Origin of the sequence: Streptomyces sp. WM4235 (genome assembly GCF_001279725.1) — a bacterium.
Classification (GTDB): Bacteria; Actinomycetota; Actinomycetes; order Streptomycetales; family Streptomycetaceae; genus Streptomyces.
In genome coordinates this window covers 1-42615 of record NZ_LGDE01000433.1, presented here as the reverse complement: position 1 = coordinate 42615, position 42615 = coordinate 1, and the positions used below count along the sequence as shown (strand labels likewise).

Genomic DNA, 42615 nt, shown 5'->3' with positions numbered 1-42615 from the left:
GGTGTGCGCGTCGTGTGGCGCGACGATGCCGGCGGGGGACGTCGGCGCGGGCGCCGAGGGTTTCGGCCTCGCCCCGCTTCGGCCGCCGGGTCGGGTCCACGCGACCCGACCGGTACACGAGGGGGCGCCCTTCACCGGGGCGTGCGCGCCGGGCCCGTCGGCGTCGGGTACGGCGGGGTCCGTCAGGCACACAACGAGCCCGAGCCGGCGCACGATTGGCGTGGTCCAGGCTCGTCCACCACGGCCGTGATCACGTGACGGTCCTGCCGGAGTGCGGTCCGCCGTGAGACACCCGGCTCTCGGGACGGCTCGCTCGCGTACGGGCGCGGCCGGCGGATGCGCCCGCAGGGGGGCGCCAGGCCGGCCCTCAGCCGGATCCGGGGGCCTCCGGGCCCGCCCCGATCCGCCGGAGCGCGCGCCCCTCGGCGGCTATCGCCTGCGCGATCCCGCGCCGCCGCTCACGACGAGGGCGTCGGTGATGAGGCGGACCCCGCGGGCGAGGCGGCCCAACTGTTCGAGCTCGACGGCGTACATCCGGATCGTGTTCTCGATGACGGACTCCGCCACACCCATCGCGGGCAGTTCGGCGCGACTCGTCTCGAGCGCCACCCGCACCGCGCGCATCTCGTGCTGGAGCTGGAGCTGGGCGTGCCGGGTGAGGAGTACCGGATGACGTGTCAGCGTCGAGTAACCCGCGTACCGGGCCGGGAGCAGGTCGCGCAGCCAGCGCGTCGCGGTGCGTTCCCAGTCGTGGCTCCCGGGGGCCTTGACCTGACAGGGCCAGTCCGGGCTGAGGGCGGTGGAGGCCAATTGAGGCATTCTCGTCGCTTCCGAGTGGTGTCGAACTCTGATCGAGAGGTTGCTGGGCGGCCTCGACCCAGGGGTTGATCGAGGCCGCCATGGCGGTCTTCGGGATCCGAAAGCCCGGATCGAACACTCGGAAGCGGACTGAGGAGGCAGCGCGCGCGGCTGAGTGTTCTTTCTGGGACGGCGTGGGGACGCCCTCCTTGGCATCTGGTGGATCCCGGCCGCGCCTCAGTAAACATATATACCGTTGAGTAAGCAAGCGTATGAAAAATTACATGCGCCCCGAGGGTATGTGGGCGCCCCGGGGTATGCCGTTCCGGGGTGGGGCTAGAGAAAGAATCCGTGCAGGTCGGCGACCTGCTCGTACCCTTCGAGGCGGGCCTGTGTCCGCTCGGGATCCGCATCCGCCATGGCCTGCAACAGCGCCGCGGACAGGACGTTCGGCGCCGCGTACGAGTCGAACACGAGCCGTGACCCGGTGGCGGCGGTCAGCGCCACGTCGGCCTCGTCCACCAGGGGCCCCAGCGTCGGATCGGTGATCAGCGCGATGCGCAGTCCGGCACTGCGGGCCGCTCGCATCGCGGCGAGGGTCTCCTTGGCGTGCCGGGGCATGGCGAAGGCCAGCACCCACGTCCCACCGGCGGCCCGGGACTGGAGCAGCGCGTCGTAGGCGACGCTGCCGCCGCCGGTCACCAGCCGGACGTCGGGGTGGATCCGCCGGGCCGCGTACGCGAAGTACTCCGCCAGGGACACCGAGATCCGCAGGCCGAGGACCGTCAGGGGGACCGAGAGGGCCAGATCGCGGCCGATGGTCAGCACCTGATCGGTGTCGGCGAGCAGGCGCCGCACGTTCTCCAGGTTCTCGATCTCCGCGTCCACGGCGGCCTGCAGTTCGTTCTGTCTTATCTGCTCGCGGCTCTCGGGGAAGCCGGCGACCGCGCTCAGCGCGATCGGCTGGAGGATGTCCCGCAGCGCCGGATATCCGCTGTACCCCAGGGAGGTCGCGAATCGGGTCACGGACGGCTGGCTGACGCCGACGCGTTCCGCCAGTTCGGTGATGGACAGGAACGCGGCCTCGGTCAGGTGGTCGATCAGGTACTGGGCGATCCGTCGCTGGCCGGGGGAGAGCCGGCGCCCGTCGAAGAGCGCGCGCACCCGCTCGCCGGGGACGCGCTCGTGGTCCGAGGGCTGTCCGCTCGGCGTGATCGCGGCCGCCTGTGCGCGTGCCTGCTGCCCCGATGACACCGGCGGGCCTCCTTCTCATGTCACTCTTGATCAAACATAGCTCACTCATGGTGGTGGACCGGTCGGTGGTCCGCCGACGGATGGGCCCCGCCGTTCCATGGTGGCGCGCCGACGCCCTGCCGTGGACCGTACCCGGCGGTCACTTCCGAGAGGTCACCGCTCCAGGGGGTGCGCGGGGGCGACGGCGGTCGCGATCCGCTCGGCGACGGTGTGGGCCGTGTTCGAGGGGGTCTGCGTCACCCAGCCGTTCTGCACGACCACCCCGAGCCCCGCCCGTCGCGTCGGCGAACCGGCCATTCGGCGGCGTGACACGGCGTTCCGGGGTGCGTCGAGGGGTGGCCTTCGGTCGGCCCGCCGGGGATCATGAAGGGGCGCCGGGCCGCCGGCTCCGCGCCCGCCTCGACTCCAGGGGGAATGTGTGTCCGTCGTGCCGAGCCACGCGTCCGGGTCCACCGAAGTGCCCTTGCTGGACGACACGATCAGGGAGAACCTGGACCGCGCCGTGCGGTCCTTCCCCGAACGTGACGCCCTCGTCGACATGGCCGCCGGGCGCAGATGGACGTACGCCGAACTGGCCGCCGACGTCGACGCCCTCGCGCTGGGCCTCCTCGACCAGGGCATCGTCAAGGGCGACCGGGTCGGGATCTGGGCCCCGAACCGGGCCGAGTGGACCCTGGTGCAGTACGCCACGGCCACGATCGGAGCCGTCCTCGTCACCGTCAACCCGGCCTACCGCGCGCACGAGCTGGAGTACGTGCTCGGGCAGTCCGGGATCCGCATGCTGGTCGCGGCCGAACGCTTCAAGGCCTCCGACTACGCCGGGATGATCGAGGAAGTCCGGCCGCGCTGCCCCGACCTGGAGTTCGTGGTCCTGTTGGACGGCCCGCGATGGGACTCCCTGCTGGAGCGCGGACGACAAGCCGATCCCGCCGAACTCGTGCGCGCACAGGCCGGGTTGAGCCCCGATGATCCGGTCAACATCCAGTACACCTCGGGGACCACCGGTTTCCCCAAGGGGGCGACGCTCTCCCACCGCAACATCCTGAACAACGGCTTCTTCGTGGGCGAGACCTGTCACTACACCGAGTTGGACCGGGTCTGCATCCCCGTGCCGTTCTACCACTGTTTCGGGATGGTGATGGGTGCCCTGGCCTGCACCAGTCACGGAGCCGCGATGATCATCCCCGCGCCGTCCTTCGAACCCGGCGCGACCCTCGCCGCGGTCGAGGCGGAGGCGTGCACCTCCCTGTACGGCGTCCCCACCATGTTCATCGCCGAACTGACCCACCCCGACTTCGACTCCTACGACCTCTCCAGTCTGCGGACCGGGATCATGGCGGGTTCGCCCTGCCCGGTCGAGGTCATGAAGGAGGTCATCGACCGGATGGGCATGGCCGAGGTGTCGATCTGCTACGGGATGACCGAGACCTCCCCGGTCTCCACCCAGACCCGCGTGGACGACTCCATCGAACACCGTGTGTCCACCGTGGGCCGGGTCGGCCCACACCTGGAGGTCAAGGTGGTCGACCCCGACAGCGGCCGGACCGTGCCGCGCGGGGAACAGGGGGAGCTGTGCACCCGCGGCTACTCGGTGATGCTCGGCTACTGGGCGCAGCCGGACCGGACCGCCGAGGTCGTCGACGAGGCGGGCTGGATGCGCACGGGCGACCTCGCGGTCATGGACGACGACGGCTACCTGGCCATCACGGGCCGGATCAAGGACATGGTGATCCGGGGCGGCGAGAACCTCTACCCCCGGGAGATCGAGGAGTTCCTCCATGCCCACCCGGACATCCTGGACGTCCAGGTCATCGGCGTGCCCGACCCGAAGTACGGCGAGGAGCTGATGGCCTGGGTGCGGATGCGCGAGGGCGTCGAGCCGCTCACCGCCGACGCCGTCCGCGCGTACTGTGACGGCCGGTTGGCCCGGTTCAAGATCCCGCGCTACGTCCACGTGGTGGAGGAGTTCCCCATGACGGTCACCGGGAAGATCCGGAAGATCGAGATGAGGGAGATGGCCGTGCGCCTCCTGGCCCCGCCGCCGGACGCGCGGGCGTAGCGATCCGGTCGACGGGTGAGCCCGCGGGCCGTCCCCGCGGCGGCGTCAGTGGCGTTCCGGCGCCCGCCCGTCCGCAAGGCCGTCGGCCCGACTCTCCGCAAGGCCGTCCGGACGGCCGTCGGCGAACACGGGCGTGAGCTCCGGGCGTTTCGCGGTGCGGCCGTCGCCCGACGAGCGGCCGCGCAGCCGGCGGGCGGTCCAGGGGCCGAGGAAGGACGCGGCCCAGCGCAGCTCGCCGGTGGCCTGCCGCCATCCGACCGGCCCGGCCGGTCGGGGGTCGGGCAGGGGGTGCGTCCAGGAGTCGTCCGCTCCCGGCGCGGCGAGCGCGTGGGCGACGGCCGCGGCGATCCGGGCGTGTCCCAGCGGGCTCGCGTGCAGCCGGTCCGGGCTCCACATCCGCGGGTCGCCGACCACGGGGTGTGAGGCGGTCTCCGCGACGACCACCCCGTGCCGCCGCGCCGCCGACCGGATCCGGTCGTTGAGGGCGGTGACACGTGCGCCCACGGGGCGGGCGATCGGGATCAGCGTGGCCACGTCCGGGAAGGTGACCGTGGCGACGCGGACCCCCTGCGCGGTGAGCGCGGCGAACATCGACTCCACCCGGTCGGCGACCTCGTCGGCGTCGAAGCGGGGGCGCAGCAGGTCGTTGACCCCGGCGACGACGGTGGCCAGATCGGGCCGCAGCGCGAGGGCGGGAGCCAGTTGCTCGTCGCGGACCTGCCCGGCGAGGCGGCCCCGGACGGCGAGATTGGCGTACAGCAGACCCGGGTGGTGCGGAGCCAGGGTCTCGGCGAGCCGGTCGGCCCACCCGCGCAGTCCCGTGAGGTCGTCGCCGTCGCCCACGCCCTCCGTCTGACTGTCGCCCAGCGCCACGTACCGCAGGTACTCATCCTTCGGCACGGTCGGCCCGCCTCTCTCGCACGACGGTGATCGTCCGCCGGTACCAGTCCAGATTGGCCCGTTCGAAGGCCAGGCCGCGCAGGCAGGTCAGGTAGGGGCCGATCCGCGCGCCGCCGCGAAGGAACTCCTCCTCGTCCGAGGCGCCCCGCATCTTGGCCAACAGCGCCTCGAACAGCTCGATCCTGGTCTGTGCCCAGGTCGAACGCTCGGAGAGCCGCTCGATCAGCACCTCGGCGTCGAGGTGATCGGCGGCCTGCACCTTGACGAGCAGGTCGTCCCGGATGAAGGACGGTTTGCCGGGGGTCTGCGCGAACCGCTCCAGCTCGGCCGCGCCGGCGTCGGTGACCCGGAAGAGCCGCTTGTTCGGACGGGTGTGCTGGAGCACCTCCCGGCCCTCGACGAGGCCCGCCTCCTCCAACCTGCTCAGCTCGGCGTAGAGCTGCTGGGGCAGCGCGTGCCAGAAGTTCGCCACTCCCATGTCGAACGCCTTGGCCAGCTGGTACCCGCTCAACTCCTCGTCGAGCAGTGCCGCCAGTACGGCGTGCCGCAGAGCCACCCGATCACTCCTCCTCGCCCGGCCGCCTCTGTTCAGCGACCCGACATCCATGATAGTCAAGAATATGAGTAATCGCATTCATGAGTAGCAAGGGGGAGACATGAGCACTGCGGACCGATTCCGCGCCGCCGTCGACAACCGTGACCTCGGCGCGATCGACGACCTGCTCACCGAGGACGTCCGGCTCTACAGCCCGGTGAAGTTCGGCCCGTTCGAGGGCAAGGCGATGGTGATGGGACTCTTCGGCGTCCTGCTGCGCACGTTCGAGGACATCCGCTACATCGGGCGGCTCGACGGTGCGGCGGAGACCGGCGTCGACGGCGAGCCGGCCCCGGCGGTGATGCTTCCCTTCCGGGCCACCGTCAACGGGAGGCAGATCCACGGCATGGACCTGCTGCACCTGGACGGGGAGGAGCGGATCAGGGAGATCACGGTGATGGTGCGCCCGCAGACCGCGGTGCAGGCGTTGGGCGAGGCGGTGCTGGTGGGTCTGGTCGCCGACGGTCTCGTCGACGGCTGAGCGCGTCGAAGGCCGGGCACGTGACCGGCGGCGGGCGTCGGCGGTGCGGGCCGCGCCGTCCCCGGGCACCGGCGACCACGGGCGGGGCCGAGGCGTGGGCCCGACGCCGCCCGTCCCGCGCCGGGCCCGGGGCACTGTCGTCGGGGCTACTCGAAACGGGCCGTGTCGCCCGCCCCGTGGCGCACGATCTCGGCCTCGCCGCCCGAGAAGTCGATGACGGTGGTCGGCCTGGTCCCGCAGTCACCGGAGTCGACCACGATGTCCAGCACGTGGTCGAGGCGCTCCTTGATCTCCCAGCCCTGGGTCATCGGCTCGGGCTCGTCCGGCAGGAGCAGGGTGCTGGACAGCAGCGGCTCGCCGAGGTCGGCGAGCAGGGCCTGGGTGACCGCGTGGTCGGGGATGCGCACGCCGACCGTCTTCTTCTTGGGGTGGAGCAACTGGCGCGGCACCTCCTTCGTCGCCGGCAGGATGAAGGTGTAGCTGCCGGGCGTGGAGGCCTTGATCGCGCGGAAGACGTCGTTGTCGATGTGGACGAACTGCCCCAGCTGCGCGAAGTTCTGGCAGACGAGGGTGAAGTGGTGCCGGTCGTCCAGTCGGCGGATCGACCGGATCCGGTCGAGGCCGTCGCGGTTGCCCAGCTGACATCCCAGCGCGTAGCAGGAGTCGGTCGGATACGCGATGAGCGAGCCGGAGCGGATCATGTCGGCGATGTTGCCGATGGAGCGTTGCTGCGGATTCTCGGGGTGCACGTCGAAGTACTTCGCCATTCACCGAGACTACGCGACGCGGACGCTCCGCTCAGGTTCGGGACCCGCGTCCGTCCGGGCCGAGGTCGCCCGGGTCGCCCTGCGCGTCCGCCCGGGCCGCGCGTCAGGCGACCGGGTCACCCGTCCCGACCCGGCAGCGGCGGTACATGGGCCTGGTCGGCCCCACGCCCGACCATGCCGCTCTCCCAGGCCACGAGCGCCGCCTCCACCCGGTTGCGTACGCCCAGCTTGGCGAGGACGGCGCTGACGTGCGCCTTGACCGTTCCCTCGACGAGGTGCAGCCGGCCGGCGATCTCGGCGTTGGACAGGCCGCCCCCCAACAACGCCAGCACGGCCGACTCCCGTTCGGTCAGCCGCGCGGCCGGCCGGCCGGTGGGCATCCCACCCGCCAGGGCGCCGCTGCGCAGAGCGGACACCACCCGGGCGGCGACCCGGGGCGAGAGATAGGCGCCGCCCGCCGCCACCGCGTGCACCCCGTTCAGGAGTTCCCGGGGATCGTCCGCCTTGAGCAGGAAACCGTCGGCGCCGGCCCGCAGCGCGTCGGCGATGAACTCGTCCTCGCCGAACGTGGTCAGCATGACCACCGCGGTCCCGGGCAGTTCCCGGTGGATCCGCGCGGCGGCCGCGATCCCGCCGAGTACCGGCATCTGGATGTCCAGCAGCGCCACCGCGGGACGGTGCGCCCGCACGGCCTCCACGGCCTCCAGCCCCTGCGTCGCCTCGGCGACCACGTCGATGTCCGGATCCCGCGCCAGGATCGCCCGTACACCGGCGCGCACCATCGCCTCGTCGTCCGCCACCAGCACTCGCACCATCCGGTCAGCCTAACCACCGCCCCCGCCGGGCGGATCGGACCAGAGGAGGGGCACCCCCGACGAAAGTGGGGGGTGCCCTCACCACCGCGGGGCCGATGCCCCGAGGCCCCGCGATTCCTACGGTCGAGGCAGTACGAAACGACACCGGAGGACATCGTGATCACGCTCAGGGGACTGACGAAACGGTACGGCGAGACCCTCGCCGTCGACGGACTGACGCTCGACATCAAGGCCGGTCGGGTGACCGGCTTCCTCGGCCCCAACGGGGCCGGCAAGTCCACCACGATGCGGATGATCCTGGGCCTGGACCACCCGACCGGGGGCGACGCCCTCATCGGCGGCAGACGGTACGCCTCGCTGCGCCACCCGATCCGCGAGGTCGGATCGCTGCTCGACGCCAAGTCCCTGCACCCGGCCAGGTCGGCGCGCGGCCACCTCCTCGCGCAGGCCCGCAGCAACGGCATCCCCGCGAGGCGGGTGGACGAGGTGCTGGAGAGCGTGGGCCTGGCCAAGGCGGCGCGCCGACGGGCCGGTGAATTCTCCCTCGGCATGCACCAACGCCTCGGCATCGCCGGGGCCCTGCTCGGGGACCCCGCGGTGCTCATCTTCGACGAGCCGGTCAACGGTCTGGATCCCGACGGGGTGCGTTGGGTACGCGAACTGGTCCGGGCCCGGGCCGCAGAGGGCCGTACCGTCCTGCTCTCCAGTCACCTGATGAGCGAGATGCAACTGACGGCCGACCAACTCGTCGTCATCGGCAAGGGCCGACTGCTCGCGGACCAGCCCATGGAGCGGTTGTTGGCGAACGCAGCGGAGCCGTCGGTGCGGGTGTACGTCCCGGACCCGGAGGACCGGGAGACGTTGCTGCGGCACGCGGCGGAGCTGCCCGGCGCGCGCGTCGAGCCGGGCGCCGAGGGGAGGGCCGTCATCAGGAACAGCACGGCCGCCGAGGTGGGGGACCTGGCCCACCGGCTGGGGGTACGACTGCACGAACTCCACGCGGAATCGGCCTCATTGGAGGAGGCGTACATGGAACTCACCGCCCGAAGCGTGGAGTACGGCACGAGCGTCGAGTACAGCACGCAGGACCCGCGGTCGACGCGCAAGGCCGGGGTGTGAGCGCCGTGGAGAACACCGTCGACACCCCCTCTCCCCGGCGGCCCGGGACCCGTGTCGGCGCCGGAGGGTTCGTGGGGGCGCTGGCCGCGGAGTGGACCAAGACGTGGTCAGTGCGCTCGCCCTACGTCTGCCTGACGGTGGGCGCGGCAGCCACCGGCGTGTTCACCTACTACTACGGTTCGATCGCCCGCATCAACGACGTGCCGCTCCAGCCCGTCGGCAACGCACCGGTCACCGCACTGCTGCTCGTGCAGTTCGCGATCGTCGTCCTGGCGATGACCGCGGTGACGAGCGAATACGCGACGAACAGCGTGCGTGCCTCACTGCTGTGGGTACCGGTCAGGCACCGCATGCAACTGGCCAAGACGGTCATGGCCGCCGCGGTCGCGGCCGTCGCGGGGATCCTGTACGGGGCGTTGGGCATCGCGGTCGCCTGGGTGCCCTTCCGCGGGCACGCGACGTTCGAACCCGCCAAGGCGGTCGTCCAGGTGCTGGCCATGGCCCTCTACTGCGCGCTCGTCGCCGTGCTCACCGTGGGCGTCGCCTTCGCGGTGCGGGCCTCGGCGGGAGTACTGACGGTCGTGTTCGTCGTCCTCTCGGCGATCCCGAGCGTGCTGACCGGGCTGGGGGGCGAGGTACTGCTGACGATCAACGACTACCTGCCGCAGACCGCCGGCACCCATCTGATGCGCGGCGAGACCGGGGCCCCGTACCCGCCCGCGGCGGCGGCCCTGATCCTGCTGTCATGGGCGCTCGCCGCCCATCTGGCCGGCCGGGCGGTGCTGCGCGGACGCGACGCCTGACCACACGTCCTTGGCGACCAGCCGGGACCCGGACCAGCACAGCCGGTACACGTCCACCTGCTCCAACAGGTTGCCGTTCGAGCGGTAGAACGCGCAGTCCGCGCCCACCGGCGCGGGCTGCGCCCGCATCGGGTCGGACGGGTAGCGGAAGGTCCGCGCCGGCAACACGTCCGCGTGATCCGCACGGGAGGAGCCGAGGGTGAGAGCGGCGAAGTCCGCCGGCCGCAGGACACAGCCCGCCAACTGGACGGCGAGGACGGCGGCGGACAGGGCCATGGTCAGCCCGATGCCGGCGGGGACGCCGAACGCGAGCGCGAACCGCACCCGCGCACTGCGGCGGGCGGCCACGAGGCCCCGCACCGACTCCGACTCCTCTCCGCCGGGCTCCGCGACGGCCGTGCGGCGCTCGGCCCCCACCCGGTCGGGCAGGTCGGCGACCACCTCGAACCCGCCCCGACCCGGGGCCGCCCGCAGCGTTCCCCCGATCATCCGCACCCGTTCGCGGAGCCCGACCAGACCGTGCCGTCCCGCCCCCTCGCGCGTCGGCGCGCGTCCCGGGGGCGCCGAGTTGACCACACGCACCTCGACCCGGCCGCCGGCCCGGGCCACCCGCACGTCCACCGTGCTGCCCGGGGCGTGCCGGATGGCGTTCGTCAACGACTCCCGCACCACCCGGTACACGGTCCGGTCGACGAGCGGTGGCAGCGTGGACACCTCGCCGTCCCGGCGGAGCTCCACGGCGACGCCGGTCGCCCGCACCCGGCCGACCAGCTGCTCCACCGATTCCACCGATTCCACCGAGTTCCCGGAGTCTCCGGAGTCCCCCGATTCCGCCGACTCCGGCGACGTCACCGCCCCCGTCGTCGAAGCGGACCGTTCGGCGTCGGCGCCCTCGCGCAGCACTCCGATCGTGTCCCGGAGGTGTTCGACCGCGTCCGCGACGCTCGCCCGCAGCCGCGCCACGTCCTCCCGGTCCCGGTCGGTCAGCGTCGGGGAGAGCTCCAGGGCGCCCGCACGCAGGGCGATGAGGCTGAGTTCGTGCCCGAGGGAGTCGTGCATGTCGGCCGAGATCCTGGTCCGCTCGCGCAGCCGCGCCCGCTCCGCGACGTCCCGCTGCCCGCTCTCCAGCCGGCGCGCCCGCCGCCAGCCACCCCGTACGAACTCCTGCCGGGCCCGCCAGTACCAGCCGGCCGCCCAGGGCAGCAGCATGGCCCCCGGCAGCAGGGTCACGACGTAGAACCAGTGCACGGCGCCCACCCGCAAGGCCGCGCACAGTCCCAGGTCCAGGGCCATGCAGGCGCCGAACACCAGCAGCGCCGGCCCCGCCCCGGACGATCTGACGCCCAGCAGCCCGGACAGCACGGCCAGCGCGAGCAGGTACGCGTTCGCCGGCGTGCCCGGGTCGAACAGGCCCAGCGCGCAGAGCGCGTTGGCGAGGAACACGGCCGCCCCGGGCCGCCGGCGGCTCACCGCCGACGCGACGGCCAGCACCCCCGAGGACAACAGCAGCACGGGCACCGGAGACCAGACGCCCGCGTCGTCCCGGTACCGCGTGACGGCGGCGCCCGTGAGCACCATCCACAGCAGGACGTCGAGGGCCATCGTGCTCGTCCGCCGCCGGCCCTCGCGCCGGTCCGCCGCGGCGGTCTTCCCACGCCTGATCACGAGCCGAGGCTATCGGCCGGCCCCCTACGACCGGTCCTCGGTACCGAGGACGGTTCGAGACCGGTCAGGCGCGCGGGTCCACGGTCGTCTCGATGTGGTCCGCCACCGCGACGAGCAGGACGCGGGTGCCCTCCTCCAGCGCCCGCCAGCGGTGCCGCACCCCGCCCGTGAGGTAGAGGGTGTCGCCCCGGCCCAGGTGGTGGGTGCGTCCCTCGGCCTCGACCTCGACGGTTCCGTCGGCGACGTACATCAACTCGTCGTTGCGGTGCCGGAACGCGCGGTCCGCGTCGTGGTCCCCGGTGAACTCCAAGGCGTGCATCTGCTGTTGGCCGCGAACCAACGGACGCACCCGCGCCGTCGGATCGAGCCCGGCGTCGGCGTCGGCGCGCACGATGTCCACGCGCCGGGGGCTCGCGGCCGCCGTCAGCAGTTGTACGGCCGTGGTCCCCAGCGCGTCGGCGATGAGTTGCAGCGAACGCATGCTGGGACGGGCCCGGTCGTTCTCGATCTGGCTGAGGAACGGTGAGGACAGCCCGCTGCGGCGCGCCACCTCGGCGAGGGTGAGGTCCAGCGCCCTGCGCCGTCTGCGGATGCCCGCCCCGATCAGGGGGGCGGGCGGTTCGTCCGTCACGTGGTTCCTCGATTCCTCCGCTGTATGGATCATCCTCTCGCAATCGGTCACGGGCTTCGCACTGCCTTCACAGTGCCGCAACACTCCACCACTAGCTTCTAAGTCGATTGATCTCATCAAAGAAACTTTCACAGGAGGATCGCATGTCCCCGATCGACCAGAACCTGCGCCGCCGCCGCGGCACCGGCCTGATCGCCCTCGACCCCTCCGCCTCGGAAGGGGGCTTCACGCTCTTCGCCCCGCTCACCGGGACGGGCGAGGTGTACCTGATCGACCCGCACGGCGAGGTCGCCCACGAGTGGAAGCTCCCCTACCGGCCCGGTCGCCACGCCCGCGTCCTCGCGAACGGGAACCTGGCCTACAGCGGGGTACTGCCCGACCAGAGCGCCCTCTTCCCCATGTGGCACAAGTACCGGGGCGGCGTCATGCTCGAAGCCGCCCCCGACGGCGCGATCCTGCGCGAGCACCGCGACCCGCTCCAGCACCACGACGCCCACCACCTCGGCGAGGGCCGCGTCCTCTACACGGCCCTCGAACCCCTGCGAGGCACCGACGCCGCCGCCGTGCGCGGCGGCGTACCGGGCTCCGAGCCGGACGGCACGGTCTGGGCCGACACGATCAAGGAGGTCGACGCGGACGGCTCCGTCCGCTGGTCCTGGCGCGCGGCCGAGCACCTCGACCGCGAGGAGTACGCGCTGCACCCCGACTACTCGCGCGAACACTGGCCCCTGATCAACAGCGTGATCCCGCTCGCCGACGGCAACGTCCTGGCGAGCCTGCGCAGCGTCTCGGCCGTCGTCGTCATCAGCCGGGAGACCGGCGAGATCCTCTGGCGCACCGAACCGGGAACGGTCTCGCAGCAGCACGCCCCCACCGAACTCGACAACGGCAACATCCTCGTCTTCGACAACGGCGTCTTCCGGCCCGGATCGGACGTCCCCTACTCCCGTGTCATCGAGATCGAACGCTCCTCCGGAAAGATCGTCTGGGAGTACCACGATCCCGCCCGCGAGTCGTTCTTCGCCCCGTTCATGGGCAGCGCCCAGCGCCTCGCCGGGGGCAACACCCTCGTCACGGACTCGCCCGCCGGCCGGCTCTTCGAGGTGACCCCCGAGGGCTACCTGTGCTGGGAGTACGTCAACCCGTACTTCGGCGGCTACCGGGAATCCGAGGTGCGCGGTCTCTTCCCGGCCGAACACAACGCGGTCTTCCGCGCGTACCGGTACACCGCGCGGGAACTGCCCTGGCTGAACGCGGAGGCCGGCTCGTGACCACCGCCGACACCACGTCCGGCCAGGTGCGGCCGGTCGACGAGCGGCTGCCCCTGGCCCGGCTCGCCCCGCTCTCCGCGCAGCACGTGCTGGCCATGGTCGCCGCGCCCGTCTCCACGACGTTCCTCACCGGGCAGGCCCTCGGGCTCGACGCCGACAGTACCGCGCCCCTGCTCAGCGCCACCCTCGTACTGTGCGGCGTCGGCGCGCTGCTCCAGTCGCTCGGCGTCCGCGGCATCGGCGCCCGGCTGCCGTTCGTCATGCTGCCCGGCGGCGCGGCCACCGCGCTCTTCATCCAGATCGCCAAGGACCACGGGCCCGCCACGGCGACCGGATCCGTCCTCCTCGCGGCGGCTCTGCTGTTCGCGGTCCTGCCGTTCTACGCCAGGATCGTCCGCTTCTTCCCGCCGCTGGTCATGGGTACCGCCGTGCTGCTGATCGGCATCGCCATGATCCGGGTCGCCGCCCAACTGATCACCGGTCCGCGCACCGCCGCCGGGTACGCGGCGCCGTCGGCGGTCCTCCTGGCCGCCGTCACCATCGGCGTGACGGTGCTGCTGATGTTCCTGCTGCGCGGGGTCTGGAGGCAGACGGCGGTCCTGCTCGGCATGGGCGCCGGCACCCTGATCGCCGTCACGACCGGGCTGGGCGCCTTCGCGCCCGCCGCCGGCAGCGGACTGGCGCTCCCGCACCTTCTCCCGTACGGAGCACCGCAGTTCAACGTGCTCGCCGCGCTGCCACTGTTGATCTTCAGCCTCACCACGCTCGCGGAGATCACCGGACAGACCGTCCTGAACAGCGAGACCGTGGGCAACGAGTCCGATCCCGGACGCGACGTGCCGCGCGTGGCCAGGGCCGACGCGCTGGTCTCCGTACTCGGCGGGCTCTTCGGCACCTCGCTGATGGTGACCAGCGCCGAGAACATCGGGATCGGCCGGATCACCGGGGTGCGCAGCCGCCACGTCACGGCGGGAGCCGGCGTACTGCTCGTGGTCGTGGGACTGCTCGCTCCCCTCACCCGACTGCTGGCCGGCATCCCGGCCCCGGTCGTCGGAGGGTCCGCGCTCGTGATCTACGGGATCATCGCCGTGATGGGCGTCGACATGCTGACGCGCGCGAACCCGGGGGAGAAGACCCACTCCACGGTGATCGCGCTCGCCCTCACCGTCGGACTGCTCCCGGTCGTCGCCCCCGACGTCTACCAGGGGTTCCCCGGCTGGGCCCGGACGATCCTCGGCAGTGCGGTGGTGGCGGGCACCCTCACCGCCGTACTGCTGCACGCGCTGTTCCGGCGTCGCGTCCGCGAGACGGACGCGACGCCGGAACGGTCGACCGAGGTCCGGTCCGACTAGAAGGTGTCGGCCCAGTTCGACGCGTCCAGCAGCGACATGGCGGACGCGGCGCCGGCGGCGGCGGCCGGCGGGGCGGTGCCGTCGTTGGAGCCGACGGTGTTGTCGTGACCCGCGTTGAAGTTGTCGTCCTGCGCGTACTGCACGTTGGTGCTGCCGATGATGTAGACGTTGTGGACGTCGCCGTCGCCGGTCGCGGCCAGGGCCGGGGAGGCCACGGCGGACAGCGCGCCGGCGGCGGCCAGCACGGTCAGGGCGGCAAAGGTACGGCTGCGCATCGTTCGCTTCACAACATCGCCTTTCGCAAGGGGGGACTGGGGTCAGGTCGAACGTAAACCCAGTCGAATGCGGGCAATTCGCGACACACGGGACTCCTCGGTCGATGGCACCGTTCGGCGGCGGATGAGGAGCCCGTGGTCACAAGAGCGGTTCAGCCGATCGTCATACCGGGCGATCTGCCGGGCGATCGGTCGGGGAGGCCGTGGAGGGCGCCGATGCGGGGCGACGGGCACGGCAGAAGAAGTGCTCCTCCGGGTCGACACGCGCCCCGGCGGCGCCGCGGGAATCGGCGGTCCCGGCATCCGGTGTGAACACCGCCGTGTGGTGGCCGAGCACCTCCAGCCCGGCGCTCTCCACCCGGCTCAGGTACTCGGTCGCGGACAGGCTGCTGACCGTGACCTCGTGCCCCATCCAGACGATGTCGAGATCGCGGATGTCCCCCGGCACGGTCGCCATGACGAAGTACCCGCCGGGCGCCACCCACGACAGCATCCGCTCCAACGACGCCACCACCTCCCGCCGGTCCATCACCAGCAGCGGGAAGAACGCGCACACCGCGTCGAAGCCGCCCTCGGGCGCCGTGTACGTCCGCACGTCCGCCTGCTCGAACCGGGCCGACGGCACCCGGGCCCGCGCCAGACCGACCATTTCCGCCGACACGTCGATGCCGGTCACCGCGCAGCCCGCTCGCGCCAGCGCCTCGGCGGTCGGGCGACCGGTGCCGCTGCCCACGTCCAACACGCGTGCGCCCGGGGACAGTCGGGAGGCGAGCCACTCCAGCGCCGCGAGCTGGCCGGGCACCCGCCCGAACGCCTCCTCGTAGCGCGCGCCCACCTCGTCGAATACCTCCGCCGCGGTCTTGCGATCACTCATCGAAGCCCCTCACTCCCGGGTCGACCGGATCCGTGTGGTGTGGGCGTCCCCGGTCGACCCGGGACGCCGTGGGGTTCGTGCCCCGGGCCGGGACGGGAAAACCGCCGGTTGACATCGGGGGAGCCCCGGTTCAAAGTCATGATCGACAACAGCTCGGAGGGAGCGCGTGATGGACACGGCGAGTCGAGGCGTACTGGTCACCGGCGCCTCCAGGGGCATCGGCCGCGCCATCGCCACCGCGTTCGCCGAGCGCGGCGACCGCGTCGCGGTGCACTGCTCCACCAGGCAGTCCGAGGCGCGTGAGGTCCTCGGGACACTGCCCGGAGACGGCCACGTACTGGTGTCCGGCGATCTCACCGATCCCGTACGCGTCGAGGGAATCGTCTCGGAGGCCGTCGAGGCGCTCGGGGCGGTGGACGTCCTGGTGAACAACGCCGCCGTGATGATCCCCCACCCCCTGGCCACCACCCCGTACGCGCAGTGGCAGGAGGCCTGGCGGCGGACGGCCGCCGTCAACCTGTTCGGCGCCGCCGACATCAGCTACTGCGTCGCCCGCCGGATGATCGACGAGGGTCGCGGGGGCCGCATCGTGAACGTCGGCTCGCGCGGCGCCTTCCGGGGCGAACCCGACCACCCCGCCTACGCGGCGACCAAAGCGGCTCTGCACGCCCTCGGCCAGTCCCTGGCCGTCTCCCTCGCACCCCACGGCATCGCCGTCGCCTCCGTGGCGCCCGGCTTCGTCGCCACCGAACGGGTCGCCGACCGGCTGAACTCCCCGGAAGGCGAACGGATCGCCGCGCAGAGCCCGTTCGGCCGCGTCGCCGAACCGCGCGAGATCGCCTCGGCCGTCCTCTACCTCGCCTCGCCCGAGGCGACCTGGTCCTCCGGCACGATCCTGGACGTCAACGGGGCCTCGTACCTCCGTACGTGACGCACGGCGTCCGGCGTCCCGCCCGCGGGTCGAGGACGGGTCCCCGGTGGGGCATGATCGGGGGATGTCTGATCGCATCATTGCCGCCTGCGACGGGGCGGCCAAGGGGAATCCCGGGCCCGCCGCATGGGCCTGGGTCATCGCCGACGCCGAGGGGCGCCCCGAGCGCTGGGAGTCCGGTCCACTGGGCCGGGCCACGAACAACGTGGGCGAACTCACCGCCCTTCAGCGCCTGTTGGAGGCCGTCGCCCCCGGCGCGGTCGTCGAGGTGCGCATGGACTCGCAGTACGCGATGAAGGCCGTGACCCAATGGCTCCCCGCGTGGAAGCGCAACGGTTGGAAGACCGCGGCGGGCAAGCCCGTGGCCAACAGGGAACTCGTCGAGAGCATCGACGCGCTGCTGGCGGACCGGGACGTGGAGTTCCGTTACGTGCCCGCCCACCGTGAGGACGGCGACCACCTGAACGCCATCGCCGACCAGGCGGCCAGTGACGCGGCCGTCAGCCAGCAGGCCGCGGGCACCGCCCTGGGCGACGCGTCCATGCCGGTTCCCGCGCCCGTGCGCAGCGCGCCGGCCCGGAGCTCGGCCGCGCGCTCCACCGCGAGCCGCGCCTCCGCGCCCCGGGGTGCGGCCGGCGGAAAGGCGGCGCCCCGGGGCGGCCGATCCATCAAGGCCAAGTTCCCCGGCACCTGCCCCTGCGGCAAGCCGTACGCGGCCGGCGAGATGATCGCGAAGCTCGGGACGCGCTGGGGACACCCGGACTGCGCGAGCCCGGTTCCGGAGCCCGCCGGCGCGTGAGCGTTCGGCCGTGTGCATGAGTACGCGTACTCATGCACACGCCGACGCGCGTGGCGAGAGTGGGGGCATGACGACATCGACGGAACCCGCCCCCGACCGCACGGACGTGGGGCGGCCGGGGTCCGGGTGCGCGGCCTTCGGCCTCGTCCTCCTGGAACTCCTGGCCCTGTGCGGGGTGGCGCTCGTCTGGCTCGGGGAGTCCTTCCGGCTGGACACGTCGCGGGACGAGCCGGACGTACGCCTCGACGGATACCTCGGCGCGCTCGCCGTGGTGTTCCTCGTCGCCCTGGTCGTCGCGCTCGTGGCGGGATGGCGCGGGGCGCGGGCGGTGGTGTGGAGCCAACTCGTCATGATGACCCTGTTGCTCGCCGTGATCGTCGCGGGAGGCGCGGCCCAGCGGCACGAGGACGAGCGTGACCACCCGGCCCCGGGGTTCACCGGCATGGTCGGCTGCCGCAGCGGCGGGGACGACAGCGAGTGCGCGCACACCGGCCGATGACGCTCGCGGAGTCGAACTCGCGGAGTCGAACTCTCGGAGTCGAAGGAGACCGCCTACGCGGCTTCGGCGGCGGCGGTGAGCACGGCCGGCGTCGGCCCGTCCGGGCGGACCGTGACGCTGTACGCGGCCCGCTTCGGAGCGGAGCGGAAGGTCACGGTGTGGCCGGGCAGCAGGTGTTCGAGCAGGACCGTGGACTCCAGGAGGGCGAACTGCAGCCCCAGGCAGGCCCGCGGCCCGAGGCCGAACGGCAGGTAGGAGCCCGGATGGGTGGGTCGCCCGCCCGGGTCCGTGAACCGGCGCGGGTCGAAACGCTCGGGGTCCGGCCACAGGGTGGCGTCGCGGTGCGCGAGGTAGGGGCAGACCAGCACGTCGGTCCCCGCTTCGATGGCGTACCCGGCCGGCGTGTCGTGCGCGATGCTGCGGCGGGGCAGGATCCAGGCGGACGGGTAGAGCCGGAGGGTCTCGCTGACCAGCGCCCTGATGGCCTCGCGTCGTTCCGGGGACCCTTCCTCGCCGGCGGCCAGGACCCGTTCACGGGCCTCGGGGTGGCGGTCGAGGAGCAGGTGGAGCCAGGTCAACGTGGTCGCGGTGGTCTCGTGTCCGGCGACCAGCAGCGTCACCAGTTCGTCGTGGACGAGCCGGTCGGTGTGCCCGGAGTGTTCGGCGGACGCCTTGGACGCGTCGAACAGGACGTGGAGCAGCCCGGGCCCGGTCGGGCCGGCGACTCGGCCCCGGGCCGCCTCGACGGCGTGCCGGACGACGAGGTCGATCCTGGCGAGGTCGGCCGCGACCGCCTCCCGCGCGTCGAGCGCCTCGGCGGGCAGGGCCGGCAGGGCGGTCACGACCGTTGCGACGCGGGTCAGTTCGCGCTCGGTGTCCTCGTCGAGGGGGTGGCCGGTGAGGGAACGCCAGGTGGTGTCCAGCGCGAACCGGCGCATCTCCTCGCCGACGTCGAGCGTGTGCCCGCTGTGACCGTACTCGGCCCAGCGCCGGGCGGCCGTCCGGGCGGCCTCGACGATCCGCTGTTCGTGGCGGCGCATCCCCGCACCGGTGAACTGGGACTGGAGCACGCGCCGTTGCCGCTTCCACGCCTCACCGGTGGCCGAGAGCGCGCCGTCCCCGATCAACAGCCGGGCGCGGTGCGAACGCTTGACGTACCGGTCCGCGTGCTGGACGAGCACGTGCTGGACCGCCCGGGCCTCCGTCACCAGGACCGTGGGCCTCGATCCGAGACGGACGGTCACCACACCGCCGAGCAGCTCGCGCGCCACGGCCAGCAACTCGATCAGCTCGCCCCCCTCGCGGCGCCACCGGTCCACATGGGCGGGGTCCAACTCGGGAGGCGGCCGGCGGGCCCGGGGGACACGCGGCGGGCGGGCGGCGGGGTGGGTTCCGGTGGCCACTGGTCTTCTCCTGTTCGACCGCTGGAATCGGTCCTCTAGGAAGCGCGGGCGTCACGGACCGTACGCGTGTCCGCGAGTGCGGTGACATGGACCCGGTGTGTCGGGGCCTGGACGCCCCGTACGACGCTCCGAGCGGCCGGCTGCGCCGTGCCCGCTCGCCGGGAAACCTGCCGGTCGACTCCTCATCGTGATCGCCCGAGTGCGTTCCGTGGGATTCGGCGTCACCGTCCGGATTCCGCGGTGGGACGAAATGTACCCCTCTTCGATCGCGGGCAGAATTGGAGGACCGGCCCGTGATCGATGCGCGGGCGCCGGACAGCCACCCGTGAGGGGATCTGCCGATGCCGACGGACCCGCCTGGGGGAGATGGGGGCGAGCGGGGTCCCGAGCCGCTCCGATCCGAGCCGGGATCGCTCCTGGAGCACGTCTCGGTCGCGGTCTTCGGCATCGACGACGAGGGCCTGATCCGGTACTGGGGCCCCGGCGCCCGGAACCTGTTCGGCCACGAGGCCGCGGAGGTGCTCACCGGGCCCGCGGCCGCCCTCTTCCCGGAGTCGGAGCCGGGCGCGGCCGCGCGCCTCGTCGAGCGGGCCCGGACCCTCGGATACTGGCGCGTACGGCTGCCCGTCCGCCACCGGGACGGCACCGTCTTCGACTGCGGCTTCCGGGTCTTCCCCGTGGCCGGCGCCGAGGACGACTCCGTGATCATGGGCCTCGCGAGCAGGAGCGACGAACTCGACCGGGTGAAGACCAACCTGTCCTTCCTCGACGCGCTCTTCGAGACCTGCCCGATCGGCCTGGTCATGCTCGACGAGGAGCTGCGCTACGTCCACCTCAACCAGGCACTGGCCGACATGGACGGCATCCCCGTCGCCGAGCACCTGGGGCGGCACATGGCCGACGTCATGATCACCTCGGACGACGGCGAGTACCGGCGGATGCTGCGCGGGGTCGCCCGGGACGGTCGCCCGGTGGTCGGCACGCTGGTGGGACTGCGCACCAGCGGACACCCCGACCGCGACCAGGTGCGTTCGGTGAGCTTCTTCCCGCTGAGCGGCGCCGGGGACACCCGGCGCGGGGTGGGAGGGCTGCTCATCGACGTCACGGACCGGGAGCGGGCCATCCTGGAGGCGACGTCGGCCCGCCGCAGGCTGGCGCTGTTGGACCGGGCGGCGGGACACATCGGCACCACCCTGGACGTCGAGGTCACCGCGCGGGAACTGGTCGAGGTCGTGGTGCCGGACTTCTGCGACGGATCCGTCGTGGAACTCGTGGAGTGGATGGACGAGAACGAGGATTTCGATCCGGAGCTTCCGCTGTTCACCCGCAGGATCGCCTCGGGCACCGTCCTGGACGCGCCCGCCGTCGAGCTGGTGAGCGGCCTGCGCGAGGTGACCTACCCGCCGGGCTCCGGCATCCACCAGATGTTGAGCTCGGGCCGGCCGATCTGCGTCCGGGTGGACGAGGACTTCGTCTCGCGGACCGTCGTGCACCGACAGCGGGGCCGGCTGCTCATGGAAAGCGGCCTGGTCCGCATCCTCATCGCCCCGCTCATCGCACGCGGCACGGTGCAGGGCCTCGCCATGTTCGGGCGCTCGGCGGCCCGCCCCGACTTCGCCGAACAGGACCTCGGGCTCGCCGGGGAACTGGCCTCGCGCGCCGCCCTCTGCCTGGACAACGCCCGCCTCTACAGCCGGGTCCAGGACATCGCCCTCACCCTCCAACGCTCCCTGCTGCCCACCGCCCCGGCGGCCGGACCCCACGTCGACATCGCCCACCGCTACCTGCCCGGCGGCCGGGGCACCGAGGTCGGCGGCGACTGGTACGACGCCGGAACCCTGCCCGACGACCGGGTGGCCCTCGTCGTCGGCGACGTGATGGGTCACGGGGTGCCCGCCGCGGCGGCCATGGGCCGGTTGCGGATCACCGCGAAGGCCCTCTCCCGGCACACCCGCGACCCCCGGGCACTGCTGGAGGAACTCGACGCCTGCGCCCAGGACGTCGGCATCGAATGGGCGACCTGCGCGTACCTCCTGTACGACGCCCGCACGGGGCGCGCCGTGATCGCGAACGCGGGCCACCCGCCGCCCCTGGTACGGCACCCCGACGGGACGATCGAGACCCTCGCGGAGGGCCTGGGGGTGCCGCTCGGGGTGGGCGGCGTACCGTTCGCGTCGATCGAGGTCGAACTCCCCGAGGGCGCCACGGTGGCCCTCTACACCGACGGGCTGATCGAGGCCCGCGGCCGGGACATCGACACGGGCCTCGACGCGCTCCGCGAGGAACTGCGCGGCCCCATGGGGTCGCTGGAGGAGGCGGCCGACCGGATCCTGTCGAACCTGCTGCCCGACACCGCGACCGACGACACGGTCCTCGTCCTGGCCCGGGTGCGCCGCGCCCGGTGACGTGCCCGTGTCGGGCGTCGTGCCGAGCCCCGTGTCCGGTTCCGTGTCGGGCCGATCGCGGGCCCGGCGGCGGGCTCGGCCGCCGCCGGTCAGCGCCGCGCGGGGCGGGCCCGTACGGCCTCCAGGTGTCGTTCGAAGGACACGACCTCCTCGTCGCCGTCCGGCGCGGGGGAGGCGGGCCCGCCGGCCAGTGGCGTGCCGGGGGCGAGCAGGGCCGCCAACTCGGCCGCCGACCGGCCGATCCGGCGGGGCAGCTCCTCCGTGTAGGGGTCGCCGGAGTTCCCCCAGTCGGAGGTGGCCGCGTAGACGCCGGTGGGCACCACCACGGCGCGGAGGTAGGCGAACATCGGACGCAGGGCGTGTTCGAGCACCAGCGAGTGCCGGCTGGTTCCGCCGGTCGCCGCGATCAGCACGGGGCGGCCGGTGAGGGCCGTGTTCTCGACGAGGTCGAAGAAGGATTTGAACAGGCCCGAGTAGGAGGCGGTGAACACGGGCGTGACGACGATGAGCGCCTCGCAGCCCTCCACCGCGCCCAGCGCGGTCGCGAGGGCGGGCGGCGGATAACCGGTCACGAGATGGGCGGCGATGTCACGCGCGAGCGGGCGCAGTTCGACGAACTCGATCGCACAGCTCACCCCCAGTACGTCCAACGCCGCCCGGGTGGCGGCGGCGAGCCGGTCGGCGAGCAGCCGGGTGGACGACGGGTCGCTCAGACCGGCCGCGACCACCGTGATCCTCCTCGGTGTGCCGTCACCCGCGAGCACGGCGGCGGGGCTCTCGTTCACGGAGCGACCCCGTCGCGCGCCGCCAGCCGGCCCGCGTGGGTGGGAGCCGCGGCCGTGCCCGCGGGGCGCGCCGCGGCGAACTCCCGCCGCAGCACGGGCACGACCTCCTCGCCCAGCAGGTCGAGCTGTTCGAGGACGGTCTTCAGCGGCAGCCCGGCATGGTCCATCAGGAACAACTGCCGCTGGTAGTCGCCGAAGTGCTCCCGGAACTCCAAGGTGCGCTCGATCACCTGCGCGGGACTGCCGACCGTCAGTGGAGTCTGTTCGGTGAACTCCTCCAGTGAGGGACCGTGCCCGTACACCGGGGCGTTGTCGAAGTAGGGCCGGAACTCCCGCACCGCGTCCTGCGAGTTCTTCCGCATGAACGCCTGCCCGCCGAGGCCGACGATCGCCTGCTCCTCGGTGCCGTGGCCGTGGAAGGCGAACCGGCGCCGGTAGAGGCGGATCAGCCGCTGGTAGTGCTCCTTGGGCCAGAAGATGTTGTTGGCGAAGAAGCCGTCACCGTAGTAGGCGGCCTGCTCCGCCACCTCGGGGCTGCGGATGGAGCCGTGCCACACGAAGGGCGCCAGCCCGTCGAGCGGGCGGGGGGTGGAGGTGAACGCCTGGAGCGGGGTGCGGAAGCGTCCCTCCCAGTCGACCACGTCCTCCTCCCACAGGCGGCGGAGCAGCGCGTAGTTCTCCACGGCCAGCGGAATCCCGTCCTGGATGTCCTTGCCGAACCACGGGTACACGGGACCGGTGTTGCCCCGTCCGAGCACCAGGTCGACCCGGCCGTCGGCCAGGTGTTGGAGCATCGCGTAGTCCTCCGCGATCTTCACCGGGTCGTTGGTGGTGATGAGCGTGGTCGCGGTGGAGAGCAGCAGCCGTTCGGTGCGCGCCGCGATGTAGCCCAGCACGGTCGTGGGGGAGGACGGGACGAACGGCGGGTTGTGATGCTCGCCCATGGCGAAGACGTCCAACCCGACCTCCTCCGCCTTGAGGGCGATGGCGGTGATCGCCTTGATGCGCTCCCCCTCGCCCGGGGTGTGGCCCGTCGTCGGGTCGGTGGTCACGTCACCCACGGTGAAGATGCCGAACTGCATGCGGCCCGCTCTCTCTCGGACCGGCCGCGCACCGCGCCGCCGGCCGTCGTCCTTGTCGGCAAGGAGCGTACGAAGCGGGAGCCGCCCCGACGTGCCCGAGCGCGCACGCGGAGCTGACCCACCGTGCGCGGTCGACACCGACCCACCGTGCGCGGTCGATCGGAGCGGCCTCCGCTTGAGGTTCCGCTTGCGACCGCCCTTCCGGCCGGCCGGGCCTGCGCCGGAAGGTGCGGGCGGTCAGCCCGTGTGCGGGCCCCGCGCCGACAGTCCGGTGATCAGCAGGTCCAGGCCGAACTCGAAGCGGGCGGTGAAGTCGGCACTGGTGACCACCGGCAGCGCGCGGGCCAGGTGCGGGTAGGCCTCGCCCGTCGCCGCCTCGCGCAGGCGCGCCGGATCGGCCGGACCGTCAGGGGAGACGGCCGCCTGCTCCTCCAGGGTGTGGCCCAGGGTGAAGTCGGCCACGGCCAACAGGGCCCGCGCCGCGTCCTCCTCGCCGAAACCGGCCCCGATCAGCACCGAGACCACCGAGTCCGCGAACCCGAGCGTGTTCGGGCCGGTCGGATGCGTGCCGGCGTAGACCCGCGCCCCGTCCCGCCGCGCCAGCAGCGCCGCGCGCAGTGCCCGGGCGCGACCGGCCAGCGCCGTCCGCCACGTGCCGTCCCCGGGTGCGGCCCCGGCCGCCGCCGGGGCCACCATCCGCTCGGCCATCTCCGTGAGCAGGTCGTCCTTCGTGGCGAAGTGCCGGTACAGCGCGCCGGCCCGGGCGCCGACGGCGTCGGCGAGTCGCCGCATGGTCAGCGCCTCCAGGCCGTGTTCGTCCAGCAGGTCCAGTGCCGTCTCGACGGTCCGTGTCCGGTCGAGGCGGGCGGGGCGACCTCGCCCGGGGGCGGAGGTTGACGGGGAGCTCATGCGCCTCACTATAGTGAACATCGTTCACGTGAACGCTGTTCACTTATTAAGGAGTGCCTCTCATGGACACCGATGTGATCATCGTGGGCGCCGGCCCCACCGGGCTGATGCTGGCCTGCGAACTCGCCCTGGCCGGTGTACGGACCCGGATCATCGAGCGCCGCACCGCCCCCCACCCGCACTCCCGCGCCCTGACCCTCCACCCGCGCAGCGTCGAGATCCTCGACCTGCGCGGCCTCGCCCCCCGCTTCCTCGCCCACGGCCGACCCGTCCCCGGCTGGCACTACGCGGCCCTGCCCACCCCGCTCGACTTCGCCGCCCTCGACACCCGCCACGGATACACCCTGGCCATCCCACAGACCCGCACCGAAGCACTCCTGGAGGAGCGCGCCCGGGAACTCGGTGTCCGGATCAGCCGCGGCCTTCGACTCACCGCGCTGACCCAGGACGCCGACGGGGTCACCTGCTCCGTCCGGACCGGCGGCGGGGGTTCCGGCGACGGGGTTCGCGGTGACGAAGGCGACGGCGAGGGGGATCGCGCGCCGCTGCGCGCCCGGTACGTCGTGGGCTGCGACGGTGGCCGCAGCCCCGTCCGCGAGGCGGCGGGCATCGCCTTCCCCGGCAGCGACGAGACCCTGACCGGTGTGCTCGGCGACTTCGCCGGCCTCGACGCCGACCCGGACGCGCTGCGCCGGCTCCGGGCCGCCGGAGGCCTGGCCGTCCCGCTGGAGGGCGGACTCACCCGCATCGTCCTGATCGACCCCGAACGCATGCGCACACCCTCCGCGGAGCCCGTCACGACGGACGAGTTCCGCGCCTGCCTGAACCGGCTCTGCGGATCCGACCTCGGCATCGGCGACCCGCACTGGTCGTCCCGCTTCGGCAACGCGACCCGACTCGCCGAGCGCTACCGCGCCGGCCGGGTCCTGATCGCGGGCGACGCCGCGCACATCCACTTCCCCGCCGGTGGCCAAGGCCTCAACACCGGCCTCCAGGACGCGTTCAACCTCGGCTGGAAGCTCGCCGCCGACATCCGGGGCTGGGCCCCGCCCGGACTCCTCGACAGCTACGACGCCGAGCGCCGCCCCGTCGGCCGCGCCGTCACCGACAACACCGCCGTACAGACCCTGCTGGCCGAACTGACCCTGGTACCGCCTTACGCCGGCCCGGCCGTCGCCCTGCGCGCGCTCCTCGACGAACTCCTCGGCCTGCCGGAGGTGAACCGCCTGCTCGCCGGCCGGGTCTCGGCCCTCGCCACCCACTACCCCCTCGAAGGCGACGCGCCCGCGGGACGGCCCCTGCCCGACATCGCCCTCACCGTCGCCGGTTCGTCCGCGCGGCGGGCCCACGAGCTGTTCCACGAGGGCCACTTCGTCCTGCTCGACCTCACCGGCCGCCCGTCAGGGGGCGGCCCCGACGAGCCCGCCCACCCCCGCCTCACCCACGCGACCGTCACCACGCACGACCCGCACGAGGACCTCGACGGCGTGACCGAACTCCTCGTCCGGCCCGACGGACACATCGCCTGGGCCACGCGTACCGCGGACCCGCGCCCGCGCGCCGCCGAACGGGCCGCCGCCCTCGCGGCGGCGATCGACACCGGCCGCGGGTGAGCCGCCGGTCGCGCGTGACCCGTAGGCCGATGTCGACGCCGTGTGTTCGGCCGGTTACCGCCTTATTCCGCGGGGAGCGCGGTCTCTAGCATCCAGAGCGTTCCGGTACTCGTTCCGCGACGCGGCCGGACGGTCGAGGTTTCCACACGCCGCGGCCCCACCCGACGATTCCCGCTGTCCGGGTCGACGGAACGGGGCCGCGCGCTCGGCCGGACCCCCCACCTCAGGCAAGGCCACCGACAACCGATCGGAGCATCATGCCCGGTGCCTTACTCGCCGGCGGCGCGACCGCCGTGTTCCTCGCCGGCACGTTCCTCGCCCCGCAGGCCCCGGCCGGCATCACCGTGCCGCCCGACAAGATCGTCATCGAGCTCGCGACCGTCAACGGGTCCGGTTGTCCGCTGGGCACGGCGGCCGTCGCCGTGTCGGCGGACAACACGGCCTTCACCGTCACCTACAGCCAGTACCTGGCGCAGGTCGGCATCGGCTCCCAGCCGACGGACTTCCGGAAGAACTGCCAGCTCAACCTGATCGTGCACGTCCCACAAGGCTTCACCTACGCCGTCGCGAGCGCCGACTACCGCGGTTACGCCCACCTGGAGAGGGGGGCCAACGCGACCCAGAAGGCCTCGTACTACTTCCAGGGCTCGCCCGAGACGGCCACCGGGACCCACCGCTTCAACGGCCCGCTCGACAACAACTGGCAGGCCACCGACACCACCGACTGGGCCCAGTTGGTCTGGGCGCCCTGCGGCGCGCAGCGCAACTTCAACATCAACACCGAGCTGCGCGTCAACGCCGGCACCTCCGACCCGAGGAACACGAACAGCTTCATCGCCATGGACTCCACCGACGGTGCCATCCAGACCGTCTACCACCTTGCCTGGAAGACCTGCCCCGGACGCTGACCCCGAGCGCCGACCCCGGTCGGCGTTCCCCGGGTGCGGGCCCGGCCCCATCGCCGTGCCCGCACCACCGGCCCGACAGGCCCGTCGCCGTCCGGCGGGGGCGGTCTGCCGGACACCGGTGCGGTGACGGCGCCGGCCGACCGGCGGACAGGCGGCGCCGGACATCGGCACAATCGGGGGGTGAACGAAGAAGACCCGTACATGTGGCTGGAAGACGTGAGCGGCCCCCGCGCCCTGGCCTGGGCGGCCGAACGGACCGCGGAGACGACGGAGCTACTGGCCCGCGGCCCCGAGTTCGGGGCCCTGGCGGCCGAGCTGCGCGAGGTCCTGGACGACGAGCGGCGGATCCCCTACGTCTGCCGCGGCGGCCGGTACCTGTACAACTTCTGGCAGGACGCCGCACACGTCCGGGGCGTCTGGCGGCGCACCACGCCGGAGGAGTACGCCCAGGACCTCCCGGACTGGGAAACGGTGCTGGACGTCGACGCCCTCGCCGCCGAGGAGGGCGAGGACTGGACGTGGTCGGGCGCCGAGGTGCTCCACCCCGGCCACCGGCACGCGCTCGTGCTCCTCTCCCGGGCGGGCACCGACGCCGTGGTGGTGCGCGAGTTCGACCTGGAAACCCTGGCGTTCGTCACCGGCGGGTTCGAGGTGCCCGAGGGCAAGACCAGGATCGACTGGATCACCGTGGACGAGGTCTACGTCGGCGCCGACCTCGGCCCGGGCTCGCTCACCGCGTCCGGCTACCCCGCCACCGTGCGCAGGTGGCGCCGCGGCACGCCCCTGGAGGAGGCCCCCCTCGTCTTCGAGGTGGCGAAGGACGATCTGGCCGCGGCCGGCTGGTTCGATCCGACCGAGGGATTCGAGCGCCACTTCCTGTCCCGGCAGAAGGACTTCTGGAACCAAAGCCTGTTCCTCCTCGACGAGAACGGCCTACGGGTCGAGATCGACGTACCGGGCGACGCGACCGCGTACGCCCACCGATCCTGGCTGGTGGTCGCCCCGAAGTCCCCCTGGCTCGGCCGGCCGGCGGGCTCCCTGCTGGCCTTCGACTTCGACGCGTTCCTCGCCGGGAACCGCGAGGCGGCCGTGCTGTTCGAACCGGACGAGCACACCGCCCTCGCCGGCCACTCCTGGACCCGCAACCACCTGATCCTGCAGACGCTGAGCGACGTCTCCACCCGCATGGAGGTGCTGACGCCCACGCCCGAGGGCTGGCGCCGGGAACCGCTCGCCGACGTACCGCCGCTCGCCGCGGCCTCGATCACGGGAACCGACCCGCACGAGAGCGACGAGTACTTCCTCCACGTCGCGGGACACCTGCGGCCCGCCGCCCTCCACCGCGGCGACATCGGCGGCGACAGCACGGTCGTCAAACGGGCGCCCGCCCTCTTCGACACCACCGGGCTGACGGTCCGGCAGTACTTCGCGACGTCCGAGGACGGCACCCGCGTGCCCTACTTCGTCGTCGGACCCGATGCCGGTCCCGGGCCGACCCTGCTCTACGGCTACGGCGGGTTCGAGGTGTCCCTGACCCCGGGGTACGACGCCGTCACCGGGCGGGCCTGGCTCGCCCGCGGCGGTACCTACGTCATCGCGGGCATCCGGGGCGGCGGCGAGTACGGGCCCCGGTGGCACCGGGCCGCGCTCAAGGCCGAGCGGCCGAGGGCGTTCGAGGACTTCGCCGCCGTCGCCGGGGACCTCGTCGCCCGCGGGATCACCACCCCCGACCGGTTGGGCATCGAGGGGCGCAGCAACGGCGGCCTGCTCATGGGCGCCATGACGGTCCGCTACCCCGAGCTCTTCGGCGCCGTCGTCATCGGCTTCCCGATCCTCGACCTCCTGCGCTTCCACCGGCTCCTCGCGGGCGCGTCCTGGACCGCCGAGTACGGAGACCCCGACCGGGCCGAGGACCGTCCCCACCTGGAGGCCCTCTCCCCGTACCACGCCTTCCGATCGGACCGGCCCTACCCGCCGATCCTGCTCCTCACCGCGACCAGCGACGACCGGGTCCACCCCGGGCACGCGCGCAAGGCGGCCGCCCGGCTGCGCGAGCTGGGCCACGTCGTCCACTTCCACGAGACGGCCGGCGGCGGGCACGCGGGCGCCACCGACAACGCCCAGGCCGCCGTGAACGAGGCGCTCACCCACACCTTCCTCTGGAACCGCCTGGGGTGAGCGCACCGAGCGGGCCCCGGAGCCCGCACGCTCCGGGGGCCGGATCACCTCCGCAGGCGCACGGGCAGGGTCCGGTGGCCGTTGCTGATCAGGGAGGCGACGGGCCGCAACCCGGCTGCGGGGATGGCGAGTTCCATGGCGGGGAAACGGTCGAAGAGCCGCCGCAGGGCGACCTCCACCTCCAGCCGGGCCAGCGGCGCGCCCAGGCAGAAGTGGACGCCGTGCCCGAAGGCAAGGTGGTCCTTGGTGAGCCGTGTGACGTCGAAGGTGTCGGCGTCTGTGCCGTGCCAGTCGGGGTGGCGATTGGCGGCGGCGTAGGAGGCGAGGATCGGTTCGCCCTTGGCGATGACCTGCCCGTCGGGCAGCGGGATGTCGACGACGGCGAAACGCATCGGCAGGTGCTTGACGGCCGGTTCGTGACGCAGGGTCTCCTCGACGACGTCGCCCCACCCGGCCCGCCCGGCGCGCAGGTGCTCCACCTGGTCAGGTCGCGTGAGGAGGGCGGTGACGGCCTGGTCGATGACGTTGACCGTCGTCTCGTAGCCGGCGCTGATCATCAGCAGGAGGGTGTCGCGCAGTTCGACGTCGGACAGCGCCGAGCCGTCGCCCTCCTCGTCGCGGGCGGAGATCAGCAGGGAGGTCATGTCGTCCCCGGGCGCCGCCCGCCTGGTGGCGATCAGCCGGTCCAGGACCTCGTAGACCCGCATCGTGTTGGTCGAGGCCTCCTCCGGGGTGAGCGTGGTGTCGAAGACACCGTCGACGACCGCACGGAACCCCTCGCGTTGGTCGACGGGCACCCCCATGAGGTGGCCGATCACCGCGATGGGCAGCGGGTACGCGAGCCGTTCCCGCAGGTCGGTGATCTCGCCGGGCGGGACCGCCGCGAGCGGGTCGAGGAGGCCGGCGACGATGACCTCGACCGTCTCCCGGAGCGCGGCCACGCGGCGCGCACTGAACGCGGGGGCCACCATCCGCCGAAGCCGCCGGTGGTCGGCTCCGTAGGCGGTGAACATGTTGCTCGCCGCCACCCAGAGCGCGAGGGGCCAGGTCTCCACGGCCAGGTCGAAACCCGGCCAGTGCGCCCGGGCGTCCTTGGACACGTCGGCGCCGGTGAGTAACCGCTTGAGGAGGGCGGGTTCGGTGACGGCCCACGCGGTGACGCCGAGGATGTCGACGCGGGCCGCCGCTCCCCGGGCGCGCAACAGCCGGTGTTCGGCGTGCCGGTCCGATCCGGAGGGATCGAGGACGATCGGGGCGTCGGGGTGGGGGACGGGGCGAGGTGCGGGCTGAGGGACGGGGCTGGGCGCGGGCCGGTTCACGAGAGACTCCCTGGGATGGCGGTCGGATCGACGTCGATCGGGACGAATCCGTCGCGCCCGCCGAGCCGCCGGCCACCAGGGGTACGGTGCCCGCGCCGGCTCGCGGCGCGATCTTCCCGGGTTTCGCCCCCCACTGCCTTCCCCGGCCCCCCGCGGGGCAACCCCGTCGTGCCCCTCCGGCACGCGGGACCCGGGATCAGCGTGCGGGCGGCATGTCGTAGGTGACCCACATGGTTCGCGTCGCCACCTGGTCGTACTTGGAGCGCGCCCGGTGGTTGTCGTCGGCGGTGATCCAGCGGACCACGCTCCAGCCGCGCTCGGCGGCGATCTCGGACAGCCGGGCCAGCAGCAGGTCGGCGGCGCCGCCGCCGCGGTGTTCGGGGGCGACGAACAGGTCGTCGAGGAAGCAACCGACCGTCGCCGAGAGGGGACGCGCGTACGGGCGGTAGTGCGCGAGGCCGACGAGCCGGCCCTCGCCGTCCTCGGCCACCAGGGCCTCCACCTCGTGCGCGGGATCGTGCACCCACGACCACACCAGCGCGGCGGCCTCCTCGGTCTGCTCCACCCGGTAGAACTCCGCGTAGCCGCGGTAGAGGACACGCCACCGCTCGAAGTCCGCCGGCCGTGCGGCACGGACGTGAACGGTGCTCGAACCGCGGTTCGCGTCGGTTGCCATGGGGGTGTCTCCTCTGCTCGAACGGGCACTGCGGTGGGGTGCGGCGGCTGTCGCGGCGCCGCCGTCATCGCCCTCGCCGATCGATCATCGTCGACATCGGGGGCCGGCGAACGCGCCTGGGTGTCCAACAACGGCCCCGCGGTGCGCCGCCACGGCCGGATGACGGGAGGGCGCGGGCCGGGCCGGGCGGGGCCGCATGGAGGAAGCGGGTTCGGGTAACCGCGTGTTCGGAGCGGCCGACCCGGCGCACCGACGCCCGGATGATCGGGCGCTCCGGCACCGACCTGTATGGAAGGGGTACTCATGGCGCACGTCGAGGAGTACGTGGAGGTCAACGTCCCTGTTCGGACGGCCTACAACCAGTGGACACAGTTCGAGAGCTTCCCCGCCTTCGTGGAGGGCGTCGACCGGGTGGAGCAGCGCGGCGACACCCTCACCCACTGGGTCACGAAGGTCAACGGCGTGGAGCGCGAGTTCGACGCACGCATCACGGAACAGGTTCCGGACCGCCGCGTGGCCTGGACGACCGTGGACGGCGATACCCGCCAGGCCGGACTGGTCACCTTCGAGGCGGTCGACGCGACCACCACCCAGGTGTCCCTGCACATGAACTGGATTCCCGACGGGCTCGCCGAGAGCGCCGCCGACAAGCTCGGCCTCGTCAAGCGCCGGGTGAGCGGTGACCTGAAGCGGTTCAAGGTGTTCATCGAGTCTCGCGGTGCCGAGACCGGCGCCTGGCGCGGTGAGGTGTGAGTACCGCCAGAGCGGGCGTGGTGGGCGAGGGCGTCCGTTCCGCCTCGCGCGGCGGCACGGCCCGGTCCGTCACGGCCCGGTGCGGATTGGCGGCGCGCGGCGCGCTGTACATCCTCATAGGACTGATCGCCGTCCGTGTCGGCTTCGGCAAGGGTGGCGGCGAGGCGGACCGACAGGGAGCGCTCCAGGAACTGGCCGGCAAGCCGTTCGGGAGCGTCCTCGTCTGGGCCGTCGGCATCGGCCTGATCGGGATGGTGCTGTGGCGCCTGTCCGAGGCGGCCTTCGGCGCGGCCGGCCCGAAGGGCGACAAGGTCACGAAGCGCCTCACGGCGGCGGGACGCGCCGTCTTCTACGCCACGGCCGCCTTCTCGGTGCTGTCCTTCGCGACGGGCTCCGGAGGGGGCGGGTCCGGCGGCGACGAACAGTCGCGTGACCTGACGGCGTCCGCGATGGAACTCCCCGCCGGACGGTGGCTGGTGGGCGCCGTCGGGCTCGGGATCGCCGTCGCGGGCGTGATCATCGCGGTACGCGCGGCCCGCCGCACCTTCCGCAAGCACCTGGACATGGTCGGCGTCGCCGAGCACTGGCGCAAGGCCGTGGACGTCCTCGGGGTCACCGGCGGCGTTGCCCGCGGCGCGGTCTTCGCGGCGGCGGGCGGATTCGTCCTGTACGCCGCGTGGCGCTACGACCCGAGCCAGGCGAAGGGCATGGACGACACCCTGAAGACCTTCACCCAGACCCCGGCCGGCCCCTGGCTGCTCATCGCCGTGGCCATCGGGCTGGTGCTGTTCGGCGTCTTCTCGTGGGCCATGGCACGGTGGCGCAAGGTCTGAGCGCGAGGCCCCGGGCTCGCCCGGGGGCGACGACACGGGCCGGGCGACCGGTGCGATCGAGGCCACTGACCCTCACAGGGGTCAGTGGCCTCGGCCGTCAGGCCGGGCCGCCCGAACCCTTCTTGACCATCTCGGTCATGTCCGCCGTGTCGCCGGCCGCCGGGGCGGTGATCGCCCGCGCGACACCGAAGGACAGGAAGTCCATGCTGACGGTGGTCGTCCCGAAGGTCTGCTTCATCCGGGCGGGCATGCCCTTGTCGTCGACCCAGACGTCCGCCACGAGTTCACCGCCCGTGCCCAGCGCGTTGTACACGGCCGCCGCGTCGCCGAGCTTGTCCGCCGGAACCGAGGCGTGGTAGTGGACCGCCTTCTTGCCGTTGACGTCCTCCGTTCCGACCTTCGTGACGCCCCGGGCGAACTTGAGCGACTTCAGGCCGGCGGTCGGGTCGGCCTCCCCCCGGCTCATGCCGGCCGCGCCCGCCTCGCCCAGAACGGCGGACGCTTCGAGCTTCAACCAGGTCTTGCCCTTGAGCGGGCCCGTCTCCGCCGGGTCGACGCCGTAGTAGTACGCCCCGTCCACGAGGCGCATCGTGATGGTGCCGTCCGTGACCAACTCCTCCATCTGGAGGTCCTTGGCCGGCATCTCGGTCTCCATCGCGAGGCCGTTGCCCCAGGAGTAGACACCCTTCATGGACACCGGCTTGCCGCCCGTGTCCGGCGACGTCACGGTCATGTCTATGTTCGCCGAACCGGCCTTCGACGCCTCGTCGGAAGCCTGCGACAGCGCCGCGACCAGGACCTCCGCCGAGTCCGCGGCCTGCTTGGCGACCGGGCTCGCCGTACAGCCCACCGCACCCACCGTCACGAACAGCGCCGCGGTGACACCCGCGGCAGCCTTGCCTGCCTTCATCCCCACCCCTATTGCCGACCATCCGTCGTTCATCTTTACGAGGAGCCTACATTCGCGCGGCGGTCCGGTCCGCCGGCCCCGCAGGGAACCGCAGCGCGCGGCTCCGCGTCGTGGTTCACGGCAAGGACGCGCCGCCACCGGGCGCCGCGCCGTGACTCCGGGGGGATCACATGATCACGTTCCACAGGCGTACCGCGTTCGCGGTACTCACCGCTTCTGCCCTCGCCGTGGCCGGCCTCGCCGCCGGCGCCGCACCGGCCGCCGCCATCCACGGCGGGCGGAACACCACCGCGGCACAGCACCCGTACGCCATGATCATCGCGACGTCGGAGGGCGCACAGTTCTGCGGGGGCACGCTCGTGGCCCCGAGGAAGGTGCTGACCGCCGCGCACTGCCTCGCCGACCAGCCGGCTCCGCGCGACCTCCTCGTCATCGGCGGGCGCACCGACACGGGCAGCGCCAAGGGCACCGTTCGGCACGTCGGCTCGGTCAGGATCCACCCGAAGTACGTCCAGGGCACCCTCACCCACGACGCCGCGGTCATCACCCTCACCGAGCCCATGCCGTACCGGCCGTTGGCCGTGGCCGGCCCGAAGGACTCGGCCCTCTACGCCCTCGGCGGGAAGGCGGAGGTGGTCGGTTGGGGCCGGACCGGCGCCGACACCCCGGGTACGCGACTGAAGTCCGCCGTCCTCACCGTGGCGCCGTTGAAGAGCTGTGAGCCCTACACCGAGCCCGGCGAGTCCCGCGCGCTGAAGGTCTGCGGAGCCTCCGCACCCGGTACCGACGACAGCATCTGCCGGGGCGACTCAGGGGGGCCGCTGGTCGCCGGCGGAAAGGTGATCGGCATCGTCTCCACCGGCAACAAGTACTGCGACGACCAGTACCCGGTCTCCGTGTTCACCCGGGTCAGCGCGGTCGCCGCCGGGCTCGGCCTCCCCGTCGGATAGCGCCTCCGGGGTCTCCCGCCACACCGCTCACGGTTCCCCGCCGGGGGAAGGCGAGTTGGGGCCGCGCGTCACGACACGGTCGGACGGGAGGTGGGCGCCGCCGGCTTGCGCGCCACGACGTAGGCCTGCGGCACCTTCTCGACGCCCTCCTCGGGTTCCCGCAGCAGCCGCGCGCGGACCGCGAACCCGGCCCGGTCGAGGGCCTCGGCGATCCACCGCGGCCGTTGCCGACGGAAGTCGAGCGCCACGTCGTGGCCGAACGGCCGTTCCACGCGCAGGGGATCGTCGCCCACCTGGAAGGACAGCATCAGGTGCCCGCCCGGGGCCAGTACCCGATGGAACTCGGCGAACACCCCCGGCAGCCGCTCCCGAGGGACGTGGATGATCGAGTACGAGGCGAGCACGCCACCGAGGGAACCGTCCGCCAGGTCCAGGGCGGTCATGGAACCCTCCTCGAACCGCAGGTGCGGATACGTGCTCCGGGCCAACGCGACCATGGCCGACGACAGGTCGAGCCCGAACGCGGACAGTCCCAGCCCGTCCAGGTACGCCGTCAGGTGTCCGTGGCCACAGCCGACGTCGGCGACCGGCCCGCCGGCGCCCGCCCTCACGAGTTCGGCGAACCCGGCCACCATCGCCCGGTCGATCGGTCTGTCGACCAGCCAGTCACCGAAGTGCTCGGTGTAGTCGAGGGCCACGGTGTCGTAGAACACCCGGGCGGCGTCGAGGAAGTCCGATCCGGTCATGGCCGCACACCCTATCCGCCGGCCCCGAAGACGTCCCCGGCACTCCCTCGGCGGACACCCCCGCGCGGACGACCCGCGCGGACACCCCCGCGCGGACGACCCGCGCGGACGACCCGCGCGGACGACCCGCGCGGACGACCCGCGCGGACGACCCGCGCGGACGACCCGCGCGGACGACCCGAGGGGAGGCCTGACGGCGAAGGCCCGACGCGGGAGGGCCCGACGCGCGAAGGCCCGACGCGCGAAGGACTGACGCGGGAAGGACTGATGCGCAAGGCCCCCGACCGCCGGGGCGGTCGGGGGCCACGCGTCAGTCGGACGCGCCCCGGGCGTACACCGTCGCGGGCACGGGGGCGTACCCCACGGGCCGGGAGGTGAACGTGCCGCGGCCCTGGCTGCGACTGCGCAACCGGGAGGCGTACCCGAACAGTTCGGCCAGCGGAACCGCCGCCGTGATCGAGGTGCTTCCGGTCCGCGTGGTCGATCCCGCGACCCGTCCGCGCCGCGCCGCGAGGTCTCCGAGCACGCCGCCGACGGCCTCGTCGGGGACGGTCACCACGACCTCGACCACCGGCTCCAGCAGCTCCATGGTCGCGGCGCGCAACGCCTCGCGCAGCGCGAACCGCCCCGCCGCCCGGAACGCCATCTCCGAGGAGTCCTTGGAGTGGGTGGCGCCGTCGGTCAGCGTGACCCGCAGCCCCGTCACCGGATGACCGCCGAGGGGCCCCTCGGCGAGCGCGTCCCGACAACCCGCCTCCACCGCGCGGACGAACTCCTGCGGCACCCGGCCGCCGACGACCACGGACCGGAACACGAAGCCGCCGGCGCCGCCCGAACCGCCAGTACCAGTACCGGTACCGGAGCCGTCGTGGATGACGGAGACGTCGTCGCCGTCGTCGCCGTCCAAGGGGGCGACGTCGATGACCACGTGGGCGAACTGGCCCGCTCCACCGTCCTGCTTCACGTGCCGGTAGACCAGACCGGACACCCCGCGAGCCACCGTCTCCCGGTAGGCCACCCGGGGGCGACCCACCTCGACGCGCAGCCCGTGGCTGAGCCGGATCTTCTCCACCGCGACCTCCAGATGCAGTTCGCCCATTCCCGACAGCACCGTCTGCCCCGTCTCGGGATCCGTCCGCACGGCCAGGGAGGGGTCCTCCTCGACCAACCGGGCCAACGCCGACGACAGGCGACCGATGTCGGCCCGGGTGGCCGCCTCGACCGCCACGGACACCACCGGCGCGGCCACCGTGGGCGGTTCGAGGACCAGCGGCGCGTCCGGAGCGCACAGCGTCGTCCCGGCGCGGGTGGACTTGAGCCCGACCACGGCGACGATGTCCCCGGCCACGGCCTGCTCCACCTCGGCGTGACGATCGGCCTGGACACGTAGGATGCGGCCGATCCGCTCGGTCCGGCCCGCCGTCGCGTCCAGTACGGTCTCCCCCTTTCGCATCGTTCCCGAGTAGACGCGCAGACACGTCAGCCGTCCGGTCGCCGTCGCGTTCACCTTGAAGGCCAACGCGGCGAACGGGGCCGCCGGATCGGCGACGCTCCTCCACCCCTTCCCCGCGGGCCCCGTGGAGCGCGGTTCCGCGCACCGGCGGCATGTCCGCCGGCGAGGGGAGGTAGTCCACGACGGCGTCGAGCAGCGGTTCCACCGCACGGTTGCGGTACGCGGAGCCGCACAGCACGACCACGCCCTCACCCCCGCGCGTCAGCTCACGCAGCGCGGCGACCAACGTGGAGGCGGAGAGCGTCGACGTGGCGCAGTACTCCTCCAGCGCGGCGGGGTGCAACTCCGCCACCCGTTCGTCGAGCAGCCGGCGGCGCCGCAGCGCCTCCTCCCGCAGGGCGTCGGGCACCGCGCCCACCTCGAACGTCCCGGACCCGGAACCGGGAGCGCCGGCCGCCGCGCTCCAGACCAGTGCCCGCATGCGGACGAGGTCCACGACTCCGGTGAAGCCGTCCTCCCGCCCGATGGGCAGTTGGACCACCAGGGGAACGACGTGGAGTCGGTCGCGCAGCGACGCGACGGCGGTGTCGAGATCCGCGCCGACCCGGTCCATCTTGTTGACGAACGCGATGCGGGGCACCCCGTGCCGGTCGGCTTGGCGCCACACCGACTCGCTCTGCGGTTCGACGCCCGCGACGGCGTCGAAGACGGCGACGGCGCCGTCGAGGACGCGCAGCGACCGCTCCACCTCGTCGGCGAAGTCGACGTGCCCCGGGGTGTCGATCAGGTTGATCCGATGTTCGTTCCAGGTACAACTCACCGCCGCCGCGAAGATGGTGATGCCGCGGTCGCGTTCCTGGGGGTCGTAGTCGGTGACGGTCGTTCCGTCGTGGACCTCACCGCGCTTGTGGGTGGTTCCGGTCGCGTACAGGACGCGTTCGGTGAGGGTGGTCTTGCCGGCGTCCACGTGGGCGAGGATGCCGAGGTTGCGGACGGTGGTCAGAGGTGTGGCGCGCATGGCCCGAGGCCTTTCCGAGGGCATGGGAGTGAGGGCGGCGCGATGGGTGGAGGAAGCGACGGAAGGCAGCCCGGATCCGCTTGCCCGGCGTACCGACGTACTCGTACCGGCGTGCCGGCGCATTCGTACCGGCATACCGGCGTACTCGTACCGGCCGCATGCCGGTTTCCGGGTACGCGGAGGCACCGCGAAGGGCGGTCGCGCACACTGCGCGACCGGCTCGTTCGCCGGGGGAGTCAGGTCTTCTTCGTCACTTCGTCTCGGACATCCGGTGACGGCCGCGCAGCCGTTACCGGGAAACCGGAGACACCAGGATCACGTCGTACCGGGACCGGGGAGCGTGGACGGCGATGCGGTGACACATGGCCGGGCTCCCCTCGTGGACTGGTTCGACGAAACACGCGCCGCGCTCTTCGTGGCACACACCGGTGAGTCTATGGACGCGCGGCGGACGGTGCATCACCTTTTCCGCCCCGGGTTGCCGGGACCCGGCGGCGGGCATCAGGTCCTGGTGAAGTCCGGGAAGTACAGGGGTGGTCGGTACGGCGACTCGCTCCGGCCCTGGTCGCGGGCGCTGCTCGTCCTCGGCGCGGTTCTCGCCGTCCTCTTCTGCGCGCGGGCCCTCGACCGGGGCCACGACGCGACCGTCGCGTACGGACGCGCGTTCGTGTGCGGCGGCGAGGAGTGCCTCCACGAGGAGACGGGCGAGGTCCGTGACCGCAGGACGGGACAGACGTGTACGTCGAACGGTACGAGCGGCGGCACGACGACGGGCGGGGCACCGGCCACCATCGGCGGCGTTGCCGCCGGCGCGGGCGGGGTGGGCGGCGCACCCGTGACCATCGGGGGCGGGGGCGGCAACGCCGGTACCAGCTGCACCAGGTACCACGACGTGAAGCTGGTCTGGAGCGGCGGATCCGACTGGTTGGGGGTCGCCGCGGAGACCTACGAGGAGGTTCGGGCGGGCGACCGCGCACGGTTGCGGACCTGGCAGGGGCAGGTGGTCCGGCTGGAGATCGGCGGACTCGTCCGCACCTATCCGCCCGCGTCGGAAACCGGCTTGTGGTCGCGGGTGTTGCTGCTGTGGCTCGGCCTCGGGGTCGCCGCGTGGGCGCTGGTGAGTGGTCGGCGGTCGGACCTCTACGGCCTGGCCGTTCCCTGGTGCATGGTGGCTTTCCCGACCACGCTGTTCGGGCCGGCCCTGCTGATGTGGTCGCCTCCGGCCTTCTGCGGCGCACTGGCCCTGCTGACGGTGGGCCTGGCGTTCGGGGCTCGGGCGGCTCACCGGCTCTGAGCCGCCCCGCCGATCGCTTCCCTGATCAGCCGTGCCGCGTCGGCGGGTCGGTCGGCCGTGAAGTGGATCCGCCGGGCCGGGACGATCCCACCGTCCCGCAGCCTCACCGGCAAGGGTTCGGCCGTCTCCAGGATCAACGTGGTGGCGCTGGAGACGGAGCAGGCCACCGCCTCCTCGTCCGCCGCGCGGCGGCGCAATCCGTGGCCGACGGTCGCATCGTGTGCGGCGCGTACGGACACGATCACATCGAGCGGCACGGACAGCTCCCGGAACGGTCCCGTGCGCAGAAGCAGGAACCGCCCGTCGAGCAGGTGCGGGGCCCGGGCGGTCATGGCGCAGAAGCCGACGGTGGCCATGCCGGCGAGGAGCACCCAGCCGAGGTGGACGGGCCGCCACGCCGGGGGCAGCATGAGAGCGATGATCGCCTCGACGACCAGATCGGACGCGACCACGAGCAGGATCGTCGTCCGGGCGTCGGCGGAGTGCGGTAACGCCCTTGTTTCCGGAGGCAGTTCGAGGGTCTTCCGCCCCAGGTGACGGACGAGGTCACGGATCAGGTCCGCGCTCCACGCCGGGCCGGATCGACGGGCGTGGTCCGGCGGGGTGGGGAGGGGCTGAGGGGTGTGTTCGTTCGGCATGTCGGACCCTTCGGCGAGGGGAACGCTGATCGGCCGTGTGATCGCCTGCCATCCAGTGTTCCGACGTGCCGCCCATGTCGGCCGTGCCGTTCGTCATCACCCCGCCGTGAGTTCCTCCCGGGTGCGGCATGACATGTGTCAATGCCGCACGCGCGAGGCCCCGTTGGCCCTGAGCGCCCACCGGGGGCGCCGAGGTGGTCGTCAGGTCCCGGGCTTGTTCCCGTAGACGTAGACATCGTCGCCGTTCTTCAGCAAGTTCCAGTACGTCTTCGCGTCCGCGATCCGCATGTTGACGCACCCACCGGACCCGGGCGGGTTCCACATGCTCTTGTCCACGGAGTGGAAGGCGATGCCGCCGTCGAAGAACTGGGAGTAGGGCATGGCGACGTTGTAGATCGTCGACCAGTGGTTGATGTTGCGGTAGTAGATCTTCTTCAGGCCGGTCCGGGTCTCGGTGCCGTCCTTTCCGGTGCGCACCGGCACCGGACCGTAGACCAGCTTCGCGCCGTCCTGGACCCAACTGAGTTGTCGGGTCAGGTCGACACAGGCGATTCGCCCCAGATTGGTCGGACACTTGCCCGCCTTGTTGGGGGTGGTGCCCGCGGCCCGCTGGTCCAACATCGTGCTCATCGTGCGCCAGGTGAGCGGTCCCGCGTAGCCCGCGGTCGGCGTGATGCCGTGGGTCGCTTGGAACGACCTGATGGCGGTGCAGTCGGCGGACGACTGCACCCCGTCGACCGGCCGCCCCAGGAACTGCTCGACCTGTCGCTGGTACGGCCCGGTGGTCACGTTGCAGGTGGCGGCTTGCGCCGCCCCGCCACCGGCCACCACCAGCGGCGCAGCCAGCGCCACCGCCCCGCCGACCACCGCCGCGGTCCTTCGTCTCGTACGTATGCGCATGGATTTCACATCGGCCTCCCCATGGGGTTGTTCCCACCTGTGAGGCGGAACGTACAGGCGATCGTCGCCGGTTGGGATCCCGGTGCCGTAAATCGCCTCGTACGCATGCCGTAGAGGTGTGGACATGACCGGAAGGATCCGTTCCGTCCCCCGATGTGATCGCCTCGGGGTGGCCTTCGGGAGGCGGTCGCCGGGGTCGATCACCCCGCCCGACCTCGGGCCCCGGGCGACAAGCCCCGGGCCTCGGGTGTCAGGCCTCGGGCGTCGGTGCCGCCGTGGCCCGGCGTACGGACTCGACCACCGCCGCGCGATGTCGTGAGAGGCGTTCGGCCGGCCAGTCGACGCCCTGACCGCCGGCCGCCGGGCCGCCCACCGCGCCGAACCAGGCCTGGGACAGTCCCATGACGAGCGTCAGCACATCGGCGGGATCCATGGACGGGTCCACCCGGCCGGCCCGCTGGGCCCGCTCCACTTCCGCGATCTTGTCGCGGTAGGACCGCGCCTCGACGTCCGTGCTGCCAGGGCGTTCCAGTTGCTTCCACAGCACGAGCCGCATCAGCGCCGGGCGCTCGACGAGGTGGTCGAAGACGGAGCCGGCGTAGCCCGCCAGGTCGTCGGCGTAGAACGGGACGGACTCCGCGCCCGACTCCAGCGCCCGCAGCAGTACCGCGTCGAAGAGCTCCTCCTTGTTGCCGAAATATACGTAGATGAGCCGCTTGTTCGCCTGCGCCGCCTCGGCGATGCGGTCCACCCGCGCCCCGGCGATGCCGTACGTGGCGAATTCGGCGAAGGCCGCGTCGAGCAGGCGCGCCTTGGTTGCGCTGGAGTCCCGTGCCATGTGTGCAGCCTAGCAAGTAACTATCTGGTTATTGACATTCCTCGGGGGTCGGATGCATGGTTGACCTATCCAGTTAGTTACTTAGTTCTGGCGTACAGAGGGGCATGTCATGGAGATCCGCGCACTGGGCGGTCAGGGACTCGAGGTCGCAGTCGAGGGCCTCGGGCTGATGGGAATGAGCGCCCACTACGGCGCCACCGACGAGACCGAGTCGCTGGCCACCATCGACCGGGCGCTGGAGCTGGGGGTGACGCTGCTCGACACGGCCGAGGGGTACGGCCCCTTCGTCAACGAGCAGCTCCTCGGCAAGGCCCTCGCCGGCCGCCGCGAGACGGCCGTGATCGCCACCAAGACGGGTGTCGAGTTCACGGACGAAGGGGCCTTCCGGGGCCACAACGGCACCCCGGAGTACATCCACCGGGCGGCCGAGCGGTCCCTGCGCCACCTCGGCACCGACCACATCGACCTCTACTACCTGCACCGCGTCGACCCGAACGTGCCCGTCGAGGAGAGCGTCGGCGCGATGGCCGAGCTCGTCACGGCCGGCAAGGTCCGCCACATCGGCCTGTGCGAGGTCGCGCCCACCACCATCCGACGGGCCCACGCCGTCCACCCGCTCGCCGCCGTACAGACGGAGTACAGCCTCTTCGAGCGGGGCATCGAGCACGACGGCGTGCTGGACGTCCTGCGCGAGCTCGGCATCGGACTCGTCGCCTACTCGCCGCTCGGCCGAGGTTTCCTGTCCGGCGCCGTCACCAGCCCGGACGACTTCGCGGCGGACGACTTCCGGCGTACGGATCCCCGCTTCCAGGGCGCGAACTTCGACCGCAACCTCGCCGTCGTCGAGCAGGTCCGCCGGCTCGCCGCCGAGAAGGGCGTCACCCCCTCCCAGCTCGCCCTGGCCTGGACGCTGCGCCGGGGCGCGGTGCCCATCCCGGGAACCAAGCGTCGCCGCTACCTGGAGGAGAACGTCGCCGCGACCGCCGTGACGATCACGGACGCCGATCTGGCCGCCATCGACGCCGTGGCCCCGTACGGAGTGGTCTCGGGCGACCGGTACGCCCCGGAGCTGATGACCGCACTCAACGGCTGACCGGCAGCCGGGCCGCCCCGCCC

General features: G+C 72.5%; 41 protein-coding genes and 1 pseudogene. 18 read left to right on the top strand and 24 right to left on the bottom strand.

The window, feature by feature from the left end; genetic code table 11:
* Window positions 1-429: 429 nt before the first annotated feature.
* From ADK55_RS27320 to ADK55_RS38810, 3 genes are all read right to left on the bottom strand, one after another.
* Entirely contained in the window at window positions 430-819 is a 390-nt protein-coding gene (locus tag ADK55_RS27320; RefSeq protein ID WP_053682477.1) for a hypothetical protein, read from the bottom strand.
* Between the two features lie 315 nt (window positions 820-1134).
* The gene (locus ADK55_RS27315; protein ID WP_053682476.1) at window positions 1135-2052 is read right to left on the bottom strand and encodes a MurR/RpiR family transcriptional regulator; all 918 of its coding nucleotides are present in this window, start codon (window positions 2050-2052) and stop codon (window positions 1135-1137) included.
* 153 nt (window positions 2053-2205) lie between these two features.
* The gene (locus tag ADK55_RS38810) at window positions 2206-2364 is read right to left on the bottom strand and encodes a hypothetical protein (RefSeq protein ID WP_159041564.1); all 159 of its coding nucleotides are present in this window, start codon (window positions 2362-2364) and stop codon (window positions 2206-2208) included.
* Window positions 2365-2479: 115 nt separating this feature from the next.
* Here ADK55_RS38810 and ADK55_RS27310 point away from each other — a divergent pair, with 115 nt between their 5' ends.
* A complete protein-coding gene (locus ADK55_RS27310; RefSeq protein WP_053682482.1) occupies window positions 2480-4111 on the top strand; it encodes an AMP-binding protein in 1632 nt (543 codons plus the stop codon).
* Window positions 4112-4156: 45 nt separating this feature from the next.
* Here the strand turns inward: ADK55_RS27310 and ADK55_RS27305 are convergent, their stop codons facing one another.
* A complete protein-coding gene (locus tag ADK55_RS27305) occupies window positions 4157-5011 on the bottom strand; it encodes an SGNH/GDSL hydrolase family protein (protein WP_053682475.1) in 855 nt (284 codons plus the stop codon).
* Entirely contained in the window at window positions 4998-5567 is a 570-nt protein-coding gene (locus ADK55_RS27300; RefSeq protein ID WP_053682474.1) for a PadR family transcriptional regulator, read from the bottom strand. Before ADK55_RS27300 ends, ADK55_RS27305 begins: the two co-directional genes overlap by 14 nt.
* A gap of 100 nt (window positions 5568-5667) precedes the next feature.
* Between ADK55_RS27300 and ADK55_RS27295 the strand changes: the two genes are divergently transcribed.
* Window positions 5668-6087 (top strand): nuclear transport factor 2 family protein, encoded by a 420-nt coding sequence (locus tag ADK55_RS27295; protein ID WP_053682473.1) that lies wholly within the window; start codon window positions 5668-5670, stop codon window positions 6085-6087.
* 146 nt (window positions 6088-6233) lie between these two features.
* On the opposite strand, the gene ADK55_RS27290 is transcribed toward ADK55_RS27295, so the two are convergent.
* The gene (locus ADK55_RS27290; protein WP_053682472.1) at window positions 6234-6854 is read right to left on the bottom strand and encodes an L-threonylcarbamoyladenylate synthase; all 621 of its coding nucleotides are present in this window, start codon (window positions 6852-6854) and stop codon (window positions 6234-6236) included.
* A gap of 116 nt (window positions 6855-6970) precedes the next feature.
* Window positions 6971-7669, bottom strand: coding sequence for a response regulator (locus tag ADK55_RS27285; RefSeq protein ID WP_053682471.1), 699 nt, complete (start codon window positions 7667-7669; stop codon window positions 6971-6973).
* A gap of 156 nt (window positions 7670-7825) precedes the next feature.
* Between ADK55_RS27285 and ADK55_RS27280 the strand changes: the two genes are divergently transcribed.
* Together ADK55_RS27280 and ADK55_RS27275 are read left to right on the top strand one after the other, a co-directional pair.
* The gene (locus ADK55_RS27280; protein ID WP_053682470.1) at window positions 7826-8788 is read left to right on the top strand and encodes an ABC transporter ATP-binding protein; all 963 of its coding nucleotides are present in this window, start codon (window positions 7826-7828) and stop codon (window positions 8786-8788) included.
* A gap of 5 nt (window positions 8789-8793) precedes the next feature.
* Window positions 8794-9591, top strand: a complete 798-nt coding sequence (locus ADK55_RS27275) for an ABC transporter permease (RefSeq protein WP_053682481.1) — start codon at window positions 8794-8796, stop codon at window positions 9589-9591.
* Here ADK55_RS27275 and ADK55_RS27270 read toward each other — a convergent pair.
* Window positions 9532-11256, bottom strand: a complete 1725-nt coding sequence (locus ADK55_RS27270; RefSeq protein ID WP_063839629.1) for a sensor histidine kinase — start codon at window positions 11254-11256, stop codon at window positions 9532-9534. The two genes, ADK55_RS27275 and ADK55_RS27270, sit on opposite strands and share 60 nt — an antisense overlap.
* A gap of 64 nt (window positions 11257-11320) precedes the next feature.
* A complete protein-coding gene (locus ADK55_RS27265; RefSeq protein ID WP_234350269.1) occupies window positions 11321-11887 on the bottom strand; it encodes a helix-turn-helix domain-containing protein in 567 nt (188 codons plus the stop codon).
* Window positions 11888-12030: 143 nt separating this feature from the next.
* On the opposite strand from ADK55_RS27265, the gene ADK55_RS27260 reads away from it, so the two are divergent.
* Entirely contained in the window at window positions 12031-13158 is a 1128-nt protein-coding gene (locus ADK55_RS27260; protein ID WP_053682468.1) for an aryl-sulfate sulfotransferase, read from the top strand.
* Window positions 13155-14510, top strand: coding sequence for a uracil-xanthine permease family protein (locus ADK55_RS27255; RefSeq protein ID WP_234350268.1), 1356 nt, complete (start codon window positions 13155-13157; stop codon window positions 14508-14510). Before ADK55_RS27260 ends, ADK55_RS27255 begins: the two co-directional genes overlap by 4 nt.
* Here the strand turns inward: ADK55_RS27255 and ADK55_RS27250 are convergent.
* Window positions 14507-14785 (bottom strand): hypothetical protein, encoded by a 279-nt coding sequence (locus ADK55_RS27250; RefSeq protein ID WP_053682467.1) that lies wholly within the window; start codon window positions 14783-14785, stop codon window positions 14507-14509. The genes ADK55_RS27255 and ADK55_RS27250 overlap by 4 nt on opposite strands.
* Window positions 14786-14948: 163 nt before the next feature.
* Complete coding sequence (locus tag ADK55_RS27245) at window positions 14949-15659, bottom strand: class I SAM-dependent methyltransferase (protein ID WP_053682466.1); 711 nt, start codon at window positions 15657-15659, stop codon at window positions 14949-14951.
* A 169-nt stretch (window positions 15660-15828) separates the two neighbouring features.
* Here ADK55_RS27245 and ADK55_RS27240 point away from each other — a divergent pair, with 169 nt between their 5' ends.
* The 3 genes from ADK55_RS27240 (at window position 15829) to ADK55_RS27230 (ending at window position 17888) form a co-directional block, all read left to right on the top strand.
* Complete coding sequence (locus ADK55_RS27240) at window positions 15829-16590, top strand: SDR family NAD(P)-dependent oxidoreductase (RefSeq protein WP_053682465.1); 762 nt, start codon at window positions 15829-15831, stop codon at window positions 16588-16590.
* Window positions 16591-16654: 64 nt separating this feature from the next.
* On the top strand, window positions 16655-17389 hold the full coding sequence (locus tag ADK55_RS27235; RefSeq protein ID WP_053682464.1) for a ribonuclease H family protein: 735 nt from the start codon (window positions 16655-16657) through the stop codon (window positions 17387-17389).
* A 67-nt stretch (window positions 17390-17456) separates the two neighbouring features.
* Complete coding sequence (locus tag ADK55_RS27230) at window positions 17457-17888, top strand: DUF6234 family protein (RefSeq protein ID WP_053682463.1); 432 nt, start codon at window positions 17457-17459, stop codon at window positions 17886-17888.
* A 53-nt stretch (window positions 17889-17941) separates the two neighbouring features.
* Here ADK55_RS27230 and ADK55_RS27225 read toward each other — a convergent pair whose 3' ends face one another.
* A complete protein-coding gene (locus ADK55_RS27225) occupies window positions 17942-19291 on the bottom strand; it encodes a cytochrome P450 (RefSeq protein ID WP_053682462.1) in 1350 nt (449 codons plus the stop codon).
* Between the two features lie 341 nt (window positions 19292-19632).
* On the opposite strand from ADK55_RS27225, the gene ADK55_RS27220 reads away from it, so the two are divergent.
* Window positions 19633-21696 (top strand): SpoIIE family protein phosphatase, encoded by a 2064-nt coding sequence (locus ADK55_RS27220; protein WP_053682461.1) that lies wholly within the window; start codon window positions 19633-19635, stop codon window positions 21694-21696.
* 89 nt (window positions 21697-21785) lie between these two features.
* Here the strand turns inward: ADK55_RS27220 and ADK55_RS27215 are convergent, their stop codons facing one another.
* From ADK55_RS27215 to ADK55_RS27205, 3 genes are all read right to left on the bottom strand, one after another.
* Window positions 21786-22481 (bottom strand): CE1759 family FMN reductase, encoded by a 696-nt coding sequence (locus ADK55_RS27215; protein ID WP_234350267.1) that lies wholly within the window; start codon window positions 22479-22481, stop codon window positions 21786-21788.
* Window positions 22478-23563: an LLM class flavin-dependent oxidoreductase gene (locus ADK55_RS27210; protein WP_053682460.1), complete on the bottom strand. Its 1086-nt coding sequence runs from the start codon at window positions 23561-23563 to the stop codon at window positions 22478-22480. The genes ADK55_RS27215 and ADK55_RS27210 overlap by 4 nt, the downstream gene beginning before the upstream one ends.
* Before the next feature lie 237 nt (window positions 23564-23800).
* On the bottom strand, window positions 23801-24472 hold the full coding sequence (locus tag ADK55_RS27205; RefSeq protein ID WP_053682459.1) for a TetR/AcrR family transcriptional regulator C-terminal domain-containing protein: 672 nt from the start codon (window positions 24470-24472) through the stop codon (window positions 23801-23803).
* A gap of 62 nt (window positions 24473-24534) precedes the next feature.
* Here ADK55_RS27205 and ADK55_RS27200 point away from each other — a divergent pair, with 62 nt between their 5' ends.
* The 3 genes from ADK55_RS27200 (at window position 24535) to ADK55_RS27190 (ending at window position 29171) form a co-directional block, all read left to right on the top strand.
* Complete coding sequence (locus ADK55_RS27200; RefSeq protein ID WP_053682458.1) at window positions 24535-26085, top strand: FAD-dependent monooxygenase; 1551 nt, start codon at window positions 24535-24537, stop codon at window positions 26083-26085.
* Window positions 26086-26342: 257 nt separating this feature from the next.
* Window positions 26343-26993, top strand: a complete 651-nt coding sequence (locus ADK55_RS27195) for a DUF4360 domain-containing protein (RefSeq protein WP_053682457.1) — start codon at window positions 26343-26345, stop codon at window positions 26991-26993.
* Between the two features lie 123 nt (window positions 26994-27116).
* Window positions 27117-29171 (top strand): prolyl oligopeptidase family serine peptidase, encoded by a 2055-nt coding sequence (locus ADK55_RS27190; RefSeq protein ID WP_267887364.1) that lies wholly within the window; start codon window positions 27117-27119, stop codon window positions 29169-29171.
* Between the two features lie 44 nt (window positions 29172-29215).
* Here the strand turns inward: ADK55_RS27190 and ADK55_RS27185 are convergent, their stop codons facing one another.
* Together ADK55_RS27185 and ADK55_RS27180 are read right to left on the bottom strand one after the other, a co-directional pair.
* Window positions 29216-30421, bottom strand: a complete 1206-nt coding sequence (locus ADK55_RS27185; protein WP_053682478.1) for a cytochrome P450 family protein — start codon at window positions 30419-30421, stop codon at window positions 29216-29218.
* Window positions 30422-30686: 265 nt separating this feature from the next.
* Complete coding sequence (locus tag ADK55_RS27180; protein ID WP_053682455.1) at window positions 30687-31166, bottom strand: GNAT family N-acetyltransferase; 480 nt, start codon at window positions 31164-31166, stop codon at window positions 30687-30689.
* Between the two features lie 303 nt (window positions 31167-31469).
* On the opposite strand from ADK55_RS27180, the gene ADK55_RS27175 reads away from it, so the two are divergent.
* The gene (locus ADK55_RS27175) at window positions 31470-31919 is read left to right on the top strand and encodes an SRPBCC family protein (protein ID WP_053682454.1); all 450 of its coding nucleotides are present in this window, start codon (window positions 31470-31472) and stop codon (window positions 31917-31919) included.
* Between the two features lie 17 nt (window positions 31920-31936).
* Complete coding sequence (locus ADK55_RS27170) at window positions 31937-32752, top strand: DUF1206 domain-containing protein (protein ID WP_053682453.1); 816 nt, start codon at window positions 31937-31939, stop codon at window positions 32750-32752.
* Window positions 32753-32849: 97 nt separating this feature from the next.
* Here the strand turns inward: ADK55_RS27170 and ADK55_RS27165 are convergent, their stop codons facing one another.
* Window positions 32850-33662: a hypothetical protein gene (locus tag ADK55_RS27165; protein ID WP_053682452.1), complete on the bottom strand. Its 813-nt coding sequence runs from the start codon at window positions 33660-33662 to the stop codon at window positions 32850-32852.
* Window positions 33663-33832: 170 nt separating this feature from the next.
* On the opposite strand from ADK55_RS27165, the gene ADK55_RS27160 reads away from it, so the two are divergent.
* The gene (locus ADK55_RS27160) at window positions 33833-34612 is read left to right on the top strand and encodes a S1 family peptidase (RefSeq protein WP_053682451.1); all 780 of its coding nucleotides are present in this window, start codon (window positions 33833-33835) and stop codon (window positions 34610-34612) included.
* Window positions 34613-34680: 68 nt separating this feature from the next.
* On the opposite strand, the gene ADK55_RS27155 is transcribed toward ADK55_RS27160, so the two are convergent.
* From ADK55_RS27155 to ADK55_RS41050, 3 genes and pseudogenes are all read right to left on the bottom strand, one after another.
* Window positions 34681-35358 (bottom strand): class I SAM-dependent methyltransferase, encoded by a 678-nt coding sequence (locus ADK55_RS27155; RefSeq protein ID WP_053682450.1) that lies wholly within the window; start codon window positions 35356-35358, stop codon window positions 34681-34683.
* A 310-nt stretch (window positions 35359-35668) separates the two neighbouring features.
* Entirely contained in the window at window positions 35669-36865 is a 1197-nt protein-coding gene (locus tag ADK55_RS41055) for an EF-Tu/IF-2/RF-3 family GTPase (RefSeq protein WP_420713688.1), read from the bottom strand.
* A 169-nt stretch (window positions 36866-37034) separates the two neighbouring features.
* Window positions 37035-37829: pseudogene (locus ADK55_RS41050) on the bottom strand (GTP-binding protein); the annotation flags it as partial.
* Between the two features lie 511 nt (window positions 37830-38340).
* On the opposite strand from ADK55_RS41050, the gene ADK55_RS27145 reads away from it, so the two are divergent.
* Complete coding sequence (locus ADK55_RS27145) at window positions 38341-39123, top strand: hypothetical protein (RefSeq protein ID WP_159041563.1); 783 nt, start codon at window positions 38341-38343, stop codon at window positions 39121-39123.
* Here the strand turns inward: ADK55_RS27145 and ADK55_RS27140 are convergent.
* The 3 genes from ADK55_RS27140 to ADK55_RS27130 all read right to left on the bottom strand — a co-directional run bounded on the left by ADK55_RS27140 (window position 39111) and on the right by ADK55_RS27130 (window position 41499).
* Window positions 39111-39761 (bottom strand): hypothetical protein, encoded by a 651-nt coding sequence (locus ADK55_RS27140; RefSeq protein ID WP_053682448.1) that lies wholly within the window; start codon window positions 39759-39761, stop codon window positions 39111-39113. The genes ADK55_RS27145 and ADK55_RS27140 overlap by 13 nt on opposite strands.
* 201 nt (window positions 39762-39962) lie before the next feature.
* A complete protein-coding gene (locus ADK55_RS27135; RefSeq protein WP_107089319.1) occupies window positions 39963-40661 on the bottom strand; it encodes a L,D-transpeptidase family protein in 699 nt (232 codons plus the stop codon).
* Between the two features lie 250 nt (window positions 40662-40911).
* The gene (locus tag ADK55_RS27130; protein WP_053682446.1) at window positions 40912-41499 is read right to left on the bottom strand and encodes a TetR family transcriptional regulator; all 588 of its coding nucleotides are present in this window, start codon (window positions 41497-41499) and stop codon (window positions 40912-40914) included.
* A gap of 109 nt (window positions 41500-41608) precedes the next feature.
* Here ADK55_RS27130 and ADK55_RS27125 point away from each other — a divergent pair, with 109 nt between their 5' ends.
* On the top strand, window positions 41609-42592 hold the full coding sequence (locus tag ADK55_RS27125; RefSeq protein ID WP_053682445.1) for an aldo/keto reductase: 984 nt from the start codon (window positions 41609-41611) through the stop codon (window positions 42590-42592).
* Window positions 42593-42615 lie beyond the last annotated feature (23 nt).

What these genes read in the sequence shown, in the direction of transcription:
- ADK55_RS27320 (WP_053682477.1), bottom strand. Translation starts at nt 819, where the DNA reads ATGCCTCAATTGGCCTCCACCGCCCTCAGCCCGGACTGGCCCTGTCAG.
- ADK55_RS27295 (WP_053682473.1), top strand. Translation starts at nt 5,668, where the DNA reads ATGAGCACTGCGGACCGATTCCGCGCCGCCGTCGACAACCGTGACCTC.
- ADK55_RS27290 (WP_053682472.1), bottom strand. Translation starts at nt 6,854, where the DNA reads ATGGCGAAGTACTTCGACGTGCACCCCGAGAATCCGCAGCAACGCTCC.
- ADK55_RS27285 (WP_053682471.1), bottom strand. Translation starts at nt 7,669, where the DNA reads ATGGTGCGAGTGCTGGTGGCGGACGACGAGGCGATGGTGCGCGCCGGT.
- ADK55_RS27260 (WP_053682468.1), top strand. Translation starts at nt 12,031, where the DNA reads ATGTCCCCGATCGACCAGAACCTGCGCCGCCGCCGCGGCACCGGCCTG.
- ADK55_RS27250 (WP_053682467.1), bottom strand. Translation starts at nt 14,785, where the DNA reads ATGCGCAGCCGTACCTTTGCCGCCCTGACCGTGCTGGCCGCCGCCGGC.
- ADK55_RS27245 (WP_053682466.1), bottom strand. Translation starts at nt 15,659, where the DNA reads ATGAGTGATCGCAAGACCGCGGCGGAGGTATTCGACGAGGTGGGCGCG.
- ADK55_RS27240 (WP_053682465.1), top strand. Translation starts at nt 15,829, where the DNA reads ATGGACACGGCGAGTCGAGGCGTACTGGTCACCGGCGCCTCCAGGGGC.
- ADK55_RS27235 (WP_053682464.1), top strand. Translation starts at nt 16,655, where the DNA reads ATGTCTGATCGCATCATTGCCGCCTGCGACGGGGCGGCCAAGGGGAAT.
- ADK55_RS27230 (WP_053682463.1), top strand. Translation starts at nt 17,457, where the DNA reads ATGACGACATCGACGGAACCCGCCCCCGACCGCACGGACGTGGGGCGG.
- ADK55_RS27220 (WP_053682461.1), top strand. Translation starts at nt 19,633, where the DNA reads ATGCCGACGGACCCGCCTGGGGGAGATGGGGGCGAGCGGGGTCCCGAG.
- ADK55_RS27210 (WP_053682460.1), bottom strand. Translation starts at nt 23,563, where the DNA reads ATGCAGTTCGGCATCTTCACCGTGGGTGACGTGACCACCGACCCGACG.
- ADK55_RS27205 (WP_053682459.1), bottom strand. Translation starts at nt 24,472, where the DNA reads ATGAGCTCCCCGTCAACCTCCGCCCCCGGGCGAGGTCGCCCCGCCCGC.
- ADK55_RS27200 (WP_053682458.1), top strand. Translation starts at nt 24,535, where the DNA reads ATGGACACCGATGTGATCATCGTGGGCGCCGGCCCCACCGGGCTGATG.
- ADK55_RS27195 (WP_053682457.1), top strand. Translation starts at nt 26,343, where the DNA reads ATGCCCGGTGCCTTACTCGCCGGCGGCGCGACCGCCGTGTTCCTCGCC.
- ADK55_RS27180 (WP_053682455.1), bottom strand. Translation starts at nt 31,166, where the DNA reads ATGGCAACCGACGCGAACCGCGGTTCGAGCACCGTTCACGTCCGTGCC.
- ADK55_RS27175 (WP_053682454.1), top strand. Translation starts at nt 31,470, where the DNA reads ATGGCGCACGTCGAGGAGTACGTGGAGGTCAACGTCCCTGTTCGGACG.
- ADK55_RS27165 (WP_053682452.1), bottom strand. Translation starts at nt 33,662, where the DNA reads ATGAAGGCAGGCAAGGCTGCCGCGGGTGTCACCGCGGCGCTGTTCGTG.
- ADK55_RS27160 (WP_053682451.1), top strand. Translation starts at nt 33,833, where the DNA reads ATGATCACGTTCCACAGGCGTACCGCGTTCGCGGTACTCACCGCTTCT.
- ADK55_RS27155 (WP_053682450.1), bottom strand. Translation starts at nt 35,358, where the DNA reads ATGACCGGATCGGACTTCCTCGACGCCGCCCGGGTGTTCTACGACACC.
- ADK55_RS27140 (WP_053682448.1), bottom strand. Translation starts at nt 39,761, where the DNA reads ATGCCGAACGAACACACCCCTCAGCCCCTCCCCACCCCGCCGGACCAC.
- ADK55_RS27135 (WP_107089319.1), bottom strand. Translation starts at nt 40,661, where the DNA reads ATGCGCATACGTACGAGACGAAGGACCGCGGCGGTGGTCGGCGGGGCG.
- ADK55_RS27130 (WP_053682446.1), bottom strand. Translation starts at nt 41,499, where the DNA reads ATGGCACGGGACTCCAGCGCAACCAAGGCGCGCCTGCTCGACGCGGCC.
- ADK55_RS27125 (WP_053682445.1), top strand. Translation starts at nt 41,609, where the DNA reads ATGGAGATCCGCGCACTGGGCGGTCAGGGACTCGAGGTCGCAGTCGAG.